General features: G+C 51.4%; 36 protein-coding genes. 11 read left to right on the forward strand and 25 right to left on the reverse strand.

Translation table 11 applies throughout. The features are described from left to right. Positions 1-3359, reverse strand: a 3359-nt coding sequence (locus NDI45_RS25175; protein WP_348249308.1) for a tetratricopeptide repeat protein, incomplete at its 3' end; no start/stop codon positions are given. A 192-nt stretch (positions 3360-3551) separates the two neighbouring features. On the opposite strand from NDI45_RS25175, the gene NDI45_RS25180 reads away from it, so the two are divergent. Further along, a complete protein-coding gene (locus NDI45_RS25180) occupies positions 3552-3875 on the forward strand; it encodes a hypothetical protein (RefSeq protein WP_348249309.1) in 324 nt (107 codons plus the stop codon). A 3-nt stretch (positions 3876-3878) separates the two neighbouring features. Continuing rightward, positions 3879-7148 carry a tetratricopeptide repeat protein gene (locus tag NDI45_RS25185; protein ID WP_348249343.1) on the forward strand — a complete coding sequence of 1090 codons (3270 nt, stop codon included), beginning with the start codon at positions 3879-3881 and terminating at the stop codon, positions 7146-7148. Between the two features lie 79 nt (positions 7149-7227). Here the strand turns inward: NDI45_RS25185 and NDI45_RS25190 are convergent, their stop codons facing one another. The 12 genes from NDI45_RS25190 to NDI45_RS25245 form a co-directional block, all read right to left on the reverse strand. After that, on the reverse strand, positions 7228-7740 hold the full coding sequence (locus NDI45_RS25190) for a hypothetical protein (protein ID WP_348249310.1): 513 nt from the start codon (positions 7738-7740) through the stop codon (positions 7228-7230). Between the two features lie 202 nt (positions 7741-7942). Further along, positions 7943-8161, reverse strand: coding sequence for a hypothetical protein (locus NDI45_RS25195; protein WP_348249311.1), 219 nt, complete (start codon positions 8159-8161; stop codon positions 7943-7945). 195 nt (positions 8162-8356) lie between these two features. Next, positions 8357-10468, reverse strand: coding sequence for a hypothetical protein (locus tag NDI45_RS25200; protein ID WP_348249312.1), 2112 nt, complete (start codon positions 10466-10468; stop codon positions 8357-8359). Positions 10469-10856: 388 nt separating this feature from the next. Beyond that, positions 10857-11117, reverse strand: coding sequence for a ribbon-helix-helix protein, CopG family (locus NDI45_RS25205; protein ID WP_348249313.1), 261 nt, complete (start codon positions 11115-11117; stop codon positions 10857-10859). A gap of 301 nt (positions 11118-11418) precedes the next feature. Continuing rightward, entirely contained in the window at positions 11419-12225 is an 807-nt protein-coding gene (locus NDI45_RS25210; RefSeq protein ID WP_348249314.1) for a hypothetical protein, read from the reverse strand. Next, on the reverse strand, positions 12225-13388 hold the full coding sequence (locus tag NDI45_RS25215; protein ID WP_348249315.1) for a hypothetical protein: 1164 nt from the start codon (positions 13386-13388) through the stop codon (positions 12225-12227). The genes NDI45_RS25210 and NDI45_RS25215 overlap by 1 nt, the downstream gene beginning before the upstream one ends. Further along, on the reverse strand, positions 13376-13651 hold the full coding sequence (locus NDI45_RS25220; protein ID WP_348249316.1) for a hypothetical protein: 276 nt from the start codon (positions 13649-13651) through the stop codon (positions 13376-13378). Before NDI45_RS25220 ends, NDI45_RS25215 begins: the two co-directional genes overlap by 13 nt. A gap of 64 nt (positions 13652-13715) precedes the next feature. Next, on the reverse strand, positions 13716-14231 hold the full coding sequence (locus NDI45_RS25225) for a hypothetical protein (RefSeq protein WP_348249317.1): 516 nt from the start codon (positions 14229-14231) through the stop codon (positions 13716-13718). 79 nt (positions 14232-14310) lie between these two features. Further along, positions 14311-14535, reverse strand: coding sequence for a hypothetical protein (locus tag NDI45_RS25230; RefSeq protein WP_348249318.1), 225 nt, complete (start codon positions 14533-14535; stop codon positions 14311-14313). Continuing rightward, positions 14532-14855 carry a hypothetical protein gene (locus tag NDI45_RS25235; protein WP_348249319.1) on the reverse strand — a complete coding sequence of 108 codons (324 nt, stop codon included), beginning with the start codon at positions 14853-14855 and terminating at the stop codon, positions 14532-14534. Before NDI45_RS25235 ends, NDI45_RS25230 begins: the two co-directional genes overlap by 4 nt. 70 nt (positions 14856-14925) lie before the next feature. Next, complete coding sequence (locus NDI45_RS25240) at positions 14926-15153, reverse strand: hypothetical protein (protein ID WP_348249320.1); 228 nt, start codon at positions 15151-15153, stop codon at positions 14926-14928. 11 nt (positions 15154-15164) lie between these two features. Next, the gene (locus NDI45_RS25245) at positions 15165-16127 is read right to left on the reverse strand and encodes a hypothetical protein (RefSeq protein ID WP_348249321.1); all 963 of its coding nucleotides are present in this window, start codon (positions 16125-16127) and stop codon (positions 15165-15167) included. 170 nt (positions 16128-16297) lie between these two features. Between NDI45_RS25245 and NDI45_RS25250 the strand changes: the two genes are divergently transcribed. From NDI45_RS25250 to hsdR, 4 genes are all read left to right on the forward strand, one after another. Then, entirely contained in the window at positions 16298-16495 is a 198-nt protein-coding gene (locus NDI45_RS25250; RefSeq protein WP_348249322.1) for a ribbon-helix-helix protein, CopG family, read from the forward strand. A gap of 29 nt (positions 16496-16524) precedes the next feature. Then, positions 16525-17136 carry a Uma2 family endonuclease gene (locus NDI45_RS25255; protein WP_348249323.1) on the forward strand — a complete coding sequence of 204 codons (612 nt, stop codon included), beginning with the start codon at positions 16525-16527 and terminating at the stop codon, positions 17134-17136. An 802-nt stretch (positions 17137-17938) separates the two neighbouring features. Beyond that, positions 17939-19597, forward strand: a complete 1659-nt coding sequence (locus NDI45_RS25260; RefSeq protein ID WP_348249324.1) for a hypothetical protein — start codon at positions 17939-17941, stop codon at positions 19595-19597. A gap of 142 nt (positions 19598-19739) precedes the next feature. Further along, complete coding sequence (gene hsdR / locus NDI45_RS25265; RefSeq protein ID WP_348249325.1) at positions 19740-23108, forward strand: type I restriction-modification system endonuclease; 3369 nt, start codon at positions 19740-19742, stop codon at positions 23106-23108. Positions 23109-23125: 17 nt separating this feature from the next. Here hsdR and NDI45_RS25270 read toward each other — a convergent pair whose 3' ends face one another. Together NDI45_RS25270 and NDI45_RS25275 are read right to left on the reverse strand one after the other, a co-directional pair. Next, complete coding sequence (locus NDI45_RS25270) at positions 23126-23320, reverse strand: hypothetical protein (protein ID WP_348249326.1); 195 nt, start codon at positions 23318-23320, stop codon at positions 23126-23128. Positions 23321-23544: 224 nt separating this feature from the next. After that, complete coding sequence (locus NDI45_RS25275) at positions 23545-24162, reverse strand: hypothetical protein (protein ID WP_348249327.1); 618 nt, start codon at positions 24160-24162, stop codon at positions 23545-23547. A gap of 57 nt (positions 24163-24219) precedes the next feature. Here NDI45_RS25275 and NDI45_RS25280 point away from each other — a divergent pair, with 57 nt between their 5' ends. The 4 genes from NDI45_RS25280 to NDI45_RS25295 all read left to right on the forward strand — a co-directional run bounded on the left by NDI45_RS25280 (position 24220) and on the right by NDI45_RS25295 (position 27980). Further along, the gene (locus NDI45_RS25280) at positions 24220-25689 is read left to right on the forward strand and encodes an N-6 DNA methylase (protein ID WP_348249328.1); all 1470 of its coding nucleotides are present in this window, start codon (positions 24220-24222) and stop codon (positions 25687-25689) included. A 50-nt stretch (positions 25690-25739) separates the two neighbouring features. Continuing rightward, positions 25740-26033: a nucleotidyltransferase family protein gene (locus NDI45_RS25285; protein ID WP_348249329.1), complete on the forward strand. Its 294-nt coding sequence runs from the start codon at positions 25740-25742 to the stop codon at positions 26031-26033. Continuing rightward, entirely contained in the window at positions 26030-26287 is a 258-nt protein-coding gene (locus NDI45_RS25290) for a HepT-like ribonuclease domain-containing protein (protein WP_348249330.1), read from the forward strand. Before NDI45_RS25285 ends, NDI45_RS25290 begins: the two co-directional genes overlap by 4 nt. 160 nt (positions 26288-26447) lie before the next feature. After that, a complete protein-coding gene (locus NDI45_RS25295; protein WP_348249331.1) occupies positions 26448-27980 on the forward strand; it encodes a restriction endonuclease subunit S in 1533 nt (510 codons plus the stop codon). Between the two features lie 96 nt (positions 27981-28076). Here NDI45_RS25295 and NDI45_RS25300 read toward each other — a convergent pair whose 3' ends face one another. The 6 genes from NDI45_RS25300 to NDI45_RS25325 all read right to left on the reverse strand — a co-directional run bounded on the left by NDI45_RS25300 (position 28077) and on the right by NDI45_RS25325 (position 35030). Beyond that, positions 28077-28289 (reverse strand): hypothetical protein, encoded by a 213-nt coding sequence (locus tag NDI45_RS25300; RefSeq protein ID WP_348249332.1) that lies wholly within the window; start codon positions 28287-28289, stop codon positions 28077-28079. 2 nt (positions 28290-28291) lie between these two features. Continuing rightward, positions 28292-28657, reverse strand: a complete 366-nt coding sequence (locus tag NDI45_RS25305; RefSeq protein WP_348249333.1) for a GIY-YIG nuclease family protein — start codon at positions 28655-28657, stop codon at positions 28292-28294. 174 nt (positions 28658-28831) lie between these two features. After that, complete coding sequence (locus tag NDI45_RS25310; protein WP_348249334.1) at positions 28832-29617, reverse strand: ParB/RepB/Spo0J family partition protein; 786 nt, start codon at positions 29615-29617, stop codon at positions 28832-28834. Further along, positions 29614-30228, reverse strand: coding sequence for a ParA family protein (locus tag NDI45_RS25315; protein ID WP_348249335.1), 615 nt, complete (start codon positions 30226-30228; stop codon positions 29614-29616). Before NDI45_RS25315 ends, NDI45_RS25310 begins: the two co-directional genes overlap by 4 nt. A 155-nt stretch (positions 30229-30383) precedes the next feature. Then, a complete protein-coding gene (locus NDI45_RS25320; RefSeq protein ID WP_348249336.1) occupies positions 30384-34466 on the reverse strand; it encodes an NB-ARC domain-containing protein in 4083 nt (1360 codons plus the stop codon). A 153-nt stretch (positions 34467-34619) separates the two neighbouring features. Continuing rightward, positions 34620-35030 carry a hypothetical protein gene (locus tag NDI45_RS25325; protein ID WP_348249337.1) on the reverse strand — a complete coding sequence of 137 codons (411 nt, stop codon included), beginning with the start codon at positions 35028-35030 and terminating at the stop codon, positions 34620-34622. A 319-nt stretch (positions 35031-35349) separates the two neighbouring features. Here NDI45_RS25325 and NDI45_RS25330 point away from each other — a divergent pair, with 319 nt between their 5' ends. Next, on the forward strand, positions 35350-35928 hold the full coding sequence (locus NDI45_RS25330) for a recombinase family protein (RefSeq protein WP_348249338.1): 579 nt from the start codon (positions 35350-35352) through the stop codon (positions 35926-35928). Between the two features lie 160 nt (positions 35929-36088). Here the strand turns inward: NDI45_RS25330 and NDI45_RS25335 are convergent, their stop codons facing one another. From NDI45_RS25335 to NDI45_RS25350, 4 genes are all read right to left on the reverse strand, one after another. Beyond that, positions 36089-37798 (reverse strand): Calx-beta domain-containing protein, encoded by a 1710-nt coding sequence (locus NDI45_RS25335; protein WP_348249339.1) that lies wholly within the window; start codon positions 37796-37798, stop codon positions 36089-36091. A 126-nt stretch (positions 37799-37924) separates the two neighbouring features. Then, positions 37925-38410 carry an IS1 family transposase gene (locus NDI45_RS25340; RefSeq protein WP_348249340.1) on the reverse strand — a complete coding sequence of 162 codons (486 nt, stop codon included), beginning with the start codon at positions 38408-38410 and terminating at the stop codon, positions 37925-37927. Beyond that, on the reverse strand, positions 38403-38696 hold the full coding sequence (locus NDI45_RS25345) for an IS1-like element transposase (protein WP_348249341.1): 294 nt from the start codon (positions 38694-38696) through the stop codon (positions 38403-38405). The genes NDI45_RS25340 and NDI45_RS25345 overlap by 8 nt, the downstream gene beginning before the upstream one ends. A 208-nt stretch (positions 38697-38904) precedes the next feature. Then, on the reverse strand, positions 38905-40421 hold a 1517-nt coding region (locus NDI45_RS25350; protein ID WP_348249342.1), incomplete at its 5' end, for a tetratricopeptide repeat protein.

The following is a 40421-nucleotide window of genomic DNA, read 5'->3' on the forward strand; positions in this document are numbered from 1 at the left end:
TGGGGATGCTCTGGTCCTAACAATTGCTGCAGCTGCTGGAGGGCTTGTAGGTAGAGGGGTTCTGCCGCCTCGTACCGCCCCTGGGACTCGTAGAGTCCTGCCAAGTTGTTGAGGCTAGAGGCGACATTAGGATGCTCTGGTCCTAACAATCGCTGCAGCTGCTGGAGGGCTTGTTGGAAGAGGAGTTCTGCCGCCTCATATCGCCCCTGGGACTGGTAGAGTGCTGCCAAGTTGTTGAGGCTAGAGGCAACATCGGGATGCTCTGGTCCTAGCAATCGCTGCCGCAGCTGGAGGGCTTGTTGGAAGAGGAGTTCTGCCGCCTCATATCGCCCCTGGGACTGGTAGAGTGCTGCCAAGTTGTTGAGGCTAGAGGCAACATCGGGATGCTCTGGTCCTAACAATTGCTGCCGCAGCTGCAGGGCTTGTTGATAGAGGAGTTCTGCCGCCTCGTACCGTCCCTGAAACTGGTAGAGGTATGCCAAGTTGTTGAGGCTGGAGGCGATCTGGGGATGCTCTGGTCCTAACAATCGCTGCAGCTGCTGGAGGGCTTGTAGGTAGAGGGGTTCTGCCACCTCGTACCGCCCCTGGGACTCGTAGAGTGCTGCCAAGTTGTTGAGGCTAGAGGCAACATCGGGATGCTCTGGTCCTAACAATTGCTGATTCAGCTGGAGGGCCTGTTGAAGGAGGGGTTCTACCTCCCCGTATCGCCCCTGGGACTTGTAGAGCAATGCCAAGTTGTTGAGGCTGGAGGCGATCTGGGGATGCTCTGGTCCTAACAATTGCTGCCGCAGCTGGAGGGCCTGTTGAAGGAGAGGTTCCGCCTCTCCGTACCGTCCCTGAGCCTTGTAGAGTGCTGCTAAGTTATTGAGGCTGGAGGCGATCTGGGGATGCTCTGGTCCTAACAATTGCTGCAGCTGCTGCAGAGCCTGTTGATAGAGGGGTTCTGCCTCCCCGTATCGCCCTTGAGACTCGTAGAGATATGCCAAGTTGTTGAGGCTGTTGGCAACATCAGGATGCTCCTCTCCCCACCGCTGCTTGCGAATCTCGACTAACTCCTCATAGAGCAATCCCGCTTCCCGGTAGCGTCCCTGCTCCAGCCATTGATCTGCCAGAGCCACTCCCACTTCATCTTGCACTATTAAGTTCTGAGCCAGCTTTGCGAGACGATACAGTTCCAGCGCCTGCTCCTCAGTGATGTCCTTCGCTTCCTCCCACCACTGCTCACACAACGCTGCGGTTGCGGTCGTAGACAAAGTGTCATCTTCTACAAGCGGTAGCAAGGGAGCGAGCAGGCGGGGCACCCGGTAGAGAGGGACTGAATTAGAGACAATTGACTCCAATAGCCCCAGAGCTACCGCCCGATCACACTGCTGTTGCCAGTCAGGAATCTCTGTCCAGAGCGCCGTCATTGCAGGTAGCGGGACAGGGAGTTCAAACACCAACCCCCGTGCCAACGTTGTTCGCAGTGCCACATTCTGCTGATTGAGCAGTTCCTGAGCCAGGGTACTTTCCCGGAACTCAACTGCACGTTGCTCCATCCGTTCCAGGATGAGCGCTGCATCCGTTTGTTCATCTTGCAAAATCAAATCGAGCCACTCCAGCAAGCGAGGATTGCCATCGGCAAGCGTACGGGCTTGGCTTTGCAAAGCTGGATCGACTGCCGCTTGTGCCTGGAAAGACGGTAGTCGTTCACACTTTTTTTGCAGGTCTGCCCCCTGAAGTGCGGCTAAGGGTTCGCGATACAGTCGCTCATCTAATTCAGGCAGCCGTGCATCATACCGGCTAGTAATTAACACCCGATGCGGTTTCCCACTCGCACCGATCGCCTGGAGGAGTGCTATCAGCACCTCAACCACTTCTGGTTTGAGTGCTTGGCTGCCGTCTGCCTGTGGTTCCAGATTGGCTTCAAAGTCGTCCAGCACGACCATCAGCTTCTGGTTCGGTTCGTTCAGCCCTCGCTTAAGAAAATCAGTTAGGCGTTGCATCAGGGGTAATGAACTATTAAGAATAGCCTGCCCCACCTCTGAGGTACATTGCCTGAACAGTGCTCCTTCCAGCCTTTGGGTATCCAGTTCCTGGTAAATCACCAACGGCTGATAATCCGGCAACCGTTCCAGCAACCGGGCTGCTGTGGAACTCTTGCCTACCCCACCTAACCCATGCAGCAACACCCCGATCGTCCTCGCTTCTCGCAAGGCGCGTAAGCAGCGTTGGATTGTGCGTCGTCTGCCGACAAACTGCTCCGGTGTTGCCACCCGCACCTTTTGCTCCACATCCAAAAATTGGTACTGAACGGGTTCTGGCGGCGGGACATAATCTCCCGGTGCCTCCACCAATGCTCCCCAGGCTTCCCCTCGCACATAGAGCCGCAGTAAGTGCCAATCCTTTACCTGCTCTTGCAGCAGAAACCGATGCGTCAGTGCCACTGCCTGCCCCAGTTGGTCGCCTGCCGCCAATCGCTCGTATAGAAATGCCGCAGCCCGAGTTGCGATCGCATCTGCAATAGATCGTCCCCAACCTAAAACCGCAGGCAATCCCTGCCGCACTAATGCTTCAGCAAAGGAAGGGACACTGCCCTGATTCCCGCCCTGTCCAGTACGACAGCCAGATAAGAAGATCAAACGCGGTCGCCGCACCTGAAACACCTTCTGCAATTCTGCAACGGTCGTTTCCTGCCTCTCGCCTGTCAACGACTCGGTAATGAAGTACGGACTGTAAGGCGGCTGGCTCTGCACCGAAGCATGACCCGTCAGATGAAACACATCAAAGGTATTGTCCGGGTAGCGCCTCCACAGTTTCTCCAACTCTGGCACACAGCCACTTTCCTCAACCCGCAGTGTCAGGGGCAGATCCCGAGTGACGCGCAGAATGCTCGCCTCCTCCTGCTCAAAGTTCAGCACCGGCTGCACATTTTCAGGAGACGTCGCCATAAACAGAATTTGCAGCGGACGCGGTTGTGGTGGGCGATCGGGAGCAGGTTGATTCAGCCAGCGGATGGGAACCACCAGCGGATAGTCCCGTTCGATCAAAAAGCCATTGCCATCATGCAACGTTTCCCAGGGCAGATGGGAGAGCTTCGCCTCAGCGGCGATCGCCAGGACAATGCCTTCAGCGGCGCACTCATTAATTGCCCGACTGAGCCAACGCCCAGCCCCATCCAGCCAGAGAAACAGGCGTTTGCCCATCGCTGACAAATCAGGACGCAGCACATAGTAATCCTGCTCACTCTGCTCAATCAGGTCTTCGATCGTCTGGAGCGGTAACACCTGCCGCTCGTAGTTCGCAGGGCGATCGCTCCAGTACCGTAACTCTACGTGGTTGTTGTCCAGAGGCTTGAGGGCAATGTGCAAAATTTGCATGAAGCATCTCTTAGAGGAATCACGGCTGTGGGAGAGAGGGCAGGGCAACGGGAGCCGCCCTTTAATCTCAACTACAGTTCCAGTGACCGCAAAAACGGATGAAGGCGAATTACGGCAGACAAAGGAAGTCTTTCGCTTGAATTGCCGACTCCACTTGCTAAATTAATAGCAAACTCCGTAGAAAAAGACGAAATGGCAGATCTGCAACTGGAAATCGAAGGCGAAGGAGCCGTTCCTGCAACCGAAGAACTGCTCGAAATTGATGGCTTATCCGGCAACTATGAAACAGAAGCGGATACTTCAAAGGAAGGAGTACTCGCGACGATCGCCACCATTATTGGAATTACGGTAGGCACGCTGGAGGTCGCCGAGAAACTCTATACCTGGTATCAAAATAGCCGCAGGAAGAAACCAAAACCAACTGTGGACAAGGTTTTATTGATTGGGCGAAACGGGCAAAAGCTGGTGCTGGAAAATGCTAGCGTCGAACAGATCAAGAAGATTCTGGATAGTTGATTGGTGCCAGCGCTTTACGTCACACTGACTCTTCAAACCACTGACCAGGTGCTGCTGCGCTACTGGGGCGATCGCTCTGGGAAGGCAATGGAGCAGTATTTGTCCCGCGCCGCGATTGATAACCTGCTACAATCCGCCGACTCAGACCTGATCGATCTGCCCGTGAACCTGAAACGAATCGGCAAGCAGCTATTTGACTGGTTGCAGGGAACAGAGCATTGGTTGACCCAAGCCCTGAGGACCTGCGCGGAGCCAGACCTGGTGCTCGCCCTGGCTGTCGATCCCAGCTTGGCACATTTACCGTGGGAAGCGCTGCATGATGGCACCCAGTTTCTCAACGAACGAACGAACCCAGTAGTGGCAGTGGTGCGCTGGCTCGATGCACCCGTGTCCCTCAAACCGCCTGCCCCCCGATCGCTGCAAGTGCTCTTCATGGCAACCTCGCCAGACAACGTGCAGCCGGTACTGGACTTTGAAGCGGAAGAAGCCAACATTTTGCGTGTGACTCAGGATCTGCCCTTGAATCTGCGGGTGGAGGAGAGTGGGTGTTTAGCCCAATTGGGTAAGCTGTGGAGCCGCTACCCCAAAGGCACCTTTGATGTGTTTCATTTAACTGGACATGCCGCTGTGCAATCGCAGGCTCCGCATTCCCCTTATTTCATCACCGAGACCGTGACAGGGGAACGACACGACGCAACTGCGGTGGATTTAGCGGCTCCCTTCAAGTTGCGTCGTCCCCGCTTAGTTTTTCTATCTGGATGTCGCACGGGGCAAAGTAGTCCAGCTGTTCCGTCTCTGGCACAAGCATTGGTACAGCAGGGGCTTCCCGCAATTTTAGGCTGGGGGCGTCCAGTTGCTGATCCGGTAGCAACAGCGGCTGCCGCTTATCTCTATGCCAGACTGGCAGAAGGCTGTGAACTGGCTCAAGCGGTGGCACTGACTCAAGGCTATCTGCGCCAGGAAATCAAGGTTTCAGACTGGCATCGATTGCGACTGTATGTCCGAGGAGCCGCCTGGCATGCACTCGTTGATCCACCCGGTGATGTTCAACCCTTACGGACGCCTGTTCAGTCCCAATTTCTCGACCTGGAAAACCGGGTCCGTGTGGCTACACCCGAAGAATTCGTGGGACGGCGACGTCCAATTCAGCGCAGCCTGCAGGCCCTACGCAAGCTGGATAACCTGGGCGTGATGCTCCACGGATTGGGGGGAGTAGGGAAGAGCAGTACTGCTGCCCGACTGCTAGAACGGCTCCCGGATTATGACCCGATCGTCATTCATAGAGAACTGGATGTAGCCCGGTTGGAACGTGAACTGGAACGACAATCAACCTCTGAACTCGGGTTGTCAATTCTCCAGGGGAATTTGCCGCCCATGCAGCGATTAACCCGGTTTCTCGCGCAAGGGCTGAATTACCCGAACCAGAAGTTCATGGTGGTTTTGGATGACTTTGAAGCCAATTTAGAAGAGCGAACGGATGGAAGTTGGGTGTTGCAGTCTGAGGTCGTGCTGGTTCTGGCCGATTTGATGGAAGCGATTGCCCGCTGTGGTAAGACCCATCGGATTCTCATCACCAGTCGCTACGATGTCCCCTTACCCGAACAGAATCACCGATTGCACCGGGAATCCTTACCCGCCTTGCGAGGAGCAGACCTGCAGAAGAAATGCGAACGGCTGGATGCCTTTAATCTTCAGTCTCAGATCGATGAAGAATTGCGGCAGCAGGCGTTAACCCTTTCTGATGGCAATCCTCGCTTATTAGAATGGCTCGATCGTATTCTGCAAGATCAACAAACGGATGCGGCGCTCATCCTGGAACGGATGGATCAACGAGCGATCCAGTTCCGGGAAAGTATTCTGGCTGAGGAACTGCTCAATCAGCAGGATGAAACACTGCGAACAATGCTGGCAAGGGGACTCGTGTTTGAACTCCCCGTCCCACTGCCTGCCATGACGGCAACCTGGACCGCAATTCCCCACTGGCAACAGCAGCACGATCGGGCAGTCGCACTCGGGCTGTTAGAGTGGGTTTCCGCCAGTCCAGAACCATTGTGCCGTGTGCCCCGTCTGCTCGCTCCCCTGCTGCCACCCGTGGAAGATGACACGTTGCCTGCTACAGCCACCGAAGCTCTGTATCAGCAGTGGTGGGGCGCAGGGAAGGCCATCACTAAGGAGCAGGCACGGGAACTGTATCGTCTGGCAAAGCTGGCCCAAAACTGGGTCGTCCTGGATGAAGTGGGGAGAGCTCTAGCAGGTCGATGGAGGCAGCAGGGACGCTATCGGGAAGCGGGGCTGCTCTATGAGGAGTTAGTCGAGATTGGCAAACAGCGGTGGGGAGAGGAGCATCCTGAGGTTGCCATCAGCCTCAATAACTTGGCATCCCTCTACGAGTCCCAGGGGCGATACGCAGAGGCAGAACCCCTCTTCCTCCAAGCCATGCAGCTGCGGCAGCGCCTATTAGGACCAGACCATCTCCAGGTTGCCATCAGCCTCAATAACTTGGCGGGACTCTACCACTCCCAGGGGCGATACGGGGAGGCGGAACCCCTTTACCAACAAGCCCTCCAGCTGTGGCAGTGCCTGTTAGGACCAGATCATCCCCAGGTTGCCACCAGCCTCAATAATTTGGCATCCCTCTACAAGTCCCAGGGGCGATACGGGGAGGCAGAACCCCTCCTCCTCCAAGCCATGCAGCTGCGGCAGCGCCTGTTAGGATCAGATCATCCCCAGGTTGCCACCAGCCTCAATAACTTGGCAGAACTCTACCACTCCCAGGGGCAATACGCAGAGGCAGAACCGCTGTATTTGCAAGCTCTCCAGCTGCGGCAGCACCTGTTAGGACCAGACCATCCCCAGGTTGCCACTAGCCTCAATAACTTGGCATCCCTCTACCACTCCCAGGGGCGATATGGGGAAGCAGAACCCCTCCTCCTCCAGGCCCTCCAGCTGCTTCAGCACCTGTTAGGACCAGACTATCCCGGTGTCGCCCAAAGCTTCAATAACTTGGCATTACTCCACCAGTCCCAGGGGCAATACGCAGAGGCAGAACCGCTGTATTTGCAAGCTCTCACGATCGCCCTGTCTACGCTAGGTGAAGATCATCCCAACACACAGAAATTCTGGCGGAATTTTGTGGGCTTCCTACAAACCGTCATTGAGAACGGGCAAGTAGCAACCCTTTCAGACCATCCTCTCGTTCAGGACTTATTGCGCCAGATGCAATCTAAGGAAGTAGAGCAGCAAAACTTCCTTCCGCCAAATACTCAATCCTGATTTGTACTCCCCTCCAAACAAAGTCGGAATAGTTTTGCAAATCTAAGCAAGTTGAGATCTGCAACAGGTGTCCTAATCCCTATAACTCCGAATCAGCATCAGTATTTTTCGATCGAGATACAAGTTGGCGTTGCAACTCAGATAACTGACTCCCGTATCGCTGATTCGCAGCTTGAAATGCGATCGATGATGCTTCTTCCAACCGTTTTCCCATCTCCTCACTAGCAGGAGGAGGAAGCTCGGTCACCTGCTGACGCACTTTTGCTACCAGGGATTGAAGGTGAACTATGACCTGGTCATAGAGATCAACCACATCGGTCGCTACATCTGCTAAATCGTCTATTCTTCCGGCTCGATCGGCTAAATCCTGATTACTGCTCACCTGGATTGCCAACCTAAAAAGCGGATTATCAGTTCCAGTCAGCAGCATCAAGCGCTCCTGCAGCTTTTGCGCCATTTGATAGTGTTGCCTCTGAAGGTAGTAAAGTTTCAGCAACTCCGGCTCATCTCCAAGCAGTTCTTCCGCTTTAGCATCCCGATACCGATCTCTTTCAAAAACTAAATCTTGATACTCTCGCTCGAGGTTATCCATTCTGTCACTCCTTTCCTACCGCTCCAATCCCAATTAACCAGGAAGTGCCATCCGTCTCCGGTAAAGCAAATCTAATCCCTGCTCGATCGGCTCAGCTTAGCTGTCAAGCAATCAGTAATCTATCCGCATTGCCAGAAGGCTCCAGACTCAAGCTCTTGATCAAAACTCTAAAAAGCGCTTTGCACAGCTTCAGTGCTCGTTCCTAGCGACTCTCCTGCTGCCATTCATCCAACTGCTCACGCGTGATCAACCCTCTCGCAATAAGGGCATCTTCAATCAAATTGCTTGCCATCTGAGATTCCGTTCTCCGTTCCTGCTTGGTTAGCAGAGTAAAGACCTCGGCAATCTTTGGCTCAAGATACGTCGTGACTTTGTACCGTTTAGTGGGCACGGAGTTCTCTTGCGCTAGTAATTCACCCATCATATTACTCCTGATGTGCGTGATTAACGCTCATAACGTGCGGAACGTTAGCTGTTATGGTACGTACTATATTACACTGTCCGTACCATCATAAACTAAAAACTGCTGCCTGACCGGTTGGATTCAAGCAGCAGTTCTAGATAGCAACTATTTCTGACAGTTAGATAACAGGAACGATCGAACCGTTCAATCTCATTACGCTGCTGGACCTGTCCCCAGCATTTTACGCAGTTCCTCCAACTCCGCAGAACTCATTTTAGAGATACTCTCCTTGAGATGCGCGAGGCGATCGCCCTGCTCTTGCGATGGCTCCTGCTGAACCTGCCACGGAAACAATTTCCGCATCGCTTTATTGATCAGGCGGTTCTTTTCAATCAACGAACACCGCTCATACATCTTTCGCATTGTTTTCACCGTCAGCCCCATCCCAGTTGCAAGAGACTCTAACTCGGCGTCAGACAATCCCATCTGAAATGCCCACGTCACCCACATATATCGAAACGTATGCGGAGTAATACGCTTTCCCAGGATGCGGAAGGAGTTGCGGGCGAACAAGTCAGACATTTGCACGTCGGTGAACGGCTTTCCACTCTTCGGATTGATGAACAGATAGCTCGACACCCACACCTCAGACTTGCCCTCCCGCATGAAGACAGGCGTGTCTGCTGAACAGAGCTCTGCTCGTCCCTGGCTCAACCATTTGCCGTAACTGCCTCGGAGGTCTGCCTTCCACCAGTCATAGCGATGTCCTTGCCGAAAATCGCCCACATACCACTGACCACACAAATACCGTTCAATGTAGTCATACAGGCACTGCCCATCCTCAAACATGATGTTGTCGATCACCCCTGCCCGCTTGCCGTGATGCTTCTGGGTCTTGTACCTGCACTTTTCGCGTATCCAAACGCCCTGCTCATAGGACTCCCCTTCGTAGTGATAGACCTTGAAGAGAAAGTTGTCGTTCAGTGAACCGTCGCGCTGCCGTTTTTCTCGGGTCCAGTCTGGGGGAAGGGGCCAGTAGACACCCTCCATGGGAACTGTGTCTGGACGTTTGAGGGGACAACTGAGAGCAATCCGATAGCTGCGCGGCTCCTGTTGACGACCTGGCGGCAAGAGACCCACATCGGTGAACAGCAAGTAAAAGAGAAGGCTCTTGGCAATGATGCGACCTTTACAGAAGTCCCCAGTGCTTTGTCGAGGACGGCACTCCAACCGCAACGGCTCAATAACGGACTCCTGGGTGTACTCCAGCACGGTTTGTCCAGCCGGGGGTTCGGGCCACTTCCGCGACTGGTCTGCGACATAGTGGCGGGCCTTCTCCCAAACCTTCACCGCTTTCTGCTCCGTTTCCATCCGTTTCAGGATGGTGCGAATGAGGGGAATGCTTCTGTAGTCCGCTTTCTCTTCGACTTCTGATGCGTAGAGAAACTTTGCCAGAATCAACAGGGTAGCGAGTTTGAGCAATCGGGTGCGGGGACTATCGGCATTGTTCTGAACGCGCAAGAACTCAAAGTAGCGGTTGATGCGAGCTTCTAGCTCTCGTTCCGCCTTTTTCCAGGTTGCCTTGCGCTGTTTTGCCGTTAGACCTTCTAAATTATCCTCAAAGATTTGGGGAAGAAGTGTCTTTAACGTCAACTCCGCTGGGTTGAGGCTGGGATCGTCGTAATAGAGCGTCCAGCCCAGCCACAACAAAACTCCTTTGTAATAGCCGGATGCAGTCGATTCTTCCAGTTCGTCAAAGCAGCGATCGAGATCATCGAGATCGGCCATAAAGGACAGGAACTGGGCCAGTTGCTGCCGCACTTGGGGAGAAATGTCAGCAGATTTCAACCGATAACTGAGTTGCTTGCCCTTTTCCTCCATCAATGAGAAAGCCTTCCAATCCCCACGTCCATGCCGCATCTTGGGGCGGCATTCATCAGGAGACCGAGGGGTAAAGCCTGAGTTACCGGGGTAATAGTACTGGTTCTTTGCCCACTTCAGAAATAGGCGAATCCGTCCTCCATAGGTGGAGCGAGAGGACTTGGTTGCTTTGAGCAGGTCAAGGCCCTGTTCAAAGGCAGCAGGCAGATTGAGCAACATCTCAACGGCCAGCGTTTTTAACAGAGCTTCTGCCTCTTGCTTCTCAGCGGCCTGCATCTTAGCTTGCAAGTCTTTGCGCTTGAGTCCCCAGACAGGGAGAACATAGCGGTAGAGAGCAGTCAGAAACTCATTGATAATACGTTCGGCTTGAGTGGCGGAATAGTTTGAGCGAACATGACTTAGAAAGTCATCAACAACTTGTTTGAGATGGACGGAAGCTTTCATGTTTTTCTTCCAATTAGGAACGTGTGGAATTGGGCAAAGAGTTTAAACGTTTGATTAGCCATAAAATAAGGGCTAAAATGAATGTTGATCAGCAATAGATAGAATTTTAGGCAATATAAAATAAGTCATTATTATACGGATTAAACCTAAAAATAGCATGGCTACATCACATAACCATTTCGTTAAATAGGTTGAGTTATATAAGAGCCAGAATGCTCTCTTAATATGAGTTTCAGAAGTTTTTATTAACATAGAAATAATAAAGATAGGTGACAAGATCAATATTTCTGTTGGTATCAATAAAAGCTAGATTGAGGCTCCATCGGCTTAATTGGTATCAGACTCAAAATGAATTCTGGGGCTGGATTCACGATTTAAGCTCTTATGCTTAAGCTGAGGAATTCTGGGCAGCGACTTCTAGAATTCTTCGCCCGATGCGCTCCACAAATTCACTGCGTGAGATTCCCATTTCTGCTGCAAGTTGATCTAATCCAGCAGTTGCCGTTGCAGTCAGCGCAACAGTGGTCGGTTTCTTTAATTCGTCATAAAGTTCAGGCTTTCCTCGAAGTGATTTCTTTTTTGAGGAGGGCTTCTTCTGATGCGGTTGGCGGACAGTTTTACGGCTCTTGGATCGCTTGGATGAACTCATGATTTTGACCTAAAAAAATAGGGACTCGCCGACCATTACAGTCAACGAGTCCCTACGAGGGTTGCTCTAATTATTTTTGCTCTGGAAGCTTTGCGCTTCTCAAGCTGTTCTTGCCCCATTATATTCAGCAAAAATTGAATTGTCGAGCAAGTCTTATGGGATGAAAAGGCAGGAGTTATCTAGAATGCAAATCTTTTGATACTTGGTAGAGAATTGCTTCTCATGCTCTACCAGTAGAGCCTCCAGTAGAGGATTGGGTAGAAGGCTCTACCGCAGAAGGAGCAATGGTTTGAATCGATGATTAGTTTTGAGTAGAGGACTCTCGGTTAGGCTCAAAACACCACCTCAGCAACCTGCCCTCTCCCTCCACCACTCCCTTACCAGCAGCAGCTAACTCATGCAAAAATTCACGGATTTGATCTGGGGAATACTGCCGCAATTCCTTAGTGTAAAAAATATAGTTTTTCACCCACTTTGCATCTAGCCATTCGTGCTGAACATTCTTATTTTTGACCTTGCTAAGAATGATTTGAGCCGGCTTAGATAGAGGATGCCGATCGCCATTTGATGATGTTTTGACAGGGATTGAGTTGTGCTTCAGGACAGCTTGCCCAGCAGTTAGAAAGCTCACCTTCCCCACTCCCTGAGATTCTAGCTGTCTGAAGGCTGCAATCAGGGCAGCGCGATCGACCTGTCCCAGATGAGGAAACACCTGCTGAAATCTAGGCTTAGAGACGATTGCTTCGACCTGAGATAGCAATAGTTCACCCGATTGTTGCTCCAGCATTGCCTCCAGCAAGTCTACAAGTGACAACGGCAGGCATTGAATGGGAATCATCGCTTGCAGCTGATCTTCAGTGTCAGCAGTTGGGTCAGCGATCGTTGGCCCTGACACTGGTAACTGAGGACGATCGCTCCCGTTCGGTGATAGCTGGGGCTGTCTTGCTTGCCGTTCCTGCTCTTGGGCAATTCGCTGCACCTCAAATTCTGCTGCACTTGGTAGGGACAGACGCGCTGCCCATTCACCAGTGCTGTGGCATTTGTGAGGCTCAACACCTAAGATGTCCCACCCCATTAACCACGCCAGTCGATCGGCAAACTTCCCCACTAGCTGTCCTCCTCATCAATCCATTCCAGCAATCGTCGGATATCGGTCTGGGTTGATTGGCTGCTCTCGATCGCTAACTGGGGAATGGGGAAGCGGTAGAGTCTGCCCCGATGCCCCACAATGCAGGGGCGCTCCTGCCCATCGAGCCAGGCTTTTGTCTTGCTCCTCAGCAGGGGCGGCAGCGATCGAATGGCTTCATAGGCATCTTCTGCCAGGTAGAAGCGGGCAAAGCTGCGGCGCAGGCTACCTAAACCTTCTAACCCCAATGCTTTAACTGACCATTCCTGGGAGACCAGAAACACTCGCATCCGTCGCTTTCTGCCCAGCCGTACCATTGGCAGCAGCCAAGCTATCACAGAGTTGTCTTCTCCTGATTTCTTGGGCTTGCAGGACTCGATCAGGGTTGGGGCTTCCTCGACAATCCGCAGCGTTTGCTGAAGCTGGGATTTCCGTCCTCGGTTAACCAGTCGTCCCCGCTGCTGGATCTCCTCCTGGTCGCTGTCCAGTTGTTCCAGGATCTCATCGGTCTGCCATTCCTTGCCCAGGACTCGATACCCCTGCCAGTCGTGCGGCTCCGCTTCCGGGTCAAAGACAATTACCTCGCTGCCGGGGAACTGGGTTTGGATCAGGTATTTGATCAGCGTAGACTTGCCCGTGCCGGGAACGCCAATGATGGCAATGCAGGGGCAAAAGTCTGGGTCTTGAATCCGGCTCACTTCAAACAGGGGCAACTCGTCTTCATCCCCACCGGCGATCGCCTCTTCGGTCTCCGGCTCACCCTGTTGAGGCACAGTACGATATGGGACTTCGATCGCCTCCTCCAACGCTGGCAGCAATCCAAACTCTTGCTGCATTCTCAGGTCATAGGAAGACGATCGGTAGGCTAGTTCTTTACGGCGTAACTCACGGGCAGCCAACCGCACTTCAAACTGTTCTTCTGCCGTCTCTTCCGCTCTGGATGCTTCCCACACCACCACGCCTGCCAGCAGCGATGCCAGGGTGTATTTCAAGACGATCGCCGGGGGCAGCAGTTGTCGTTCCGTCCAATAATTGCCGTATTTGTGGGGCACTGCCGCGATGCTCCAGACCAATGCGATCCAGAGGAAGAGGCGCAGTTGCCGATTGCACCAGGTCAGCATCAGAAACCGGATTAGATGAGCCATGTCCCAATCCCCGCGCCCACTAATCCGACGATCGCCATTGCGACCAGAGCGGCTCGCAGGAGTGCCACATCCGTTCGTAACACCTGTGCCAGGGGAGAATCACCTGCTGTGCCGAAGATGCCGATCAGCATGACAAACAGCAGTCCCACGAGCAGCGGCGTGCGGGTATTAGGGAAGAACCGAAACAGAACTGTCAGGGCGATCGAGCTAAACAAGCCCGCAGCCGCGAGATGAATCAGTTTGACGAGAGTTAACAGTCGCATCGTTCAAACCTCCAGTGTTCAAACCTTCAAAGCGATGAACCCCGATCGCACTGGGGCAGTTTTGTTATCTCCCACCCAGCAGCGAGAGCCACTGGTTTGTCGTCTGAGTCGCAACCTTGCTAAAGCGCTCGCTGCGCCCGTATCGCCCTTTCAGTTCGGCGTAGCGTGGGTTGAGGACGTGGAGCTTTTCCAGATAGGCAGCATTCTCCTCCAGCTTGCCAAGCTCGACTTCTGCCACCGTGCCCTGGTATTTGCGGAAAGCAGTTTGCTCTACCAGGTCGGCTCGCTCTACCTTCTCAGCCGATTCGAGAAACTTCTTGGTTGCCTGAGCATTGCGGGTGCGATGTTCTGCCAAGTCTGCCATCATCTGGGCTTCTTCCGGTGTCCACCCGCCGCGAGGAACGTTGCCAAAGACCGGAATGGTGCGAACATTCGTGCCAGGAATATCGCCGGGATGGTCTGGGCTGTACACGCCCTCAGCGGTGGGAGCCAGGGCAGAAGCCCCCGCACTGTAAAGGGTGATGCCTGTTGAGCCAGACCCGTTACCGTTGCCGCGAAACAAACTGTCGAACAGTCCCATAGAGTTAAAGAGGGTAATGAGGACAAGAAAGGGGGCGAATCGCCTGAGCGATCCAGCTTAGAGTGCGTCGAGAAATTAGTTATCGCCTTGCCTGCTGCTGAACGGGGGAGCAGGTTGAGTCAGGCAGAACGGTCCAGCCAATCAAACAACCAATCGCCATTGCGATGGAAAGCCAGATCTGAGCCTTGCGCTGCTGGTCTGGCGGAAAGTAGTTGAATTCTCGGAAGCGACAGGACCAGTCAAACTGGTCAAGGTGCGATTGAATCTGATCTCGCAAAGCTTCAATTGACTTCTGAGGTTTCATCGCAGCACCTCCAGACATTGCTGGAAGCGATCGAGTTTGCCTTGCAGGAGGGCGTTCTGGGCTTCCAGGGCTTGCATTCGATGGTTCTGCCAATGCAGGACACCTATCACCCCAGCACAGGTACCACTGATCATGGCGATCGCCAGCAGGACTGGAAGGAGCGATCGAGGAGGGGCAAGCGGTTTTGCAGAAGCAGACGGAGGAGATGGGATCTGGATGACCTGAACGATGTGAGCTTCTTGGGGCAGTGGGGCGATCTGAGGTGGGGGGTACAGTCGTTGGGCTGTATTCCCTTGGCGATCGAGGGCAGTTTCATTCATGATGAGAAATCCTGAGTGTCGAACTTGGGCGTGAGCGTCAGAGGTTGGATTGGCGTCTGTCTCTGACGACTCATAGGGCTTGGATTAAATGGTTCAGTGCATCTTTAGCACTGGCAGCAGGTGGGGGAGCGATCGGGCTGGCTGGCGGTTCAACAGTAGCCTGTGAGCCTTGAAGGTAGGATTGGGCGTACACGCGCACGATCGCTTCGATCGCCACACGGGGATTGTTCAGTCCTCGCGCCTGGGCAACGGACTGTCCTAGCTGCCAAACATCTTCACTGATTCGAGTTTGGGGCATGAGACGACCTCCTACGCCACCACAGGTAAGGATTGAGGCACGGCATGATGAAACATGCCTAGAACATTGCTGAAGGCGGGGTTAGGCAACACGATGAAGGGCTGGACGGTGCGGAGCTTTGACTCGACCAGGTGAGCGGCACCCCCAGCGACAATAAAGCGACGGGTCATCGGGAGATGGGCAGTGCAGGCAGTCTGAACCGTGCCGAGAATGGTTTTGAACCAGGGGTCGAGGTATTCCGGGAGCCAATCTGTCCAGGTGATCCCGGTCTCGGCATAAGTGTGCCCCCGCGTGAAGCCATCGAGGATGGTGCCAGGGTCAGGGCTGGTAATCCCAAAGCGGCGGAGGGGCGTTTTGAGCCGTTCGTCAGCTGCAATCTGCTTGGCCAGGTGGTAGGAGCCAAAGCGATCGCCCACGTCCTGAGCAATGATGTCGCCTTCTGAGTCAATGACGCGGTAGAGCCAGGAGGAACCACCCAGGTCGATGACGATTGAGTAGCCCGATTCAGGTGTGAGTTCAGCTTGTTGGGCAGACCAGTAGGCTCCCAGTCCTTCCGGAATGACTTCGACGGAGACGACGTTGACCTGGTGCAGAACCCCGTTCCGCTTGAAGGCGTGTTTGCCCAGCAGCGACTTTTTCAGCACCGGGGCGTAGTAGTCCGGGCTGTGATGGCTGACCAAAAGCCGCAGGTCGCCGTGGACCGTTTCGATCGCGGCGTAGAAGTGCAGCTTTGCCAGGAGAGCTTTGTCCTGGGTGATGGTCTGCTCCTGAGCGGCGTACTTAAAGGCTTGATGCCCAAAGTGGTAGCGGGTGCCGTCCTCTAGCTCCACCAGCGGAGAGTTTTTCAGGGGCTTGAGGGCGTTTACGCCTCTGGGCAAACGGTACTGAACAGAACGGATGGCGCGAGGTTGGGAACCATCGCAGATTTTGATCTGGTAGTTCCCTGGGTCAAGGGCGATCGGGATTAGGCTCATATGGATTCCTCAATAAATTAATTCATTGCACTGCAAAGGAAGCGCACTTGCTTGTACGCCTTCAAATGTGAACGCTTGATTTTTTCTGATGCTTTATGGTTGGATAGTACCACTACGGTACATGTACCGCAACTGTTCTAAGTGAACAAAGTAAAGCGAAGGAGTAAGCTATGTCTGTACCCTGTGACTGTACCGACCTCATGCCTTCTGAGAAGCCTAGAATTACGGTCTACTTAGATGAAGACATTAAGGAGGACCTCGAAGAGCTTGCTAGACTTCATGACCGTCCAGTAAGCAACTTTGTGTTGACGCTAATCAAGCAAGCAATCACGGACGCAAAAGCGCAGGGACAACTAAAGGGTAAGTAATGCTCGACCGGCAGAAGGAGGCGATTGCGATGATTCAAGCCGTTCCTAAACCCATTACCTTTGATGAGTTCATCGACTGGTATCCAGAGAACTCAGAACATCGCTACGAACTGCACGATGGAACGATCGTTGAAATGCCCAAGCCAACAGGGAAGCACTCTCAGGTCGCTGGCTTCATTTCTGGCGAACTGTTTCTGGAGATCCGGCAGGCAAAACTTCCGTATTTCATCCCCAAGGAATGCGTAGTTAAGGCGATCGACGAGTCGGGATATGAACCAGACGTGATCGTGCTCGACCAGCAGGCGATCGCTCAGGAACCGCGATGGGAACGAGAATCGATTATTACCAAAGGCGAATCAGTCCGGCTCTTGGTTGAAGTGGTGAGTACCAACTGGCGCGACGACTACCTGACTAAGCTGGCAGACTATGAGGAGCTTGGAATTCCAGAGTATTGGGTGATCGATTACGCGGCTTTGGGCGGACGGCGGTTTATTGGCAACCCAAAGCAACCGACCCTGAGCATCTACACCCTCGTAGAGGGAGAGTATCAGGTCAGCCAGTTTAGGGGAGACGATCGGATTGTTTCAGCCGCTTTTCCAGAGCTAGACCTTACTGCTAAGGCAGTTCTATCAGTAGGTTAAATACCGGCTCAGTAACGACAGCAAAACAAGGAGATGCATCGTGGACAGACAAAGACATAAAACGTCACAAAAGCGAAACAACGTCTTATTGCCTTTGCCCAAAATGGGAGCTACTATATCTAGTGGAGCAAGAATTGAATATCCGTAGCCCTAGGAGGGAGCGGCAGGAACATCTAGCATTGAGCTAGGAGCGTCCTGTCGTTTGTTGTTTTTAGCCCTATGCTCAGGCAGAGATCTCGTCCACAACGCTATTTGAAGATATACTCAGCAGAAAGGAAAGATCTGCATATAGCGTGATCCAGCCTGAAACACAAAGTTTGCTCTTTCGATGAATTTAGGAGGTGAACCTGACGAATCACAAACCAATGCCGTCGTATCACAAAGTCCAGTACCCTCTACAGCACAATGTGCCGACCTTAAACGCCAAAAATCGCTAGCCACAAGTTCCCCAACTCAACTAGCGATCTAAGGCAATAACAGGTTGTTCATAAAAACCACCTTTTGGTGGGGTGTCGCAAAGGAGACCTTTAGCGACGCAGAGGGTTTTTGTCGAAAAAAACATCCCCGTGCTGAGATTACGATAACACATCGGACGATCAGCGCGTCAATTGCTGCGCCTTTTTCTTGGCACGGGGATAAAGCGATTTATTCTCTAGTCCAAAATTTGCAGCATGAAAAATGAGTTATTGGGACGGCAGCGACCTGTCCTGAATGGAGTTGTACGTTCAAAAACGAATCGCCCTCAAGAAGCATTGCTCTCAGAAGGGCGATCAGTGCCAAAAGCTTGTTCGGGAGGTGTAGTATGACAGCACTCTCCCCTCGGGCAAGCGAAACCTTCCAATATGTGGAGGAACACGACAATCAATATCTGTCCCTATTTCCTCACCGTGGAGACTATCTGTACGCAGAGCATCCTGACCCCGACGAATCACCGCAATGGAAAACCGAGAGCCGTCACTTCCTGAGCGATCGCCTGATTCAGCAAGGTGCTTACCTCTACGGCGTGCGCTTTGGCAAAACAACAAATTATGTGCTGCTTGACATTGACACTGGCAGTCTCTATCACCCCAGCCGCGATCGCCTTGCGATTTCCCGTATGGCGGAAGCGCTAGAGCCGGTAGGACTGGTGAGCCATGTGTCAGTCAGCAGCAGCTATCGCGGCGGCAATAATCCTGGTCTTCACCTCTATTTTCCCTTTACGCAGTCCCAGTCCACCTGGACGATCGCCCTGGTCGCTCAAACACTGCTGGAAAATGCTGGATTCAAGCTCAAGCCCGGACAGCTAGAACTATTTCCGAATCCCAAGCCTTACGGTGAGGACGGGCCAACTCTGTACAATGGGCATCGATTGCCACTCCAGGCAGGCTCCTACCTGCTGAATGCAGACTTTCAGCCCATCCACACCAGTCGGGCACGATTCGTGCAGCAGTGGAAGTTCGCTGAAGGACGCAATGACCTTGATAGCCGCCGTCTCAAACAGGTGCTGAAGCAAGCGAAACGTCGGCGCTACATCGTGAGCGGCAAGGCACAGAAATTCCTCAACGATCTGAATGCAGAAATAGAACCGGGTTGGACAGGTGCAGGACAGACTAATCGCATCCTGGGTAAGATTGCTTGCCGAGCGCGAGTGTTTTACCACGTCCATCACGGCGGTAGCCCACTGGAAGGAGAAGCCTTAGCCCAAGTGATTGCCGAGATCGCACAGTCACTACCTGGTTATGAGGAGTATTGCAACCACAAAGCGGAGATCGAGGAGCGATCGAGGCTGTATGGGCGATCGAGTGAGAAACGGTATTACCCCTATGGCTATCGTCAGCGTGAACTTGATGTAGAGGAGACAAAGCAAAACTCTACGGAACAAGGCAACGTTTTGAATTGGAACCAGCAGCAGTCTCAGGCAGCCCAGGAACGGATCAGGAAAGCAGTTGCTGAGCTACAGGAACAGGGCAATCTACCAAGTCAGAAAACCGCTCGGAGAAATGCCCTGAGAGCTTACCGGATCAGCAATAAGACTCTGGATAAATATCCGGAACTGTGGTGGGAAAGCTCAGAATCCTTACAGGGAGAGGAATACTACCCTGTTGACGCGGATTTGAGCGATGCGGAAGGGCTGAAATCCTTACAGGGAGAGGAATACTACCCAATGGAAAACAATAAGCTTGTAGGGCTGTCTGTCTGTGACGCTCCTCAGCAGCAGGCACAAGACAGCCCTACTTCTGGTGAGTTTCCGGATCTCAGGGAAGTTTCCACAGTTCCAAAACTGATAGTTCCAGCATTTTCTAATTCTTCTCAAACTGTGGCTTCTGCTGTACAGCAAGTTATCCAGTTCAGCTTATTCCAGGAGAACCGCTTAGCGGCTAAAAGGGAAAAGCAAATGCGACAGTGGCTGCAATCAGGCGATCCGATTCTGATGGCGGAAGCAAACCAGTATTTTCAATTGAGTCTTGTTCCGATCGATTGATTGTCTGTTCAGCTTTTGCTTAGGTTTTATCAAGTTTTCATGCCGCCTTGATGCGTGTTGAGTTACAGATTGAGAAGGGCTCGGGAACTTTAGTAAGGTTGCCCTTTCCCTTCATTCAGTAGCCCCTTGCAATTCACTGAGTATGTCTAGTGCCCCCGCCTCACCGAACTTTGCTTTTCTTCGGGTTCATGATCCTCAATTGGTTCGCCTGGGAGCCTTAGCAGAGAAGTACTTTGCTGATGACCCTAATACCTGTCTGATTAAACTCAGGCAGTTTGGTGAAGTCTTGGCGCAAATGGTGGCAGCGAATGTGGGACTTTACACGAACCCAGACGAGAAGCAAGTCGATCTCCTGCGGCGGCTGCGCGATCGCAATGTTGTTCGAGGGGAAGTCGATCGGCTATTCCATGAACTGCGGAAGGCGGGAAATAGTGCAACCCACAGCTTGTCTGGTAGCCAACGACAGGCGTTAAGTTGCCTTCAGTATGCGCGTGCGTTAGCCATCTGGTTTCATCGCTCCTTCGGTGGGCTGCGCGATTTTGAGCCGGGACCCTTTATCCCGCCACCAGACCCCCGTGTTGAGTCGCTGACGCTTCAGCAGGAGCTAGCCAGACTGAGAGCAGAGATGGAACAGAGCCAGGCTGCAATGGCTCAGGTTCAAGCCTCACTGGAGCAAGAAGCCCAGCAGCGATCGTCCGCAGAGGAAATTGCCAAAGAAGCTGAAGCCAGAGTGCAGGATTTGAGACGTCGTCTGGATGCAATTCAGGCGGAAGCGGCATCTCAACCCACTCAAACGATTCAGCAGACGATTACCCAGGCTCAGGCAGCGGAAAGTCGTGTTGTTCTCAATGAGCAGGAAACCCGTCGCCTGATTGATGCTCAGCTTCGTGAGGCAGGATGGGAAGTGGATTCGGAAGAGTTAACCTATGTGAAAGGGACTCGTCCGCAGAAGGGGCGGAATCTGGCGATCGCAGAATATCCCACTGGCCATGGGCGGGCAGACTATGTCCTCTTTGCGGGACTGCAAGTGGTTGCGATTGTCGAAGCCAAACGTCAAGCCGTGGACGTTATGGGTGGAGCTTTAGATCAGGCAAAGCGATATAGCCGGGATTATCAGATTCAGGGCGAGGAAATGTTGCCCAAGGGCAGTCCCTGGGGAGAATTCAAGGTTCCCTTTGTCTTTGCGACAAACGGGCGCGACTATCTGAGACAGCTTGAAACGAAAAGCGGTATCTGGTTCTGCGATCTGAGGCGTCCAACCAATCGACGAATCGTATTGAGAAACTGGTTAAAGCCCCAGGGGTTGCTTGATAAGCTGGCTCAGGATATAGATGCTGCGAATCAGCAACTCGCGCAGGAAGGCTTTAACTATGGGCTGGAGTTGCGGGACTACCAGGTGCGAGCGATTCAAGCAGTCGAAGCCGCCCTGAGTCAGGAGCAGCGAGAGCTACTGGTGGCAATGGCAACGGGGACAGGTAAAACCAAAACGGCGATCGCCCTTTGCTACCGATTGCTGAAGACGAAGCGGTTCCGGCGCATTCTGTTTCTGGTGGACCGTACGGCTCTGGGCATACAGACAGAGGATGCCTTCAAAGATTCCCGCATGGAAAGCCTGCAAACTTTTGCAGACATCTTTGAGCTTAAGGGGCTGAAGGAGGCAGAGGCAGAACGTGAAACCAAAGTGCATATTGCTACGGTGCAGGGGATGGTGAAGCGGATTCTGTATCCCAGTGACGAGAGCGGAACGGCTGGCAGTGCGGTGCCGACTGCGGATCAGTATGACTGCATCATTGTGGATGAGTGTCACCGGGGGTATCTGCTCGATCGCGAGTTGAGCGATGAGGAACTGGAGTTTCGCGACTTTAACGACTATGTGTCGAAATATCGCCGGGTGCTGGATCAGTTTGACGCAGTCAAGATCGGATTAACGGCAACCCCGGCGCTGCATACCACGCAGATTTTTGGGGAGCCGGTGTTTACCTACAGCTACCGGGAAGCGGTGGTGGATGGTTGGCTGATTGACCAGGAACCCCGCATCCAGATCAAAACTGCCCTTTCAGAAGATGGAATGGTGTGGAATGCCGGGGATCAGATGGAATTTTTTGACCCTGCGACCGGACAGCTGGATCTGGTTCATGCGCCGGATGAACTCCGAATTGAAGTAGAGCAGTTTAACCGCCGCGTTGTCACACGGGAGTTTAATCGGGTCGTTTGTGAAGCGCTGGCAGCTTATATTGATCCGTCTCTGCCCGATAAAACGCTGATCTTTTGTGCCACTGACGATCATGCCGACATTGTGGTTGAGGAGGTAAAAACCGCGCTGGAGAACCTTTACGGCAGCATTGACGATGATGCAGTGGTCAAGATTACCGGAAAGGCAGACAAGCCGCTCCAGCTGATTCGCCGGTTCAGGAATGAGAGTAACCCGAAGATTGCCGTGACGGTTGACCTGCTCACCACCGGCATTGATGTACCTGCAATCTGCAATCTGGTGTTCATTCGGCGGGTGAATTCTCGCATTCTGTATGAACAGATGTTGGGTCGGGCAACTCGCCGCTGTGACGAGATTGGCAAAGAAGTCTTTCGGGTTTTTGATGCGGTGGGACTGTATGAGGCGATCGCGCCAGTCACAACCATGCGACCTGTAGTGGTCGATCCTAGTGTCACAATCGCCCAACTTTTGGGCGAACTAGGAACCGTGAAGAAACCGGAGGCGGTGGAGCAGATTTTAGACCAGCTTTGTGCCAAGATTCAGCGCAAGCGCAGGCATTTAAGCGATAGCAGTCGCCAGCAGATCGAGACGATCGCCGGGATGCCCGTCGAGCAAATTACATCGCACGTTAAAAGCCAAACGCCTGCTGATGCGGCGCAGTGGCTGCGGGAACGAGCGGCGATCGCCCAGATTCTTGACCTTAAGGACGGTGGAACCAGACCTTTGCTGGTTTCCCACCATGCAGATGAACTGCGCTCAGTCACTCAAGATTTTGGTGATGCGGCTCGTCCAGAGGACTACCTGGACAGTTTCAAGGCATTCTTGCAGGAGAACCTGAACCAGATTCCTGCACTCCTGGTTGTGACGCAACGCCCACGAGAGTTAACCAGGGCACAGCTGCGAGAACTGCGTGTGGCTTTAGATGTGGCTGGCTATTCAGAAACGACACTCAAGACGGCGTGGCGGAATGCGACAAACGAGGAGATTGCAGCCTCAATTATTGGCTTTATTCGACAGGCAGCCTTAGGAGATGCGCTAATTCCGTATGAGGAGCGGGTCGATCGTGCGATGAGAAGAATCCTTGCCAGCCAGAACTGGACACCGCCCCAGCGGAAATGGCTGGAGCGGATTGGGAAGCAGTTAAAGGTGGAAGTGATAGTTGATCGGGAGTCCCTGGATAAGGGAGAGTTTAAGTCTCAAGGAGGCGGGTTCGATCGCCTCAATAAAACGTTCAATGGAAAACTTGAGACGATTTTGCAGGAGATTGGCGATCGCCTCTGGCAACAAGATGCAAGTTAGCATCCTGCTATAGTCAATTATTCTTGCTTTAAAGATTGCCTGGCTTTCTCGATAATGTTGAGTATTTCTGCGTCTAGGGCAGATTGTTCCTGGTTTAACTTAGCCTTTTCCGCTCTCAATCGTTTTGCACCTGCGGGGTCAAAGCGATTTCCGACATAATTTGCAGGGTTTTCTTCTGGAAAATCTTGGAAGTATTCATACATTTCGCTCATCGGTGTATCCTCTTTAATACAGTTTCTCTATTTTTCCCTGATATCAGCCTGGTCTTAGCAACGAAGAATTTACTCGTTTGTAGATAATTCAGAGTATACTCCCCGTTTTTTCATTGCTATATAAGGGTAAGTGTCTATTTCATGAAGCTGATGCAAGAGATTCTAAGACGACAGGATTTGCGAGTGTGCAAAGCTCTACGATCAGGGTTTTTAGAGAACTAACTTTATGAAGCCATAGGTGGAAAGCCTTCGTACCACTTGCTGTGGTTGCCTTCATGGTTTTCCATTCCTGGCTTTGTGAGGATGCCTTTCGGGTCAGCATAGCTGGAAATTACTTTCTTGGGCTGTTCGTGCCAACTCAGATTGAAAGCACAAAGGTTTGGGAAGAATTCCATTGCGGAATAGGGGAGGTGGTCGTGAATCCACCAAGCAAGGGGCTGCCAGTCTTCCGTTTCTTCATAGCGATCGAGATACCAGTTCACGACAATACAAGCGGTTGCCCCCATATAACCATCAGCATCCCGATGATCCCAGATGTGTTTTGCGTAGTTAGCCTCGTTGCTGGCGCAATTATGCCCCTTGTCATTGCCCACTTGATTCACAGTTGGAGAGCGATAGGCAGAACGAATGGAGATGCGCCCGAAGGTGGCTTGCAAAGGTTCCAATAATTCTTCGCACAAGCGAGTTCCAGCGGCGATCGCCAGGTCTGGGTTTTCGGGAATATTCGGAATGCCATAGAAGTTGGCGATTTCGCTGTAGAGGAAGTCTCGCATGAAGAAGTTTTTCGACAAGCGAACCCGACCTAAATCTTCTAATCCTTTGACTGATCCTGGTTTTCGCATACGCTATATAGGTTTAGTACCTCTGTTTTAGATTGCCCTGAAGAGAAGCAAACATTTATGTCCGCAACCTCTGATATCGTTCAAAAGCTCTGGAGTCTGTGCCACGTCTTGCGCGATGATGGCGTGACGTATTTACAGTACGTTACAGAGTTGACCTATCTGCTGTTTCTCAAGATGGCGCAGGAGACAGGAGCAGAGGAGCAACTGCCGGAGGGTTATCGTTGGGGCGATCTGGTGGGTAAGGGTGAAGTAGAGCAATTGAAGTTTTATCGATCGCTCTTACTCATGCTGGGTTCTGAGGAATCGTCGAAGCGGGTGCAGGCAATCTTTGCCAATGCTCAGTCGTCATTAAAGCAGCCGCGCATCCTCAAGAAACTGGTGAGCAGCATTGACGAGTTGGAATGGTTTTCGGAGCATCGAGACGAGTTTGGCGACCTCTATGAAGGGTTGCTGCAAAAGAATGCCGATGAGAAGAAATCGGGGGCGGGGCAGTATTTTACGCCAAGATCCTTGATTGATTGCATGGTGGCGCTAGTGAAGCCACAGCCAGGAGAGCTAGTCCAAGACCCTGCAGCAGGGACGGGAGGCTTTTTGATCGCCGCCGATCGCTACATTCGGCAGGAGCATGATCCATATGATTGGACGGAGGCACAGCAGTCATTTCAGCAGCATCAGGCGTTTTATGGCATGGAACTGGTGCAGGATGCTCATCGGCTCTTGCTCATGAACATGCTGCTGCATGGGATTGAAGGGGCTGTGGATTTAGGCGATACGCTCTCTCCGCAGGGGCAGCGGTTGGCAAAGGCAGATGTGATTCTGACCAATCCGCCATTCGGGACGAAGAAGGGTGGGGGAACGCCCACACGGGATGACTTTACCTATCTCACATCCAACAAGCAGCTGGCGTTTTTGCAGCACATCTATCGATCGCTGAAACCGGGTGGACGGGCAGCAGTGGTGTTGCCGGATAACGTGCTGTTTGAGGATGGACAGGGGCGATCGATCCGGGCGGATTTAATGGACAAGTGCAATTTGCATACGATTTTGCGGCTGCCAACGGGCATTTTCTACGCGCAGGGGGTGAAGACGAATGTGCTGTTCTTCCAGCGGGGCAAGACGGAAAAGGGCAACACGAAGGAAGTCTGGATCTACGATATGCGAACGAATATGCCCAGCTTTGGAAAGCGGGTGCCGCTGACTCGTGAGCATTTTGCGGAGTTTGAGCGTTGCTATGGGGATGACCCAAACGGGCAGGGCAAACGAGTGGATCTGGGTGAGGAAGGGCGATTCCGCTGCTTTACGCGAGAGCAGATCAGCAAGCGCAATGAAAACCTGGATATTTCCTGGCTGAGGGATGAGAGCTTGCAGTCGGGGGATGACTTGCCAGAGCCAGAGGTGATCGCGGCTGAGATTATGGAAAAGCTTCGGGTTGCCACCAAGGAAATGGAGGCGTTGATGGTATTGCTAGAAGGGGAGGAAGCAGCAGAGGCGGTGAGTGCTTCGGTCGGGTTGCCAACTTTAGAATAGGAGCGAGGCGATCGCCTGATCTCAAGATTGGGGAGGAGAGGAGAACGGGAATGAAAACTCTTGAGGAAGTCAAACAACAATTGATCCAGATTAAACCGCGATTGCAGCAAGCCTATCAGGTTACACAGTTAGGCATCTTTGGTTCCTATGCTCGACAGGAGCAGACTGAGACGAGCGATGTCGATGTTTTGATTGACTATGACAAGGCTCCAACGTTGTTTAAACTGGTTGAACTGCGCGAAGACCTGAGCAGCGTTTTGGGGATGAAGGTGGATGTTGTCACCAGGAACGGGTTGAAGCCGAGAATCCGGGAAAGGGTGTTGTCTGAGGTCGTTTATCTATGACCGATCGCCCGCTGTCAGAGTTTTTGCAGGACATCCTGGAATCAATTGCAGACATTGAAGCATTCACTAAAGGAGTTGATTTTGAAGCGTTTCAGGCAAATCGAGAGAAAGTCTTGGCAGTGGTGAAGTCTATCGAAATTCTAGGCGAAACGGTCAAAAAAAAACCCGATGATATTCGGAGCCAATATCCTCAAATTCCCCGGAAAGCGATCGCGGGAATGCGAGATGTGTTGTTCATGAATACTGGGGATTGATACTAACGTTGTGTGGGCAACGGTACAGGAAGGGTTGCCTCCGCTAAAAGCTGTAATTGTTGAGATTGCCGATAGCAGTAGATAACGAGTTTCAAGCTTCACTAGCCGATTGCCCCTCCCCAATAAATTCTGCTTCCTAATTCTGATTTGATTGCAAGCTATGAGTGACGAATTGACAGAACTGCCTGAAGACTGGAAATTAGTTCAGCTTAAAGACATTACATCAAAGTTGGTAGACGGCTCACATAATCCGCCTTCTAAACAAGAAGTTGGGTTACCCATGTTGAGCGCCCGTAATATCAATGATGGAAAAATTGACTTTGATGGTGAATGCAGATTTATTGAAGAGAGTGCCTTTAAAGCGGAAGATGCCCGAACAAAGATTAGTGCAGGAGATGTATTGCTCACAATTGTTGGTGCAATTGGCAGAGCAGCAGTTGTACCCGATAGCTGTCAGCCTTTTACGCTCCAACGCAGCGTTGCCGTGATGTCTCCCATCAAAATTGTGCCTAGTTTTCTAAAGTATCAATTTGATTCGCCCAGATTACAAACAGAGTTTTTAGACAAAGCTAAGGGAACGGCGCAGAAAGGCATTTATCTCAAAACATTGAGTGAACTAAGAATTGCCCTTCCACCACTTAATGAGCAGAAGCGGATTGTTGCCAAGATTGAGGAGTTGCGCGATCGCTCTCATCGTGCAAAACAAGCCCTCGAAGCGGTTCCAGAATTGTGCGATGGCTTCCGCCAATCTGTCCTTGCGGCTGCCTTCCGAGGTGACTTAACAGCTGATTGGCGCGAAGAAAACCCGGACGTTGAACCTGCTTTGGTTTTGTTGGAGAGGATTAAGGAACGGAGATTTGAGCTTGCTGAAAAGAAGAGAGATTTACTAGCTGTCCAAAAGACTTACGCAGAACTGATAGATAGCCCTGTAGATGACCCATCGTTACCAGACGGGTGGCTACATTGCAGAATTAATGACATTGGCAATGTTTGCAATGGTAGTACTCCATCTCGGAAAGAACTCAAGTATTGGGATGGTTCAATCCCTTGGGTAAGTTCTGGGGAGGTTCGCAACAATGAGATTTTTCAAACTCGTGAAGCCATTACAGAAGAAGGCTATGAAAATACTTCTGTTCGGCTTTTACCTGTTAGTACAGTACTTTTAGCAATGATCGGAGAAGGCAAGACCCGAGGACAAACTGCCATATTAAGGATCGAAGCAACTATTAACCAAAATATTGCTGCCGTCATTCTCAATCATGGGCTAGTTTTGCCTGAATATCTTTGGTATTGGTTCCAATATCAGTACGCATCTACAAGAGAAGTAGGTAGCGGTTCAGGGCCTCAAGCCCTTAACTGTCAGCGAGTACGAGAAATTCCTTTTGTGCTTGCTCCACTCCAAGAACAAAAAGCAGTCGTCACTTGCATTAAAAACATGCTCGACTCAACTGGAGCGATTCGGCATCAGCTTCAATTAACAGTAGATCACCTCGCCATTCTCAACCAATCCATTCTCGCTAAAGCTTTCCGGGGTGAACTGGTTGAGCAAAATCCCAATGATGAACCTGCCTCCGTATTACTCGATCGCATTCGGATAGAGCGACAGGCACAGGAAGGCAAAAAGAGCGGGGGCGCAAGAGGCAAGCGGAAGAAGGCAAACAATGACCAGCTAGACCTGCCGAGAGTGGAATAGGGCGATCGCTCTTGACCGCTGAAATCAGTGATGCGATCGCTGGTTCGCCTCATCGAAAAAACGCAGCGGGAGCCGCTCTACAGCTTAATTGGTGCCTTAATAGCGAGGCTTACAGTCAGAGAAGCTCAAACACTCACTATCGAGGAAACCAGCGAGCGCCATTTCCAACACAGCTTCCACCGGATACTCAATCTCTGCGGCTCGTCTTTCAAACGATTCCCTGATTTTGTCAGGCAACGCCGCTAGTATCATCCGGGCTGCAACCGGGCTGAGATGTTCTGTCGTTTCTTGTTCAACAGTGGGTTGCATGGTCAGTCCCTCATCGGTATTCGGGCATTAAACGGCGGTTCGCTCAGATTAAGGATAATCCGCTCTAACTCCGATGATAACGCCCGCCACCGCATGAAGTCGAGGGTAAACGTGGCGATCGCCACATCGCGATGGTCATAGTCCGCAATCCACGACCAGGTAATCGATTTATGCCCGCCTCTAAATCGCTCCTTAATGTCCTGAGCTTTTCCGATATACAGCAGTCCCTCAGTTCGATGCCGCACAGCATAGATCCCAGGTTTCGTCGTTAGTTCTGTAAATTCCCTTGTAATTGGAACACAATCAGAGAAATCTGCCTTAATAAGCGCCTCTAGAATGGCGTATGCCTGTGCCTCTACTTCTGTCATCAACCTGTTGCTTCTCCTCAGCCAGATTTGCCCATTCCTATGAGCTAGATAGAGCATGATTCAAAACTAGGACATCTGACCGGGTTTGCTTGTCCTAGTTTTGCTTGTTCTGGTTTTACAGCCCATTCTGGGTAGGGATACCAGAGAAACTGCTATAAATACTACTCACCCTGATCACGAGCCATCATTTTCCTCTGCTTCCAGTTCTTCGATCGTGTCTTCAATCTCCTGGATCATTCGATTGATATGGCTTTTCAGGTCTTTTGTGGCTTTACCTGGCTTTTCATACTTGTTAGCCAGATTTGCCCATTTTTGCAGATTGGATAGAGCACGATTCAAAACTAGGACATCTGACCGGGTTTGCTTGTCCTGGTTTTGCTGCCCATCCTCAGTAGAGTCGTCAGGGATATCATTCAAATACCGCCTCACCTGCCGAATGGACTTGCCAATAATCAACTCCAGAGCAGGGCGTAAAGCTTTCTCTCCTTTTTTAGGTTTTCCGGGGGCATCTCTATAACCTGCTGCCCTCAATCTATCCGCAATAGCCCTTACTTCTGTCGGAGTGTAATCTCTCCGCTTCTCGTTTTCACTGGCTTCGATCGCCAGCGCCTTCTCTGGCTCAATTTGGCTATCGAAGTCGTAACGACGGATGGGGACTTGTTCATTAGGGAATTGCTTAGCGTAAGCATCGGGGTCTTGTTCCCGTAATAGCAGAATCGCAGCACGCCGATGCCCTCCCGCCAACAATCTACCCTGGCTATCCACCGCGATTGGAGCAATCAATCCTACGATCGCGATACTATCGGCTAGCTCCTCAATATGAGCCGGGTTTAGTGGGCGGCTGTCTCCTTCTACGCGATCGGTGATGCTGTCGATCGACAAGGTCGCTGTTGATGAGGGAGTCTCTGCGCCTCGGCTTTTGGCGATCGCTAATGCCCCAGTTAATTTGCTAGCACTCATTTCGTCCCCCAACCCTTCCAGATTTCTTTACCCAAAGCTTGATAGTCGCCCCATGCAGTGGCAGCAGCACTGCCTCGCAATTCACTCACTGGCAATCCTTCCAGAGCCGAGTCTTGATAAACAGCCCTGTCTTTAATTCCCGTATTAAACACCGGCAGTCCTGCTTCCTTTAGTGCTTCCCTGGCACTGGCTTCTCGTTTAAGCCCTCTCGTAGGAAGCATGGTTAAGAGAATGCGGTACTTATCATCAGACAGTGATTGTAGAATGCCCACCGTCCCGATCGTCGCCTCTAACGAAAAAATAGAAATCTCGGAAGGGATGATCAATAAGTCGCTAGCAGCAGCGAGTGGTAGCAGTTCAGTTGGGTCAGTACGGGCAGGAGTGTCAATAATCAGATGATCAAATGCTGGGGGCTCTTTGTCCCCATCCATAACTGAGAAAGCTGCCCTCTGCTGTCCACGCTCGTACCAACTCAACGCGCTTCTATTAGGATCACCATCTAACAGCACAACCTTGCCGCTTCCTCGCCGCTTACCAAAATGCTGGGCTAAATGTAAAGCCGTCGTTGTTTTGCCTACACCACCCTTAAAGCTGGCGATTGTAATAATCATGGTATTGATTCTACTGGAACCACCTTGAGATTTTGCACGAAAATCGTCCAGCTAACTATTCCAGAAACGCTGGTTTTGTCTACACTTTTCCTATTTCATAGCACTTGCTCTTTTCAGCCCTAACTACCAAAATTCGTTCATTTCTAAAACAAAGTCTATCGCCATTGATGACAGACCTCATGCATTGCCCGAACCATCTCTTGTAACGCTTCTTTGCCGCCTAAACTCACTATGAATGGTCGAAGCTTAGCCATTGTTTGTAAAAGCTCGTTGCGGCGCAGGTGAGACAACATATGAAGAACCTCGTGCCAGAAGCGAATGCTGGTTGAAAGTTGTATTAATTGATCTGCCATGCCCTGAAATGCTTGTGCTGAGTGGTACTTATCTTGAAATTGTCGTGTAATGTCTAGGGCATGGGGTAACAAGGACTCCGGCAGGTGTGGCACCAAAGCACTGAGGGTACGAGCGCGGTCAGACTCAGATTGAAATTGTCGTGTAATGTCTAGGGCATGGGGTAACAAGGACTCTGGCAGGTGTGGCACCAAAGCACTGAGGGTACGAGCGCGGTCAGACTCAGATTGAAATTGTCGTGTAATGTCTAGGGCATGGGGTAACAAGGACTCTGGCAGGTGTGGCACCAAAGCACTGAGGGTACGAGCGCGGTCAGACTCAGATTGAAATTGTCGTGTGATGTCTAGGGCTTCGGTCACCAGTTCTGGCAGGTATGGCACTAAAGCACCGAGGGCAGTAGCGCGGTCAGACTCAGATTGAATTTGTCGTGTGATGTCTAGGGCTTGGGGTAACCAGGACTCTGGCAGGTGTGGCACCAAAGCACTGAGGGTACGAGCGCGGTCAGACTCAGATTGAATTTGTCGTGTGATGTCTAGGGCTTCGGTCACCAGTTCTGGCAGGTATGGCACTAAAGCACCGAGGGCAGTAGCGCGGTCAGACTCAGATTGAAATTGTCGTGTAATGTCTAGGGCATGGGGTAACCAGGACTCTGGCAGGTGTGGCACCAGAGCCCTGAAAGCATCAGCGCGGTCAGACTCAGATTGAAATTGTCGTGTGATCTCTAGGGCATGGGGCAACAAGGACTCCGGCAGGTGTGGTACCAAAGCCCTGAGGGCAGCAGCGCGGAAAGACTCAGATTGAATTTGTCGTGTGATGTCTAAGGCTTCGGTCACCAGTTCTGGCAGGTGTGGTACCAAAGCACTGAGAGCAGTAGCGCGGTCAAACTCAGATTGAATTTGTCGTGTGATGTCTAAGGCTTCGGTCACCAGTTCTGGCAGGTGTGGCATTAAAGCACTGAGAGCAGTAGCGCGGTCAAACTCATCTTGAATTTGTCGTGTGATGTCTAGGGCATGGGGTAACAAGGACTCCGGCAGGTGTGGTACCAAAGCCTTGAGGGCAGTAGCGCGGAAACCCTCAGATTGAATTTGTCGTGTAATGTCTAGGGCATGGGGTAACAAGGACTCCGGCAGGTGTGGTACCAAAGCCCTGAGGGCAACAGTGCGGTAAGACTTATCTTGAATTTGTCGTGTGATGTCTAGGGCATGGGGTAACAAGGACTCCGGCAGGTGTGGTACCAAAGCCCTGAGGGCAGCAGCGCGGAAACCCTCAGATTGAATTTGTCGTGTAATGTCTAGGGTTTCGGTCACCAGTTCTGGCAGGTATGGCACTAAAGCACTGAGGGCAGTAGCGCGGTCAAACTCATCTTGAATTTGTCGTGTGATGTCTAGGGTTTCGGTCACCAGTTCTGGCAGGTGTGGCACCAAAGCACCGAGGGCAGTAGCGCGGTCAAACTCATCTTGAAATTGTCGTGTAATGTCTAGGGCATGGGGTAACCAGGACTCTGGCAGGTGTGGTACCAAAGCCTTGAGGGCAGTAGCGCGGTAAGACTCAGATTGAAATTGTCGTGTGATGTCTAGGGCATGGGGTAACCAGGACTCCGGCAGGTGTGGCACCAAAGCACTGAGGGTACGAGCGCGGTAAGACTCAGATTGAAATTGTCGTGTAATGTCTAGGGCATGGGGTAACAAGGACTCCGGCAGGTGTGGCACCAAAGCACTGAGGGTACGAGCGCGGTCAGACTTATCTTGAATTTGTCGTGTGATGTCTAGGGCATGGGGTAACCAGGACTCTGGCAGGTGTGGCACCAGAGCCCTGAAAGCAGTAGCGCGGTCAAACTCATCTTGAAATTGTCGTGTAATGTCTAGGGCTTGGGGCAACAAGGACTCCGGCAGGTGTGGTACCAAAGCCCTGAAAGCATCAGCGCGGTCAGACTCAGATTGAAATTGTCGTGTAATGTCTAGGGCATGGGGTAACCAGGACTCTGGCAGGTATGGCACTAAAGCACTGAGGGCAGTAGCGCGGTAAGACTCAGATTGAATTTGTCGTGTGATGTCTAGGGCTTCGGTCACCAGTTCTGGCAGGTATGGCACTAAAGCACTGAGGGCAGTAGCGCGGTAAGACTCAGATTGAATTTGTCGTGTGATGTCTAGGGCTTGGGGTAACAAAGACTCCGGCAGATAGGAAACAATCATTTTGATCGCTTCTGCTCGTTTCCCAGCTTCCTGAATTTGCTGAATATATGCAATTCCTTGGGCTGGTTGCCAATGTCCTTTCTCAACTAATGCTGCAATGAGTTCAGGTGGAAGGTTACTTGCCAAACTATTTAGGGAGGCAATAATTAAGGCATAACGGCACTGCAACCCAATAGAAATCGCTGGGCTGCTGTCATAAAGGTTCTCAGCTAGCTGCCATGCCCGTGCCACATCAGTAATAAAATTGGCTGTTTGTCCTAACGCTTCGCATGCCTCATACCATCCATTTCGCCTCGTTGTGGTTTCTTCTTGTAGCAGTTGATGAATTTCTGTTAACCGTCCTGCTTGCTCCAGATGCCAGGTAAGGTGAGTATGAATGTAGCCATCGTCGGGTAAGGTGTGCCACAAATTTTGTTGAGTTTTAGCTCGATAGCGGTCTAAAAAAATGGAATGAGCTTCCGCAATTTGTAAGCCCAATCCTGGTATTTCAGCTTGAGATTGAGGCGTTGACCCACTCGCTAAAATGCGCTTTGCCAGGTCATGCATTAAGTCATGGAGCCGATAGGTGAGTTTCTGTCCTGGTTGTTGTGCGCCTGCTGACAAAAGTGCCCGCGATCGCAAAAATCGCAGCGCTGTACCCGCTTGTCGTGGCGTTAATTCCCACAACGTTGCAGCGACCGCTTCGCTAATCAAAACATCCTCTGGCAATATCCCTAACCAGGCAAATTGCTTTTGTTGCTCCGGTGAGAGCCGTTGCAAGCTGAGGTTAAGCGATGCCAATAAGCTCAAGTTTTTGCGCTGTTTTTGGCTTAGTTCGGCTCCTGGGCGATCTAGAGTTTCTAATCGTGATACTTCTGCCTGCAAATCGTCCAGTAGTTCATCAAAGGTGACTCCGTCTGTTAATTGAGCGGCTGCTAATTCCAAGGCGAGCGGTAAGTTGCCCACTGCCCTCGCTAACGTAGCAGCTTGTTGGCGATCACGCTCAGTCACGCATCCTGGATATTTCTGAGTCAGTAACATGAGCGATTGCTCTGGCGTCATTTCCTCTAGGTCATACCGCTTCGCCCCACGAACTTCTGCCTCACGAGTTGTAACCAATACTCGACAGCCCTGTCCACCAACGCGAAAGGGTTCTACATGGTCAGGGTTCCAGGCATCATCCACTACAAGCAACACTTGCTTGTCATAGAGCAACGAGCGCAAGTGCATCGAGGCAGCATCAATGCTAGTCGGCTTATAGTCATGATCCCCTAAAGCTTGAATCCAGCTACTCAAGAATGAGAGAATATCAGGCTCTTGCCCTAGTGTTGCCCAAAGGATGCCATCTGCAAACCGATCCTGTACCTCTATGTCATGGGCTACAGCGGTTGCCAATACAGATTTCCCGATACCCCCCAAGCCGTAGATTGCGCTAACCACCAATGTGCCGGGTGTAGCATTATCAGTTGCCAACAGCAGTGATTTGACTGTTTGTTGATGTTCTGGACGGGCAACAAAGTAATCAGGCAGCGGCGGCATCTGGAAGTTTTTTCCAGTACGAAGGGGGCGATCGTTGTTGTATTGATTGATAGTGACATTACCCCGGATTGTGCCAGGAGTGATATTGCGATCGCCAGTGATTCCCTGATTAATTCGCAGAGAGGATTGTTCGGGAGCGGTCGGTTTCTCTTGCCCTACCTGCTCCAATAGTGGCAATGTCGAAGTCTGAGGTCGGGCTCGAGTGACAGAGTTTTTACCTGCATGGCGACGACTTCGGCGGTTCCTCTGCCCTTGCTTGAGCCACCATCGCATAAACGCACGAACCCTGCTCTTTAACCAACGGTAAAGGCTCCTGGTCACGCTAATTCCCTAGCTCTGGTTAATATTGACCGTTCCATCCGACTGCCCAAACGTAATATTTCTGTCGCCTTTAACTGACTGGGTCACGTTAACGACCTTGTGAACCGTTTCAGAACTATCTTCTAAAAGGCGGGCGATCTCTGCAGCTAAAGCAGGATCAGCCTCCAATATTTTCTGCAACTGTTTGGTCAACGCCTCGCGGGCATCTTCATCATTAGGATTTTGGGCTAATTCCTGTGCTGCTCCCTGTGCTAACGGTTTAGCCTCTACTTTGGGACGCAGCTTGGACCACAAGCTCTTCGCCTTTTCCCAAGCATCCTCCCCAAATTTTTCAGCAACACTTTCTGCCGCCTTGGTTCCTAGATTGAACAGAGATGGAAGAAATGGAGCCAAGAAGCTAACCAGGACTGCAAAATTCATACCGTTGACCTGGTAACAATTACATCCCTCATCTTACTCGATGACTTTCTTGTGTCAGATTTGAGTGTCGAACTGCAAATAGAGATCGTTGCTCTCAGTAGAAAATTTAGGATCTGCTTTCAGGAAAGCAATAGTTACGGTGTGACAGTTGCAAGTGTCTCAGAAACGTCCCTTTCTTTTACACTCCGCCTGATCGACACCAGCCACCCTTTTTCTGCTACTTGAGCTGTAAATAAACCCGTCAATTAATCTATGTTTCAAAATGCAGCAGTTCTAACGAGTTCTGATACAGTAGCAGTACATTAGATCTGCTCCTACTATGCTGATCGGCTACCAACGCGTTTCAACCGATGATCAAAATCTTGCCTTGCAACAGGACGCGCTTCAAACGGCAGGATGTGAAAAACTCTTTTCTGACAAGATGAGTGGGTCCAAAGCTGATCGCCCTGGTTTGAAAAAGGCGTTTGACTTTGCAAGGGAAGGTGACACGCTGGTGGTGTGGCGGCTCGACCGACTGGGGCGATCGCTTAAGGACTTGATTGCCCTGATTGAGGAATTGGAAAAGCGCAAGATTGGGTTGCGATCGCTGCAAGAAAACATTGATACGACCACCAGTGGCGGAAAGCTCATCTTTCACATGTTTGGGGCATTGGCTGAATTTGAGCGGAATCTAATTCGGGAACGGACTCAGGCTGGGTTGCAGGCAGCTAGAGCCAGAGGTAGGAAAGGGGGACGACGGCAAAAGTTGACTGAACAAGAGATTGAGATTGGGCGATCGCTGGCAACTGACCCGAAGCGATCTGTCACGTCAATTTGTGAGCACCTTGGGATTAGCCGTCCGACTTACTACCGCTACATCAATCCCGAAATGAGCAACATTGCCGAAAACAATCCTTGAGCGATCGGGTGTAGTATGCCTTAACCCCTTATTTCACCAGGGCTGAGGACTAGATAGACTGCCAAAAATAGACATTTTCGGCAAACGTGGAGTGAACGCCAGGCATCACCCGCCGCCCCGAGCTACTATTGAATTTAACAAGCGGCGTGTCGGCGGTCTACTAGATTCTTGTAGTTGCAGGGATAATTCGGAGAAAATCTACTCTGGCCCATTCGAAAGAATCTTGCTCTCCCATAATGGTCATCGTGCTGCCGTTATTGAGCGACACGCCTCTAATTTCTCGTTCTACAAACGTTTGTTCTAGAGGGTTGTTATTCCCTAAGTCTTTATCCAGTGACCATCTTCCAGTAGAAGCTCCATCCACCCAAAGATCGAGCTCTCCCTCCCCATCGGACTCATCTAAATAACCAACTGTAATGTCATAGACACCAGTTGGCCCGGTGAACTCCGTTGTAGCGGTGCCCGTATCTCCAGCAGCATTTCTAAGGCTAATCAGCCGATCGCCCGAAGCAAACTCATTATTCTCAATCAAATAATTGCCCAGCAACATGTCCTCAGCTTCGAACTTATAGAACCGATCGGCAGGAACAACTTGAATTGAGTCTATTCGGGCCTCTTCATTTCGGTCTTTTGCGCTCTCGATAGCAATCAGGTCGCCTGATTGCAGCGCAACACCTCTTATCAGACGCTCAGTGAAAGCCCGTTCTGAGGGACCCGAGCTGTCAAGGTTTTTGTCCAACGTCCAAGATTCAACTGACCCTCCGTTCACCTTAAAGTCGAGGGTCGAGGTACCATCAGTTTCATCTAAATAGCGAACGATGACATTGTAAGTATCGGAGGCGCCTTCGAAGGTTGTCGATACACTTCCGTTTCTACCCGATGCCTGCCTGAAACTGACCAACTGACCACCAGAGGCAAATTCATTGGCTTCAATCAAATAAGTATCCAATGTCAAGTCTTCTGCTTCGAATCTGAAAACGTCTGGTGAATCATTATCTAGAATCGTCAACGTAGCCTGGTTATTGGAACCAATGGCAACGCCACCCATCGGATTTACCAGCTCAAATATTGCTGTTTCGTCCCCTTCAACCAGGTCATCATCGAGCAATGAATAAGTGAAGGTTTTTTCGGTTTCTCCCTGCTCAAAAATAGCCGTTGCTGGATGAAAACTGAAGTCATCTAGATTAGTCGCCGTTCCGCCAAAACGCCGTAATTCGACCCCAACGTTGCCGTCAGTTCCCCCCGTACGCGTTAGGGTAATGTTGAATGTACCGGCATCTTCATCGACCGAGAAGGAACTTGGGTCAAACTGAATCTGACCAAAGTTAGCCCCTTCAGGAGCTTTGAGCCGAATATCGAATGAGTATGTGGTAGGATTTGCCGTTTCTTGATACCACGCTGTATAGGTGCCTGCATCAAGCTGCCCTGGATTAGCATTGGGACCAAGCTCACTAGGGAATTGGGCGCTTGCTTTATAATCAAGCAGATCCTGCTCCCCCCCAACTTCATCAGTGTCAATCAATTTGCTGACTTTAAACTCTTTTGCAAGCTCAGGAAATTGAGCGTTATCAATACTGTTGGCAGGGAACGCATTTCCTTCAATTAGAGCAAAGTATGAGTTGCCACCGCCGGTCTGTTGATAAGACCTCAGGTAAATGGCGTCAACAGTGAATCCGCTTGGAACGTCAAAGACAAAGAAGTCTCGATCCTCATCACCACCATTAGCAGGTGTCGTACGTTTAGTAGTACTACCTGTGACAACATTGGAACCAGGGAATAGGACTAGCTTACCTGGGTAGAATTCATGTGCCGTCGGATTGGAGATATCATCTGATAGGTCGCCTAAAAAAGTTTCGTTATAGTCTGCCATATTTTTTTAATGGCATGTTTTTTTAATAGTTAGATGAACATAAACATGCCCATTCAATCATGGTAATCGAACCCGCTGCACTTGAACCATAATTGGGTAGTGTTTTACATTTGTTGATGTTTATAATTACAGTTGAAGCCCGAACTCATAACGGTTGATATACAATCCAATCACGGTATCGTGCATTTGCTCAGACTTGGAAAAGCAAATCGTCTTTCGCGCTAATCGCTTGATTCTTGTCCTTAGCGTCAAATGCTTCCGTTCAATTCTTTGGGTGTTTGCCTTTCCAACTTTATGCTGCTGAGCTTCTAAACATCGTTCATAAGCTCCCCATCCATCTGTGTAAAACTTCTTAATGCCAAAGGGTTCCAACAGTGCTTGCAGCTTCTTAAATACTGCATCACTATGATTCCCAAATACATACGCTAATACTTTCCGACTGTGATGGTCAATTGCCCACCATAGCCATCGCTGATTTGCCTTCTTCTGAACGAAACTCCACATCTCGTCTAGCTCACTTTCAATGCCTGAATTCTCTGCTCCAAGACTAACTCGAACAATCTCGACCTGCACTTGCTCAGGCTCAATCTGTTGTAGAAGGAGTTCATTCACTGCTTTGAGCACTTCTTGTTTTTTTAAGTTCTCCAATCACTGTTCGAGTACTGACCTGCAACACTCTGGCAATGTCTCGAATACCACTCCCGTTGAGGCTCATTTCCACAATCTGCTCTTTGACAGCGCTAGTGCGTCCTGGGTAAGACGGGTTCAGCATAAAGGTTCGTCCTTGACAAATCTCAGAGCGACAGAGGAAGCGCTGTTTACCTTGGGCTGTTTTGCCGTTTTTCACGACATCCCTATCGGCTTGACAATGGGGACAAACAACTGGAATCAGTGCCATTAGAGTGAATACTTGTAGATGGGGAAAACAAACAGATTGCTAGTGCCACTAGTTTACCCTATCAACAGATGTAAGACACTACCGTCCGCGATGTCATTCGCATGAAGCTTGTTGATCAAAAATATTGCCGAAAAGAGGCATTTTCGGTAATCATATAGATTTCTCAAATGGTGGTGAAGAAATGCTGTTTTCCAAGAAACATATAGATTTATTTCTCTTTAAATTGCATGCGGCGCGACAAGTCTTGAACGAAAGGATGGTCTGAAAGGGTTGCGATTTGCCCGTTCTCAATGACGGCTTGTAAAAAGCTCACAAAATTCCGCCAAAGGATTCCTGTGTTGGGATGATCCTCCCCGAGCTTGGATAGGGCGATCGCAAGAGCTTTCAGATACAACGATTCTGCCTCCTCGTATTGCCCCTGGGACTGGTAGAGTGCTGCCAAGTTGTTGAGGCTAGAGGCAACATCGGGATGCTCTAGTCCTAACAATTGCTGCCGCAGCTGCAGGGCTTGCACATACAAAGGTTCTGCCTCCCCGTATCGCCCTTGAGACTTATAGAGTCCTGCTAAGTTGTGGAGGCTGGTGGCAACGTCAGGATGCTCTGGTCCTAACAATTGCTGGCGCAGCTGCAGGGCTTGTTGGAAGAGGAGTTCTGCCGCCTCGTACCGCCCCTGGGACTCGTAGAGCCCTGCCAAGTTATGAAGGCTAGAGGCAACGTCAGGATGGTTTTGTCCTAACAGTTGCTGGCGCAGCTGGAGGGCTTGTTGAAGGAGGGGTTCCGCCTCCCCGTATCGCCCCTGGGATTTATAGAGCCCTGCCAAGTTGTTGAGGCTAGAGGCAACGTCAGGATGCTCTGGTCCTAACAATTGCTGGCGCAGCTGGAAGGCTTGTTGAAGGAGGGGTTCCGCCTCCCCGTATCGCCCTTGGGATTTATAGAGCCCTGCCAAGTTGTGGAGGCTGGTGGCAACATCAGGATGGTTTTGTCCTAACAGTTGCTGGCGCAGCTGGAGGGCTTGTTGGAGGAGGAGTTCTGCCTCCCCGTATCGCCCCTGGGACTGGTAGAGTGCTGCCAAGTTGTTGAGGCTAGAGGCAACATCGGGATGCTCTGGTCCTAACAGTTGCTGGCGCAGCTGGAGGGCTTGCTGAAGGAGGGGTTCCGCCTCCCCGTATCGCCCTTGGGATTTATAGAGCCCTGCCAAGTTGTGGAGGCTGGAGGCGATCTGGGGATGCTCTGGTCCTAACAATTGCTGCAGCTGCTGGAGGGCTTGTAGGTAGAGGGGTTCTGCCGCCTCGTACCGCCCCTGGGACTCGTAGAGTCCTGCCAAGTTGTTGAGGCTAGAGGCGACATCGGGATGCTCTGGTCCTAACAGTTGCTGGCGCAGCTGGAGGGCTTGTTGGAAGAGGAGTTCTGCCTCCCCGTATCGCCCTTGAGACTTATAGAGCCCTGCTAAGTTGTTGAGGCTAGAGGCGACATTGGGATGCTCTGGTCCTAACAATTGCTGCAGCTGCTGCAAAGCCTGTTGATAGAGGGGTTCCGCCTCCCCGTATCGCCCTTGGGATTTATAGAGCCCTGCCAAGTTGTGGAGGCTAGTGGCGATATGGGGATGCTCTGGTCCTAACAATTGCTGCAGCTGCTGGAGGGCTTGTAGGTAGAGGGGTTCTGCCGCCTCGTACCGCCCCTGGGACTCGTAGAGTCCTGCCAAGTTGTTGAGGCTAGAGGCGACAT

The organism is Leptolyngbya sp. GB1-A1 (assembly GCF_039962475.1).
Taxonomy (GTDB): domain Bacteria; phylum Cyanobacteriota; class Cyanobacteriia; order Elainellales; family Elainellaceae; genus Leptolyngbya_A.

Excerpts from the sequence above, each read along its gene's own strand:
- NDI45_RS25325 (WP_348249337.1), bottom strand. The coding sequence starts at position 35,030 with ATGAATTTTGCAGTCCTGGTTAGCTTCTTGGCTCCATTTCTTCCATCT.
- NDI45_RS25205 (WP_348249313.1), bottom strand. The coding sequence starts at position 11,117 with ATGAGTTCATCCAAGCGATCCAAGAGCCGTAAAACTGTCCGCCAACCG.
- NDI45_RS25180 (WP_348249309.1), top strand. The coding sequence starts at position 3,552 with ATGGCAGATCTGCAACTGGAAATCGAAGGCGAAGGAGCCGTTCCTGCA.
- NDI45_RS25310 (WP_348249334.1), bottom strand. The coding sequence starts at position 29,617 with ATGAGTGCTAGCAAATTAACTGGGGCATTAGCGATCGCCAAAAGCCGA.
- NDI45_RS25335 (WP_348249339.1), bottom strand. The coding sequence starts at position 37,798 with ATGGCAGACTATAACGAAACTTTTTTAGGCGACCTATCAGATGATATC.
- hsdR (WP_348249325.1), top strand. The coding sequence starts at position 19,740 with ATGTCTAGTGCCCCCGCCTCACCGAACTTTGCTTTTCTTCGGGTTCAT.
- NDI45_RS25305 (WP_348249333.1), bottom strand. The coding sequence starts at position 28,657 with ATGACAGAAGTAGAGGCACAGGCATACGCCATTCTAGAGGCGCTTATT.
- NDI45_RS25240 (WP_348249320.1), bottom strand. The coding sequence starts at position 15,153 with ATGCCCCAAACTCGAATCAGTGAAGATGTTTGGCAGCTAGGACAGTCC.
- NDI45_RS25300 (WP_348249332.1), bottom strand. The coding sequence starts at position 28,289 with ATGCAACCCACTGTTGAACAAGAAACGACAGAACATCTCAGCCCGGTT.
- NDI45_RS25220 (WP_348249316.1), bottom strand. The coding sequence starts at position 13,651 with ATGCGACTGTTAACTCTCGTCAAACTGATTCATCTCGCGGCTGCGGGC.
- NDI45_RS25235 (WP_348249319.1), bottom strand. The coding sequence starts at position 14,855 with ATGAATGAAACTGCCCTCGATCGCCAAGGGAATACAGCCCAACGACTG.
- NDI45_RS25190 (WP_348249310.1), bottom strand. The coding sequence starts at position 7,740 with ATGGATAACCTCGAGCGAGAGTATCAAGATTTAGTTTTTGAAAGAGAT.
- NDI45_RS25345 (WP_348249341.1), bottom strand. The coding sequence starts at position 38,696 with ATGGCACTGATTCCAGTTGTTTGTCCCCATTGTCAAGCCGATAGGGAT.
- NDI45_RS25230 (WP_348249318.1), bottom strand. The coding sequence starts at position 14,535 with ATGAAACCTCAGAAGTCAATTGAAGCTTTGCGAGATCAGATTCAATCG.
- NDI45_RS25225 (WP_348249317.1), bottom strand. The coding sequence starts at position 14,231 with ATGGGACTGTTCGACAGTTTGTTTCGCGGCAACGGTAACGGGTCTGGC.
- NDI45_RS25200 (WP_348249312.1), bottom strand. The coding sequence starts at position 10,468 with ATGAAAGCTTCCGTCCATCTCAAACAAGTTGTTGATGACTTTCTAAGT.
- NDI45_RS25285 (WP_348249329.1), top strand. The coding sequence starts at position 25,740 with ATGAAAACTCTTGAGGAAGTCAAACAACAATTGATCCAGATTAAACCG.
- NDI45_RS25270 (WP_348249326.1), bottom strand. The coding sequence starts at position 23,320 with ATGAGCGAAATGTATGAATACTTCCAAGATTTTCCAGAAGAAAACCCT.
- NDI45_RS25330 (WP_348249338.1), top strand. The coding sequence starts at position 35,350 with ATGCTGATCGGCTACCAACGCGTTTCAACCGATGATCAAAATCTTGCC.
- NDI45_RS25315 (WP_348249335.1), bottom strand. The coding sequence starts at position 30,228 with ATGATTATTACAATCGCCAGCTTTAAGGGTGGTGTAGGCAAAACAACG.
- NDI45_RS25275 (WP_348249327.1), bottom strand. The coding sequence starts at position 24,162 with ATGCGAAAACCAGGATCAGTCAAAGGATTAGAAGATTTAGGTCGGGTT.
- NDI45_RS25280 (WP_348249328.1), top strand. The coding sequence starts at position 24,220 with ATGTCCGCAACCTCTGATATCGTTCAAAAGCTCTGGAGTCTGTGCCAC.
- NDI45_RS25255 (WP_348249323.1), top strand. The coding sequence starts at position 16,525 with ATGATTCAAGCCGTTCCTAAACCCATTACCTTTGATGAGTTCATCGAC.
- NDI45_RS25215 (WP_348249315.1), bottom strand. The coding sequence starts at position 13,388 with ATGGCTCATCTAATCCGGTTTCTGATGCTGACCTGGTGCAATCGGCAA.
- NDI45_RS25250 (WP_348249322.1), top strand. The coding sequence starts at position 16,298 with ATGTCTGTACCCTGTGACTGTACCGACCTCATGCCTTCTGAGAAGCCT.
- NDI45_RS25260 (WP_348249324.1), top strand. The coding sequence starts at position 17,939 with ATGACAGCACTCTCCCCTCGGGCAAGCGAAACCTTCCAATATGTGGAG.
- NDI45_RS25245 (WP_348249321.1), bottom strand. The coding sequence starts at position 16,127 with ATGAGCCTAATCCCGATCGCCCTTGACCCAGGGAACTACCAGATCAAA.
- NDI45_RS25195 (WP_348249311.1), bottom strand. The coding sequence starts at position 8,161 with ATGGGTGAATTACTAGCGCAAGAGAACTCCGTGCCCACTAAACGGTAC.
- NDI45_RS25295 (WP_348249331.1), top strand. The coding sequence starts at position 26,448 with ATGAGTGACGAATTGACAGAACTGCCTGAAGACTGGAAATTAGTTCAG.
- NDI45_RS25290 (WP_348249330.1), top strand. The coding sequence starts at position 26,030 with ATGACCGATCGCCCGCTGTCAGAGTTTTTGCAGGACATCCTGGAATCA.